The sequence below is a fragment of the Paenibacillus residui genome, assembly GCF_042677205.1.
In the GTDB taxonomy this organism is placed as follows: domain Bacteria; phylum Bacillota; class Bacilli; order Paenibacillales; family NBRC-103111; genus Paenibacillus_L; species Paenibacillus_L residui.
Map to the genome: position 1 here is coordinate 1 of NZ_JBHTIU010000089.1, position 57,671 is coordinate 57,671.

Here is a 57,671-nt window from a genome sequence, read left to right on the forward strand (position 1 = left end):
TTTCCTGTATGCACCTTTAACCTTTATTCCCATGAATTTTTCGACAAGAACTTTTCACTGTCCAGTAGTATTCTTGAAAAAGTAAATGAATTAAAGAATAAGCCTGGTAAAGACATCTGGCTATATGGTGGAGCAAGTCTTATTACAACTTTTATCAATTTAGGACTTGTTGATGAATTTAGATTATCTGTTCACCCTGTTGTTTTGGGAGAAGGAAAACCGCTGTTTGTGGATATAAAACAGAGATTGAATTTAAAAATCGTTAGTACAAGAACGTTCTCCTCAGGTGTAGTACAACTAATTTATCATTTGGACGAGAACTAATCACTTCGCATATTCCAATGATAAAACCCGTTAGTTTCAGACTAACCGCGGCGGCAAGTCTAAGGCTTTTTTCCGGTCTTCGATCGCCGCTTTTTCATTACACCGAAAGCTTAGAAAATAGAACTCCGAGGTGGAGAGGCTATGAAAGTCAATGATATCGTAATTGAAGGAGCACGCGAGAATAACCTTAGAAACGTGAATGTCCGCATCCCGAAGCACAAAATCACGATCTTTACCGGCGTCTCGGGCTCGGGCAAATCTTCCCTGGTTTTCGACACCATCAGCGCCGAAGCTCAGCGTCAGCTTAACGAGACGTTTTCCGCATTCATCCGCAATCGGCTGCCCCGGTTTAGTCAGCCGGATGCCGATCGCATCGAGAACTTGTCCACGGCGGTTGTTATCGACCAGAAACGACTCGGCGGAAACTCCCGTTCGACGGTCGGCACAATCACGGATATTTATGCCATGCTCCGGTTGCTCTTCTCCAGAATCGGCAAGCCTTTTGCCGGCAATTCGCATGTTTTCTCGTTTAACGACCCGGCCGGCATGTGCCCGGAATGCTCTGGGGTCGGACAGGTGGTGCAGTTCGATGTGGACAAGCTGCATCATGTTGAACCAGCGTTTCGGGGTAACCATCTTCATACTTTTAACATTACTTCACTTTTAGCAGATTCATAATCAGGGTACCATTCACACGTAAACCAGCTAGTTCTACTACTTCAATCAACGATATAGAGCATTTGCATCTCGCCTCTAATCTCTTTATGTCCATTAGAGTTTGCGGCTTTTCGGACGCAACGCCCAGGAGGCGATGACAAGCGCAGCATAGACCAGCGGAAGAATGGTATGGAATCCGTAATCGCCGTAATCATTAGCAAACGCATGAGATAAAGCCGCACCCGTCATGAGAAAAAAGATACCGCTATAGGCCCATTCCTTAAGCCGAGGCAAACCTGGCACTATAATCGCAATGACTCCAAGCAACTTCCAAGCTCCAAGAATATTCGTGACATATAACGGGAAACCAATATCGGTCACTAAATCGACATTTCCCCCATATCGCATCAGCTGCCCGATTCCGCTTAATGCAATTGAGAATGCGAGTATAATGGTAACGGTCCAATAAGCGGCCTTCCGTCCAATAGAGCGGGATTCTACCTTCGTGTTTTTTTCATGAGCAATGGTCACACTCATTTTCATTCCTCCTCTGGCCTAGTTTATTTTTTAACAACCGGAATCCACATTTCCCCATATACGAAGCCGTCTCGCTGCCCCATCTTAACCGTTGCATTTGGCCCACCGACATAGGCGAAATTTTCGGCTTCCGGCAAGACTTGACTAAAGGCAATGCCGGTAAGCATACTACTCAACTCATCAGCCGTCTTCCCTTCGCCTTTAATGACGAGGCATGGCCCTTTAGGAAATTGGATCAACCTGTGTTCTTCCGTTACCGATGCTTCTGTCATGACGCCTGCATAGTACATCCTCTTGTGATTTACTGCTTCGTTTACGGCAAAAATGTAGTCGTTCGCCGCTATAGCCTTTATAGCTTCAAGCCTTCCATCCTGCTCCACTTCCCGCCAAAAGCTTTCCTTCTCTCTGTTCATGCCGGCATAATCCCTGTAATCGCTCTTCAACTCCGTTCCAATACCTAGAACGATAAAACTGTCTTTTTCTTCAATAGCATAAGCTGCCATCATAAACACTCCCTTTTTGATTTGGTCAAATGCCTTTTATATTTGATGTGTTTATCATAATCACTAATCATGTCAAATTATGATACTGTTTTAGAAGACAATGCCATCACAAAAGTCCCCCTAGAATCCATCTCTAGGGGGACAAACATATACAGCATCTTTCTCCGCTATCCGAACAGTTCTCTCGCCTCTTTTAATACATAATTTTCCGCTTGTGCCCAAATATGGCCTATCAGCCTAGGGCTCATACTCCGGATATGTCGTCTTTAACGGCAAGTTTAAAAGAGGGTGTCCCAAAAGTCATCATAGATGACTGAGGGACGACCCTCTTTTTTTTCGTCAACAAAAAGAAACCACTCTTTGGTAAAATGGAAGTACCACCAACCATTACCCAAAAGGAGAGGTTTTTTTGTACATTCAATATACCATGGATCAACTCTGTTTACCAATGGATTTAGAAGAAGACATCCCCCCAAATCACCTCGTTCGCGTGGTCAACGCCGCCGTCAATCGTCTCAACGACGCCATCTTCGACGCGGCTTACCCTGGAGGCGGACGAGACAGTTAAAATCCTAAAATGCTCACCAAAGTCATCATTTACGCCTACACGCAGCGCATCTACTCCTCTCGCCAGATCGCCAAAGCTGTCCGCGAAAACATCATGTTCATGTGGATCGCGGGCAGGCAAAGACCGGACTTCCGCACCATCAACCGGTTTCGATCAGAACGAATGAAAAGCGTACTAGAGACTGTGTTTACCGCCGTTCTTCAGTTTCTGGCTGAGGAGAACTACGTACAGCTCGAGCATTACTTTTTGGATGGCACGAAGATCGAAGCGAATGCCAACCGGTACACCTTTGTTTGGGGAAAAGCTGTCGTGAAGCATAAAGCCAAGCTCCAGGAGAAAGTGCAGACCTTATTCGCTGCTATAGAGGAAGCCCAGAAGCAAGAAGAAGGAACGCACGGCGGCAAGGATCTTCTCGAGTTGGGCGAGTCCTCTTCCATCACCAGTGAAAAGCTGGAGCAAGCCGTCAAACAATTGGAGGAGCGTCTGCAGGAGAAACCAAAGGACAAGCCGCTTAAGAAGGCGGTGCGCACTCTCCGCAAGGACTTGCTTCCTCGCCTTCAGAAGTACGAGACTCAGGAAGCGATTTTAGGCACGAGAAACAGCTACAGCAAAACGGACCATGACGCTACATTTATGCGAATGAAAGAAGACCACATGCGGAACGGCCAGCTCAAGCCGGGATACAACGTACAGATCGGCACCGAAAATCAATTCATTGTCGGTTACAGTTTGCACCAGCGGCCGACCGATACCCGTTGCCTCATCCCGCATCTTGAAAAAGTAAAATCGCAGCTTGGGAAGCTGTCCAAAACTGTCATCGCCGATGCGGGCTATGGCGGCGAAGAAAATTATGACTACTTGGAGCAGAACGAAGTCGAAGCGATTGTTAAGTACAGCACGTATCACCGCGAAAAGAGTAAGGCATGGCAGAAGGATATCAGTAAGATCGACAACTGGACCTATAACGGCAGGCAAGATACATGGTCATGCGCGTCTGGACAAACGCTCCATTTCCAAAGATTGAGTAAAGAGAAAACAGAAAGCGAATATGAGATTGAATACCGACACTACCGAAGCGTCGGCTGTGAGGACTGTCCGTTAAAGCCGCAGTGTACAAAAGCCCAAGGTGATCGCGAGATCAAAGTTAGCATGAAGTATTTGCGGCTAAAGAACCAGGCAAGGGAAAAGCTCCGCAGTGAAGAAGGTTATGCCCTGGCCGTAAGGCGCATGATCGAGCCGGAGCCTGTGTTTGGCGATATGAAGAACAACCGAGGCTTTAAAAGGTTCCTGCTTCGAGGCTTACCAAAAGTAAGTCTGGAGGTCGGGTGGCTTTCTCTTGCCCACAATTTACTCAAAAAAGCTGCCGTGGACGCCAAAAACGAAGGAGCTAGGCGAGAACAGGCCGCTTAGCTCCTTCGTTTTTTACGAATACCATCCTATATTTGTTGCTGAGGGTGTTCTAAAGTTTACTTTTGGGACAGCCTCTCTAGTTGACTATACAGTAATTAGTTGTTGCATAAAAGAATTGGGGTCAATCATGTAAATAACCCTCGGGTCTAATATACCATATTGATTAACCGGTCTTCTTCTGCCACTGAAGTCCGTTTGTATTCCTGATTCAACTTGCTCAATAATTCCACTTGTCTTCCACTTTTCAACTACATTACGTGCACGATTTGTAGCAGTTCTGTCGGGTATCTCTTCGACTTCTCTTGCCTCTTTTCCGCCAGTTATTTTAAAGGTCGCTGCAACATCAGAAATTGTAAAAATGGGCCTCTTCATCCTCAATACCCTTGAAACTACTTCGTTCCCATAAAGTTCAATCGATCGTTCTTGTGCAAACTTTTCGATGCCTTGGATAACAGCATTTTTGCCTATCTTATAATCATCATCGCGTGCTTCAGCGGCCGTTTCTGCAAAAATGGACTCCATCAAGCGGTTGAGGTCCCGTGGAGATTTATAAGATAGTCTAACAAGAATATTTATAATTTCGTTCTTAATATCTTCTTTAAATAAAGTGTCAATATTTGCCCGTTTTAAACTGTATGCACCAATCCGTCCAACCAACATTCGCTCTAAGTCATTATCTGTCCATTCAGTAGGCTTCATTTTGATTCTATCGGTGCGGAGTTCATCTCCAAAGTGTGATTTAACGTTCTCCCACAAAAAGAATTTAAATGCACCTCGCGAGATCTCAAGCAACCGAATATTGGTTAACAATGGATGCACTAATCTCGCAGCTTTGTTACTTTGCCCACCGGTATAATCTGTTTCATCGATTTTATCGACCAATATGTATACCGCTTTATATCCAACATCTTCAGCCAGTCTGGTGAAAGTCTCCATAACGTGGATGGAACTTATGGCATCACGTTTTGTTTTTGGAATTTCGGTTGGTTTAGATGGTTCAATCTTTTCTAAGTTCAATACACTTATGAGCGTATTGTATATTTCCATTACATTTAAAATTAAACTTTTAATCTTTTCACTTTTGCTTTCTAAAGCCCTTAGGATACTGTCTAACTCCAGCCTTGAAAGGTCGGTCATGTATTCATCTATATACCAACGTAAGAGCCCTCTACTCGCAGTTGGTAAATCATCACCAACTCGTCCTTGTTCTACAAGAGATAAGGCTAATTTCGCTACTCCTCGTTTTAAAATCTCATTGACGTGGTCCGTTAATGTAATTGTATTCAGTTGCCCTAACCTAAGGGCGGTAAAATCGTCATAAGTAATCGACAATACCTTTCCGCCAATGTCATCTTCAAATTTTTCTGTGCTACAATACAATTCAATCATAGAACGAATTGCACTTTTTCCACCGCCACGTGGTCCAAATATGACATACGACTTTGGATGGTTGGCATCACCTAGAGCTTCCGAAAAATACCGCGGTTCAACAAAGTACAACTCAAGCAGTTCTTCTTTTTCTCCCGCAACCTTTGTAAACGGATGCTCAGTAAAATTATGTAATCGAAGAAATCGATTAATTAGCATACATTCGTCTCCTTTGGAGAATTTCATTCATAATTGTAAAATATTGTCGTCAAATACACAAGCCCCTAGGAAAAACTTGCCTTACTTATGATAAGGCTCAGCTTAACGGGGCTATCGGCGAAAATTACACCGCGGCGCATAGTTGCCAACCTTTATACCCGATCCAACGGCTATGATCAAGCTTCCGATCATGCACAATCAGGCCATCGAAGTAATCGACGGCCTGATTGTATGTCATTCAACTATCGTCTTCGTTAACTCATACTAGTGTCTCGTTATACTTCACTTACCTTAGTCACGATGAATCCTGATTCGTAATTATGATTGAATGTGATTGTATACATCTTAACTTTCTTGTCTCTTTTATTGTCTATAACTCTTTGGACCGTGGCTAATACATCTAACTCGTAAAAACCACCCTCGACTTGTCTCATATCCGTTACTTGAAATGGGTCAAACCAATAAACGTATTCTTTTCCTGTCTTCAAGTACCCTTTTTCTTGTAGGGCTAGTAGTGTCCTTCTTTGCAACTCAGTTGTTAACATACGTTCCAGACGGTCTTCTCTTGTTTGAGGAAATCCCCATAAAGCGACCCATTCAATCGAATCTTTTTCTTTAGACGCTTCGCCATTCGGTTGAGCAGCATTTGCTGACTGAATGGATAGTATAGTCCCAATGAAAAGGACCAGAATGGACATAAATTTTCTATTCATATCATCACCAGTCCATAATTTGCCCAGTTTGCTTTGTTTTATGTATTCAAGAATTTATACCGTTCCTGCCCGTTAGGTTAATGAAAAAGCAGGCCGCGGTAGCCTGCTCAACAATATGTGTTATTCAACTATCGTGTCCCGTTAATAAAATGAACCAGCTCCGTTTCACATAATAGCCGCCTCTTGGGCCTGGGTTAAGCAACGAAACTTGTACCTAAGCGTACAGCGCGGCGGCATTGCTGGCCTCAAGGTTTGTATACATCAGAACAAAATGACTCTGGAACATCTTCAACATTCAAGACGTTCAACTTTAGCTTTTCTATAACTTTTAGAATAGAACTCATATGTAACCTCCTCGTTTTGGAGCGATTCTTCCGATTTGTTTCTCTGAACACCAAATCAAATCCAATATCTTACATATATCATATTTTTGACTCAGTACTAAGAGCCCTTTTTCGAGGGGTCATTTTCATTTTGAGGAGGTAAGCAAGGATGAGGATCATCAAAACACAACAGGACCTGGTCCCGCCATGTTCACCAATCAAATTTTTTGCCGTCACTTTATGATACGGCTCACCATATCATCTATAAAGCGAACTTAACTCCTATCAAAAGAACTCGTCCATAAGGTAATAATCTCCCATATTATTATTTTTTTTCGGAAATCGCCTCAAAATGCTTTTTGTGTTCCTAGCAAAATAGTTCGTAGTAAGTAGAAGATTATGATAGCAATCTAATTTTTTATATCGTATGATTTTCACATACAATAAGATTTTGCAATAATAAGCTTCATAATATATATCTTATTACACTTTAGGGGAATAAGGCGTACTGCGGATTATTTATATTTTCCGTACGGGAGTTTTTTCGGAATGGAGAGACTATGAAAAAAATTATTGTCTTTATGATTGCATTACTTATACTGTTCACCGGATTCGCAACACCAAGTTATGCATTATCAGATTCGCAATCTGATTCCATACAAAAATTGTTGGATGATGCAAGCCGTATATCAGGTGTACCGGGAATATCAATCTCCATACTTGAGAACAATGAAATGCTCTACTTTTCTTCCGGGTACGCAGATCGTGAAAAGGTGCTGCCGGCAAGTGAAAATACTCTATATGAGCTGGCTTCGGTAAGTAAAGCCTTTACCGGCATGGGTATTCTGCTGATGGAAGAACAAGGACTGCTGTCAATGTCAGACTCTATCCAGAAATATTTGCCTTGGTTTACGTTAAAGTATCAGGGGAAACACGTTGATATGCAAAGCATTACACTCAATAACTTTTTACACCATACTAGCGGCTTAACAAATGGCAGTCACAGTCAAAACATTCCACAAGGCAATACGCCGGATATGTTGCAAAAAACCGTAGAAATGCTCGTAGATTCTGAATTGTCGTTCTATCCTGGTGAGCAGTATAATTATGGAACTGTTAATTATGACGTATTAGGTCTGGTTATTGAGATTGTGTCGGGACAAAGCTATGAAGACTTTATGAGGGAACAGGTATTTCAGCCGTTGGGTCTTCACCAGACGTATGTTTATAAAGAAGATGCTCAAGCTACCGGACAGTTGGCACAGGGCTACCGTTCTTCCTTTTTTAGGACAACTCCATATAACGCGCCGGATTATTCCGGGAATAAACCCGCAGCCTACATCATTTCTTGTACAAAAGATATGGCGCGTTGGATGGGCATACAGATGGGTATTGTGCAGGACATACCTGAAATATTCCATACGGTTATCGAGAAATCACATCAGGGTGATAGGTCTGTTCCGGCTGTCAACGAAATGTATTATGCGGCGGGCTGGTCGGTAAACGCCAACCAAACGATTATAGAGCACCCAGGGGGCAATCCCAATTTCGGAACCGAAGTGGTCATACTGCCAAATGAACGAATAGCCATCTGCTTGCTGACCAACGGCGAAAATATCAATAGAAACATGGTACTGAAAGTTAAAGATATATTAGACGGCAATCTGACGCAGTCATATGGAATAAGCGGCACACAGCTTTTGGACATCATTTTGTCGTCTGCCACAATTATTCTTTGCCTTTTGGCTGTTCTGTTCTTTCTCTTAGGATTACGCAGAAGGAAAACGAATGAGCGGCAGCCAATGACAAAAAAGCGAATAATCGTAACAGCTATTTTGCTGATTGCTACGATTGTCCAGTTTATAATGTGCTATGCATTAGATTGGTCATCGATACTTATTTGGCGAACATATAGTGTTCTTACAGCTTTGATTTCGTCGGCATTATTAACAGCAAGCATTACTTGGTTTATATACACTCGCCGATATAATGCCTCGCTCCGAAAATAAGCATTTCATTCGTTCGCCTTATTGAAAAAACGCGAAGATTTCTTTTAATGAGAGAACAATATCAGCAAAATTGCTCTGAAGGCTGTCGAAGTACTCGGCAGCCTTGTTGTAGGTGATTCAACTATCGTGCCTGTTAGGTGAAAACCTCAAATACCATTAGATCTTTCTTTAGTCGAAAACAAGACGAGATCATGTCCAACTTGCACGTAACTACCTGGTTCCACTTGCTTTCCTTCGTAGAATATTCCTCTTCCGTCAGGGATATAACCACGCTTAGCATAGAGTCGTTGTGCATTTCCGTAATCATAATAGAGTCCAACGCCAATTCCAACAATTCCATATTTGTCGAATGCAATTTGTTCAATGGCATCCATTAATGCGTTGCCAATACCCTGTCGGCGTAGAGTTGGGACGACGGCTGATCCCATTCCATGTATCTGATTACGACCCAGGCCAATTTACTTCAAGCCCTTTCTACTGGACCGAGGGTCGAATGGCCCGATGCGTGAATGCGGTGTTAGACGAAGTTATTTTCTTTCCAATTTTCCAGCTCAACTAGTTCAAAACCAGAATCAATAACACGATTTTTGTGAAAACCTGTCAGTATCGGGGCTAGGTATCGGCTAAGAAAATACGCCCTGTTTTGTTCTATTCCTTCCATCCTCAGATAGTGCCTTCTCTTTTTGCTATTGGAAACCATTTTGTTTAAAATATTTAACAATTCAGTATCAATTGGTTCCTCTATGATACCTTCTGTTGTCCAGATTTTGTCCGATAATGGATAGTAAAGACTATTCTCCATCTCATACATTTTTAATGGTTTCATTAGATATTCATCCGGATGACCACTAATGTTAATTTCGAAATAGCCCTTTTTTGTTGTATCGATCCACGATATGTTTAAAGATTGAATTTGACAGTCATCTATAAAGATACCATCACTTCCTTTTAGTGAATCGCAAATAAGCTTCGCATAATTATCCAAATCCGCTAGATCAGGTGTTTCATACCTTTTCTGTTCGTTTAAATATAAGATGATTTCAAGCTTTACTTCCCCAAAGTAAACATAATTAATATCAATCAGATCTTTCTTTAGTTGTTCCTTAAAGTTATTGCGTTGACTACTTCCGTATGGAACTGGGTCAAAATTAAAAGTTCTAGAGAATCTACCCAGCAAAGGATTTGTGCCCCTCTCATATCCTTTTTGTTCAATCTCCCACGGTTCATCCTGCATAAATAGTACCTCCAAGAAAATAATATCGCCTATGTCTTACGTATTCCCGAACCCGAATTCTCGAATTAGCTTCGGGCAGGCCGAGCGGCGTAGCAGTGATGCTTGAATACGATGTTAATGGGACAACTTCTATGACATCTCCTCCGATTTATTTATTCTTAACTGTGCCTGTTCAATCTTTGCTGGCAATGAATACACGTAATCTAAGATCACTTCAGTAAACTCTATCATCTGTTCAACTATCTCAGCACTAAACTCAACATCATCCGCATGAGCAGCAGAATTACCTTCTTTTCTGAGTATGTATGAGATTTCATCCATAATAGGTGGCAATATATTTAGCGTTTGAAGATTTTTGTCACCGCCGGGATATAATTGACCCAACATCGCCGGAAAGAAAATGACCCACCCCTGTAGAATACATCTCTCTGAAATTACCGACCAAAGTAGCTTCAGAGGGGAGACATATGCTAAGGAGTGGGACTGTGATTAGATTACACGAACTGCAAGCAAGCGGCAAGAGCATACGTGAAATCTCCCGGGAAACGGGACATTCAAGAAATACCGTTCGGAAATATCTTCGTGCCGACGACATCCCGGAGCCTCGTCCACGGAAGAAAAAAGCTTCAAAGCTAGATCCGTTCAAGTCCATGTTGGATCAGTATTTGGCCAAAGGAATATTTAATTGTGAAGTACTACTTCGCCTTCTGAAGGAGCGAGGTTACACCGGCGGAATCACGATCATCAAGGATTATGTGAAGCCCTATCGACCGCCGAAACAGGCGCCGGCGGTGCAGCGGTATGAGACGAAAGCCGGACAACAAGCGCAGGTGGATTGGAAGATTTGCGAGTACGTCGATCTGAACGGCGAAGTGCGGAAGATTCCTGTCTTTGCAATGGTGCTGGGCTACTCCCGAGCGATGTACATCGAGTTTACGAAGCGCTGCGACATCCACAGTTTCTTGCGCTGCCTGATGAACGCCCTGGAATACTTCGGCGGCGTACCGAAGACGATGCTGACCGACCAGATGAAAACGGTCATCCTCGGCATGGGCGATGATCGAAAGCCGAGATGGCATCCCCTGTTCGAAGATTTTGCCGCGGCGACTGGCATGATCCCCAAGGTGTGCCGCGTACGACGCCCCCAAACCAAGGGAAAGGTCGAGCGAGGCGTTCAATTCATCGAGCAGAATTTTATGCCGGGCAGGCAGTTCACGGATCTCGGAGACTTAAACCGCCAAGCTAGGGGCTGGTGTGATGAACAAAACCGGCGCATACACGGCACCACTGGCGAAAGACCGATGGATCGTCTGGCACAAGAGAGGCTCGGTGCACTCCCGCCTGCAGAGCGTTGGGCCAAGTACCGCTTTGAGCCACGGAAAGCAAGCCGCGACGGTTTTGTGAGCTACGACGGCGTACGTTATGGCGTTCCGTGGTGGTTCAGCGGCCGTGAAGTAAAAGTGCGGGAAGTGAACGGGTTCGTCGAGATATACCACGAGAAGCAGCTCATCGCAAGGCATGAGAAGCAATACCGGTCACGGACGCTCGTCATGTGCGAGAACCAATACGCGAACCTAAGTACAGCTCAGGGATATGCCTATCCGAAGCCTCAAGGCATTCAGGTGCCTGTACAAGACGTGGAAGTGCGCCCGCTGGATGTGTATGAACGCCTGATGGAGGTGGGCGCATGATCGAGCTGGAACAAGCCCGCCTCCGTCTGGAAGAACTCGGTCTGGAGCAAGCGGCTCAGGCGCTCGATGCCAAGCTGGAAGCCGCTAGCCACAGCCAAAGTACGTATCTCTCTTTCCTAAACGAGCTGCTGGACGCTGAAATTCAGGAGCGTCAACGTCGAAACGTGGAAGTTCGAATGAAGCTCTCACATTTGCCTTACCGACGAACGCTGAGCGAGTTCGACTTCTCGTTTCAACCGGGTCTCGACGAGCGCCTCATTCGTGAACTGGCGGCACTGACATTCGTCGGCAGGCAAGAAAACGTGTTGCTTCTCGGTCCTCCTGGCGTCGGCAAGACGCATTTGGCTGTTGCCATCGCGATGGAGGCCATTGGGCAAGGTTTGCCGGTGTATTTCGTCTCGCTTGCTCAACTTGTGAGCGATTTACGAAAAGCGTACGAAGAACACCGCCTGGACAAACGAATGAGGGTCTATCTTCGTCCCAGGATTCTCATCGTGGACGAGGTAGGATACCTCCCCCTCGATTCCGTTGCTGCAAACCTATTTTTTCAATTAGTCAGCGCACGCTACGAGAAGGGAAGCATGATCCTGACCAGTAACAAGAGCTTCGGCGAGTGGGGCGAACTCATGGGCGATCCCGTTCTTGCTACAGCTGTGCTCGACCGCCTGTTACATCACTCCCACGTCGTAAACATCCGTGGGAGCAGCTACCGACTTAAGGAAAAACTAAAAACCGGAATCTATTCGACACCAAGCGCTCAGGAAGGTCAAAATTATCCCGACGCTAGTGGGTCAAATTAATTCCGGCGTTGACAATTTTTAAGCTTATCGAACAAATCTTTCCCTTTCGCTTCCTTGTCTTTGCACATTTTCTCTAAGGTTCTGCGCAAAGCCATTATACAAACTGCACCATCAAGATGCCTTACCTTTAACGCGGCCACAAATGCATCATTTACTGTGTCTGGGATATAATTAGTGTCGTTAGAATTCATCGGATATATAAGTTTTTTGTTATAAATCGGTTCACCTTCAGGACCTATTTCCTCGCTAAAAGAAGTTACTCTCTCAACAGTTATTTCTTTACATACAGGGCATATATAAACATTCCATCTCTTGTATAAGGAAACAACGTATGCTGGTCTATAAGAACTGAAAGAGTAATCAAAAATCTCATCATGATCTGTTAATTCATGACTGGCAACTCTTTTCATTGATGTTTTGTTCCCACAGTGAAAACACGTCAGAATTATTTCATCCATCTCAATTCTCCTTACATACTTATGATTTCCGATACCATTCTTGTATTCACGAACTTCAAGAATACCTCTGTTTTAGCCCTGTATCCGAAACATTATCTAATTTCATTAATACCATATCGTGGGAAATAACGGACTGTTTTCTAGTCAAAAAGAACTAGATCCTCTGAAATTCAAAGTCTCAGAGGCTCTGCAATTCCTTAATTTCACACACTCACTAACACTCTCACACCATCCTCCAACACCCAACTTTTCGCCCTACTTATGATACGGTTCACCGTATCACTTGATATGGTAAACTAAAATAAAAATAGTACACTAGGGGGTTCCCCTGGTGTACTAATCAAGATTCTTCAAATCAATCCCGTGAAAGTCTGCAATCTCTTTGATTACTTCCTTCCCTATACGTTTTGCAAAAACTGTTTTTGTATCCGGATTCCATTCTTCATCAGTTTCAAATAAATGAGATAAGTATGGGAGAATAAACGCATAAATAACCAGTGCTGAAGCTACTTCAATATCATAGCGGTTATTCGGAATTCGGCAGCTAGAACTTATAGAGCATTGGCACAGATCATTAAAAATAAAACTTAAGCGATAGTCATCGAGTTTCAACATAACATTCAAACTTCGAATCGGGTGGAATTTACTAACAAATGCCTTTGTTACGAGTAACGTGGGTGTGACTTCGCTTTCTCCTCTAATTATATGGGTTTCATCAGCAATATTCCCTAAAAAGCCCGAAATAGCTTCAACTTCAAACCTTTCTGCAATGAGCTTATTTTTCTCTTCATATTTATAGAACAACCAATAAAACAAATCGCCATCAATTAAGTAATCATTATCTAATGTATCTATGTAGGTCTCATCCTCAAACAACTTTTGCTTTATTTTGTTGAGTGCTGTTTGGCTTGTTGTAAAGATAGCAACATAGACTCTGTCACTGCGTTCAAAGAAAACAGTTCTTACGGTTTCAAAAATTGTTCTCTGGGCTTTAGGAAGCAACTCATCGTTTTCGAACATATTCCTACGATATTTTGAGGTTTCCACATAAGCCTCTTTTACAAGAAACCTTATTGTTTGATTGTTTGGCATTTGTAAAGTGGAAATACCCGGATAATCGGCATACGACCTCCACTTTGAAACAAAGGTTCTCTCTTCTTGTGGAATTCGTGCCAACTGTTCTTCAGTAACGTGTCGTATATCGTCAACTTTCCTAATAGTTAATATATTTTCAATGACGTTCTCAAGACTAGCAATATCGGCTGTTAACCGGTAAAATACGGTGCTCGCCATTAATAAGTCCCCTATTCAAAAATTATTCTGAATGACTTTACCTCATACTTAACCAAAAAAATTTTAAGTGTAAAAAAGACCGCTCTTAAGAGAAACCGTCGTTTTTCAGAAGACCGTAAGCTAACATCTACGTTGCACTTATGGACGTCAAATCGTTTAGGTTTGATTATAAGCTCTGGTCTTAAAATGATGGCATCTTCTTCATCAATTGTATTATGGCCTCTTAATGAGTCAGTCCAATAATATCTTACTTGTCCACTACGATTTTTATATAGATTTTGCAGCGGTGTTGTTGCCCAGCCATTCGATATCTCTGTGTCATATGCATCTGGTCTGTACTTAATGACCAAGTCGCTCCCAAGAGCATTTAATAACAGATTTGTAAGTCGGTTTCCGCCACTTATTTCAACATTAAGTTTGTAATCAGCTTGGCAGTCCATCGGATTTGTAGTGGCTTTCAACTTTTCTTTTGTCAGTGGACGATTGTTTTTACTCAAAAAGCCTACTTCAATCGATAAGGGCTTAAATAACACATGAAAAAATAATAGTTCTAAACAGATTATCAATAGCCCTGACACTGCAAGCGTTATTGCCGATACTATACCCAATACAGCCTTAGGATCAGAAAACCCATGAGCATTCAATAACTGAGTCAATGAATCATTCGCCAATGAAAAAACGAGCCAAATGGCTAATACGTCCGAGAATGTTTTTATAATAATTGCAGTTATTCTGTCCCTCAATGTAACACCTCAGGACCTTTTACCAGATAATCAATCAATAAACTATTCTTTATATATGGCTCCATCGTTTCAAGTGAACTACTAAAGGATATCGTACCATTGTAATGAACATTTATACGCTCGCCAGTTTCAGTGAAACACTCAATTCTAGATATTTTATAACCATCTGCATCAAGGGCTTGAAGACATTCAATTACCGAGTTAAAATCATCTGCCGAAATTGCCTTGCGTAATTCGAGATACATTTCATTGTTAGTCTGAACAAGATCTTCCTCTTCGGTAAATTTGATGTCACCAATATGAATCCCAAACCGACTTTTAGACTTAATAAGTTGTATGAACTTATAATTAGACATTATGTGTTGCTGTACCTTGTAACGGCGGAGCAAGTTATAATGTGAATTCATAAACTCTCTATAATTCTCCGGTTTAACCTGAATACCGAATACTTCGGGATTACTTCCCTTAATGAATTCCACATTAAGTTCTGGCATTACCCTCTCAGTATAGAAAAGCTTAAAAATTTGCATTATAACCCCTCCTTTCGTTTTTGTCAACATTTTACCATAATGGGGGTGCCAAACGCAAGAAAATGTAAATGGGAAGAGGATGGAGTATTAATTCATCCCCTCCCCATTTTTTTACCCCTTGACGATCTCCAGCAACTTCTCATAATTGTTGACAACATCGTACTTCAGCTGTCCTGTATTCAGCTTGGCAAAGTGTTTCCGGGCACATTCAATCTTCGCCTTTTCCACTTCACGCAGTTCCAAGGATTCCATGGAGCCTTTCGTTTCTGCAATGAAGTAAATGTGCTTCACTTCGCCTTCTTTGAATACAATCGCCCAGTCCGGATTGTAATTGCCCAACGGTGTCGGAATGAAGAATCCCCGCGGCAGCTTGGCGTACACTCGAACTTCATTACTGACATCAAGCTCTTTTGCAAAAGCACGCTCGATCTTGGAATCAGTCACTACATAGTCGTAAACGTGCTTCTCAACCGGAATCGCATTTTCCCCTAGTTTCCCTGATAATGTGTTTTTCGTGAATACGTCCGCTTCGAACGTATCATTAAGAACATCATATGTGATGGATTCAATGATCGTCGTCGCCTTCTGCTCGTTGATCAGCTTGGCGGCACGAATCATGAATTCTTCCGGGTTTTTGCGGAATTGAAGGAAAGTCGCTTCTTTGATCCCCGTTAAAATTGCCACGATCGTCTTTCTCGTTAGTCGTGTCTCATCCATTAATTTGCCGACCAAATCGTATTTAATTCGGAAATCCGGTTTAACTTCCACAAGCTCTGTTTTCGTTTCACGCGTCTGAAAGGCTTCCCCCGATTTTAACTGTTGTTGGGACTCAATTCGGTTCATTTCGCCATGCCTGATTGCATATCGGATCGCAGGCACTTGTAAATGATTGTCCAAAGTCCATACACATTTCTTAACAAGTTCCTCGGAGTCGAATTTGACGGTATACACGGATTTGCGATTCATTTGGTTCCAAAGCTCTTGAAATTCCTTTTTATAAAAATTGTTATTGACCGTAACGGAAGCAATATTGCGGTTCCGTTCATTATCCGCCAGATTCGATTTGCCCTCTACATAAATCGACTTAACCAATTCAACCAACGGTTCCTGAAAGTCCGTCAATTCCTCAGGAAGTTTGAGACTCTGGTTTTCTACAGCGTTAAAATAAACATCCGTCAAATTGTACTGATCATCCACATAATCATTTTTAATAAACGTGTACAGTAACTTGCTTGCCAAGGCATCTTCTAATTTCAATTGCTCGCCGCGTGCATTGTTCAACACTTTATCCAAGAAGAAGTCGCGATCTGCTTTGCGTGGGCGATCGGACAGCGTTTCGGCGATTTCATTTTGAAGCTGTTTCGCAAATTGCTCGTATGATTCACTGGCGATGACGGTCAGCACATTCATTTCATGAACGTCGATCCCCGGTACACTCGAATCCATCCGTTCCCCGTTCTGATTGACACAAAGCCGCAATCCCCGCCCGACTTCCTGACGTTTCTTAATGGTGGAATCGCTATGTTTCAGCGTGCAAATCTGAAACACATTCGGATTATCCCAACCTTCCTTAAGGGCAGAATGGGAGAAGATAAACCGGGTTGGTTCCGCGAAGCTTAGCAATCGTTCTTTATCCCGCATAATCAGGTCATAAGCGTCCGCATCATCGGAGTCGGTCTCTCTTGCCGATACCTTCGGATCGACATAACGATTGCTTTTCTTATCGATCGAGAAATAACCCTTATGCGTTTCTTTCACCTGTATCCGATTCAAATATTGGATGTATGGATCATCGGTAAACAGCGACAATTGCTCGTTGAGCAAAGCCATGTATTCTTCCTCAAACATATCTGCGTAGACGCCGTTTAATTCCGAACCATTTTTATCATATTGCCGGTATTTCGCCACTTCATCGATGAAAAAGAGAGATAGCACTTTAATCCCTTGATGAAACAACGCCCGTTCCTTCTCAAAATGCGACTTAATCGTTTCTCGAATCTGAATACGGCGGAAGTGCAGTTCTCCTACATCCCCCTGTACGTCACCAGCGTATAAAGTTACGCCGTTTATAAAGCTAATGCTGTTTTTTTGTCCGTTAATTTCGGACACTTTATATCCCTTGTACTGCTCAAGCTCACCGGATAATTGGTATATATCATCATTTTGTCTGATTTTATACGTCTTCCTGGCAAGGCCCGTCTTTGTCTTCACTTCGAATTCCAGCCGGGCCAACGGAGCATGCTTCGTGCTCACATCGATTCCTTCCAAATACAGATAGCTGTCCGTGCCGCTTGTTCCTTTGGCCGTAATCCCCTTCACGCTGATTTTTTTCACCAGCTTTTTGTTGTACGCATCCAAAGCATCGAGCCGGTACACTTTGTTGTAATCTTCACGATGTGTCGCCGAATATCGCAAGGTGAACAACGGATTAAAAGCCTTTAGGGATTCTTTCGTCTGCTTGCCTTCCACGGATTGCGGCTCGTCTATGATCATGATCGGATTCGTGCTCGCCAGAACGTCTATCGGTTTGCGGCTGTTGAAGTCATCCAGTTCCATGTAAATCCGTCTTGCATCTTTCCCTCTCGCATTAAAGGCCTGCGAATTGATAATCATGACATTGATCCCGGCGTCGCTGGCAAATTTCTCAATATGATGCAATTGCTTCGAATTATACACAAAGTATCGTGCCTTCGTGCCGTATTCGGACATGAAGTGATCTTCCGTGATCTGGAACGTCTTGAGCACACCTTCACGAATGGCGATAGAAGGAACAACGACAATAAACTTGCTCCATCCGTACTTTTGGTACAGTTCGAACATGGTACGGATGTACGTATAGGTTTTGCCTGTCCCGGTTTCCATTTCGATAGTCAGATTATATTTGCCCTCAAGCTTCTCGGATATTTTCAGGCCGTTCTTCCGTTGCACCGTTTGAATGTTTTTCAAGATTTCCTGATCAATCAATTGAATGGCGTTGTTCTTGAAACCGATATTTGCTTGTTCGGCATTCGCGAGATCATCCATGACCATTTGTTCCGGCTTTTGTCTTCTGCCTCGGTCAAGTGTAAATCGGGACAACTCATTCGGTTGCCCTTCAAAGCAATCCACGATACTTTTTACGGCGTCCAACTGAAACTGCTGATGTTTGAATTTGATCTTCAATTTGAGCTCACCACCTTTACAGCACTTGAATTTCTGTGCCCGGAGAGAGCATCTTGAACAATTCTTCTACATTGATGCGAGCAGAATCATCTTCAAAGGAACTGTCGCGGAATACAACCCGAAGCGGATGTTCTGCTGCAATTTGTTTCATAACGGATTCCGGCACGTTATCATCAAAACATGCAATTAAAGAGTTTCCGGCGACATAGTGGACGGTCTTCCCTTCAAGCTGCTTCGTTTCCATTGGCAACGAAAGCTCAAGGCCGAGTTCCAGCATGACTTGAATAAGCAAATCTTCCCCGGTACGATCTTCTTTGATGTTGGATGCGAGATCGAACATATCGCCCTGCTTCAGATTGTCCGGTGTATAGTAAACATCTTTCATGTTCGATGAATCCACACGGAATACCCGGAAGCCGTAATCGATGTCTGCTCCTGTTTCTTCTTTAATCTTCTTCGCGGCACGGCGGATTCGTTCCTTGCCGATATCGCAGATGGTTTTGTAACCGGCTTTGTAGGCATCTGAATTTTCGGCTGTTTGTTCTGGAAGTTGAACCATAATAAACCTAACATTAAAATTGTTTTCAGAATTATATTCCAAGATTGCATGTGCTGAACTTGCTGATCCGGAATAAAAATCAAGAACAATGTCATCAATATCTACGGTTAGTTCTAAAAGTCTCTTGATAAGCTTTGTAGGTTTAGGATAACTGAAAATTTTATCAACACCCATTAATGCCTTTAACTCATTATTTCCATAAGCATTGTCTCCTGCAAATTCCCGTGAAAATATTGTTATTGGCACTATTCCATCCTGAACTTCGCTTAAATACCTCTTTATTGTTGGATAAGAATCATCTTTACCCCATAATATCCTATTCTCGGTAATTGCCTTGTCTATTGTTTCCTTGCTGTATCTCCAGTACTTTCCCTCCGGTCTTTTCAAAATAACGCCATTGGGTTTAACAATTTCATAATCTGCATCATATGGATTATTCGCATAGATCGGGTCCGGTTTCCAAGGGCCTTTAGGGTCATTATCCGGATTAGTGTACATACTTGAATCTTCTCTTTTAAGCAATTTTCTTATCCAACCTACATCTGTGGAATCGCTAACCTTGTTTTTTGCATAACAAAGAATATAATCATGTGACTCAGAGAAATATTTTGCCGAGTTTTTACGAGTATGAATTTTTTCCCATACAACTGTAGCAATAAAATTACCAGACCCAAAAATTTCATCACATAATTTTCTTAAATTATGCATCTCGTTATCATCGATACTAATAAAAATTACGCCGTCTTCCCTTAATAGATTTCTTGCCACTTTCAGTCTTGAATACAACATAGTCAACCAGTCACTATGAAACCGTCCATTTGATTCAGTGTTCTGAACTAGTCTATTCCCATCTTCATCAACTTGTCCGGAATCTTCAAGATATTCATCTGATGGCCCTCTAAAATCGTCTTTATAAATAAAGTCCTTTCCCGTATTATACGGTGGATCAATATAGATCATTTTCACCTTATTCAAATACGACTCCTGAAGCAGTTTCAACACTTCAAGATTATCGCCTTCAATATAAAGATTTTGCGTGTTGTCCCAATCCACGCTGTCTTCCTTGACCGGACGCAACGTTTTATCAATCGGTGTGTTCGCGTTAAGGATCGCCTGTTTCTTTCCGGGCCACGTAAGCTGATACCGTTCTTTCTCCCCTTCTACTAGCACATCGGACAATTCTTGTTTGAGCAGGTCAAAGTCAATGGTTCGTGTCACTTTGCCATGTTCATCTCTTGCCTCTGTTATCACGTTCGGGAATAATTCTGCAATCTTCTCAATGTTCTTTTGGGTTAAATCAACCGATTTCATCGTCAATTGTTTCATCTTTGAACCTCCTGTTCAGCTTTCAAGAAGTCTATTTAGCTCTTTCTTCTTTCGTTGCAGTTCCATGTTCAGTTCGACTTTGCGGTTGAACTGTTTTTCAGCCCGAATCTTGGACTCTAGCCGGTGGCATTCTTGCGTCAGCTTGTCAATTTGGGCTTGCCGTTCCAAAACTTCTGAAAGCTCAATTTCTGGCTTCATCTTAATGGGAACCAGTTGACGGATGATGTTCTCATAAACAACCTTTAGATTGAGTCCTTGGAGGATATCCAGCTCGATACTCTCCGCCGGTTGCCAGTCCGTCTCGTGGTAGGAACGAACTACAGACCGATTGTCGTCGGTTTGATTTCGCTCTTTGTAGGCGATAGCGAGCTTGGCCTGACCATCATACATTAAGACATGCAAAATGGGATAAGGGATCGCCTTGTCAATATTCCGCAGCAAGTCAAGGGAGTAGGTTTGCTCCTTCAAATGAATCTCGAATATCTGAATTTCTTCAATGTCGTCTTTCGGATCGAGACGAATCGTCTCCTTGGATAACTTGTGTTTCCAGATGATCGATTCGACTTGTTCAGTAAACAATTCCTTCAGATGTTGGTTTGCATGCAGCTTCTCATAAAATTTGTTCTTCGGAATTTTGCGGTTTACGAGTGTACTTGACGGCAATTGAAACATCACGCATTCACCTGCCTGATGACGACAAAGGTGATGAGTTCAAAGTCCTCAATCCCTTTAATCGAGTCGATCAATGCTGTCGTACCTCCCGAACTAAACAAGCTATCCAGATCGTTTTCTTCTTTCACCTGTACAATCGAGCGGATTGTTTCTTCCAACAGCATGGAATACATGTCCATCTTTTTGCCGTCTTTCGTCGCTTGATTGAAGCTGCGGCAGGCCTCCATCATCGGTTCCGATTGCCCTCTGCATAGGGCTCGCAGGATATCCAGCGTCTTTTTGACATCCATATGATTGGTGATGACTTCACCATCTTCGCTCATATAGACGAGGTAGAAGGGATGCAGTCGGTTCTGCTTGTCGGGATTCAGTTCCTCATTGACATTGCGAAGAACAAAGATGACTCCGGGCTTTGCTCCCTTCTCTTCGTCAGCAGCCACAACCGCATGCAGTCCGCTCGGAACGGAATCAAGTTCTCCGTTTTCCTTGACATAGTTCACCAAGTCCATGCGGAAATCGTTCAGGCCCAAATCGGTGATGGAGACGCCTGTGTTCATATCGTCCAGATCGACGACTTCCTTTTGCAAACGATGAAGTTGCTGCTTCCGATATTCCAGATCGCTGGATTGATTGAACAGAACGTTATCATCGCCGGTTGCCGTCATATCCATGATGACCATGCGATTTTCGACCCGTTCTTTTAACTGAATGTATTCATCCAGCGTCATGTTGGGCCAGAAGTTCACCAATTGAATTTCCTTGTTCTGCGAACCGATCCGGTCTATTCGGCCAAATCGTTGAATAATCCGCACTGGATTCCAGTGAATGTCATAGTTGATAAGATAGTCGCAATCTTGCAAGTTTTGCCCCTCAGAAATACAATCGGAAGCAATGAGCAGATCAATCTCGCCTTTGACATCCGGCATGGTCAGCTTCTTCTCCTTGGATCGAGGCGAGAAGCAAGTCAACAATGTGCTGATATCATTCCGCAAACCAGCGGTGTTTTTGTTCTCATCGCTTCCGACGATTTTGGCCGTGTCGATATTGTACTTCGCCTTCATGTACGCAGATAAATGCGTGTACAAGTACGCCGCGGTATCCGTGAACGCACTGAAAACGATGACTTTGCGGTTGCCGGGATTGATCGGATGATTGATTTTGTGATCAATAACCTGCTTTAATGTGTTTAGCTTCGCATCATGTTCAGGCGTTACTTTCTGCATTTCGGTCAGCAAGGCGGAAAGAATGTTGTGATCATTCATCAAATCTTCTTTCCAGCGAAGAACATCCATATCGGACAAATTGATCTTGATTGTATCCCCGATGCTGAAATCATCGTCCAACCAGTCGTCATCGTCAAGATTGGCATCCTCAATATCGGTATAACCTACAGCGTCGGATTTCCCGCTTCGCTCGAACGCTTCGATTTGCTGAAGCGTCTGATCAATTTTGGAGACAATCTTGGAAAGGGTCAATCGGAAAGATTCCACTGAACTTTCCAGGCGTTTCAGCAGGTTGATCCGCATCAAGAGTTGCAAGCTGCCTTCGCGATCCATCTGCCTGAAGTTCCCGCTCCCGCCCCTTACGCTGGTGTCATACAACTCTTCATAGAAACGCAATCGGCTCGGCTGAATGTATTTGAATGGTGCATAAATGCCGAGATTGATTCTGGACAACTCTATAAAAATTTCATTATACCCGATCACATCGGTTCTGTCGGTCAAATCGCAAAACTTGGAGAGAGGCGGCAGCCGCCTTGGGAACTCGCCGATCTCCTCCGCTTTGTAATACTTCTGGATATGCTTGCGTGACCGAGCGATCGTCAAGCTGTCCAGCAGCTCAAAAAAGTCGAAGTCGAGCATACCAAGAAGCGTCTCCGTTGTACGTTCAGCAACATCCATCTTAGACCATTGGTTAAACGCGGACTGAGCTCGTTTGAAGATGTCGTTAATCCCCCGCTCCGTCCCCAACTTGCTGTTGATTTCCTCTGGATTTCCTTCATAAGCCAAGGCAAGCTGGTTGCGAAGATCCATGAATTTGTTGTTCACCGGAGTAGCGGAGAGCATGAGCACTTTCGTTTTCACGCCGCTTTTTAACACTTTCCGCATCAGCTTCTGATACCGCGTCTCTTTATCTTTCTTGGCTTCGTTGTTACGGAAATTATGCGACTCATCAATGACGAGCAGATCGTAATTGCCCCAATTCAACCGGTCAAGCGGGATATCGTTTGATTTGCCTCTTTCCCGCGATATGTCCGTATGGTAGAGTACATCATAGCGGAATCGGTCAGCATACAAAATATTGTTGGTTACATTCTGTTTATAGGTAAGCCAGTTGTCGCCGAGTTTCTTGGGACATAACAACAATACGGACTTGTTGCGAAGTTCATAGTATTTAATGATGCCAAGAGCCGTGAATGTTTTTCCCAGACCGACGCTGTCTGCCAGGATGCATCCATTGTATTTTTCCAGTTTATTAATCGCACCAAGAACCGCATCTTTCTGGAAGTGATAGAGACGTTTCCAGATTTCCGTCTCTTTGAATCCAGTTGCTTCGTTGGGCAATATGTCTTCTGTGATGTCCGATAGGAACTCGTTGAAAATATTGTACAAAATGACATAGTAAATGAACTCCGGAGAGTTCTCTTTATACACCGATGAAATATGCTCCACAACCTGGTTCGTGACATCTTCAAGCTTGCTTTTGTCATTCCATACCTGATCGAACAGATCGAAATACATTTTGGTAAACGGAGCTTCTGTGAACTTGTTCACCATCTTGGAGAGAGCATTGCCCTTTTCATAACCAAGATCAACGGTCGTAAAGCCATCGATCGGCATATAGGTGACAGCATTGTTTGCAGTCTGCACATTCAGCATGCCTTGCATTGAACCTGAAGTACGGTTCGATTTGAACGTGACTTTTTTACGAATCCAGTCACTGCACTCTTTTGCAATCGCTTTGAGTGTCAATTCGTTTTTGAGCCGGATTTCAAATTCGGTGCCGTACAAGCTTTTTTCCCGGTTCCGTTTCGGGATATAAAATTCCCGCTTCTCCTTTTTTATGCTATCCGCAATAAAGGTGGGAGAGGTGAAGATGAACCGGACTTCTTCCACCTGATTCAGTTCTTTCATTAAGGCTTCATATGCATAAATGGAGAAGCATGATGCAGCAATCGATACTTTGCTGCCTTTGCGAACTTCAAGTTTCAAATTTTCGCCGAGAAGATTGTCGATATTATTGATGATTTCCATAGTTCACCTCTTGTTCCGCCCGAAACCACGCAACTTTTCCTATTCGACATCCCCCGCTGAAATTCCTTGTTTGAAGTAGTTCTGATTTCCTATTTGAGGAAATATATTGTTCGATGATGACTTTTGTAACGTGAATTGGGTGTTGAACTTGAAAAAATGGATGTTTCCGCCTCAGCACCGCCTTACCCAGGCAAGAATCCCAATGAAACAAGCCAAAAGTCCACAAAATCATCCGATGAAGGGTTACTGTCGGCTGATCAATATTCTATATATCGTCAATATTGATAAATTGTAACGTACCAATGCAAATAAACAGAAAAAGCCGAAATCGTTTTGAATCGTCCCATTAAGATATATCTCAAAACTAATAGTAAGCTTAATTCGAGAATTTTATCTCCCCGTATCCCGCCTTTCGGCCATTGCTATTTGTGAAAAAAAGTGAGGTTCGCAATCCCCCGCCGCGATATCGATTCTGTTGTCTGGTAGAGACTAATGCCGACAGCTATTCGCAGCTTCAGTTGCTTTGAGTACGGGAACCATCGTTCAGAACGCCTTTTACGTATGACTTTAACTGCTCAGGTTCAACGTAAAGTACGGCATTTCCGTTCACTGATTTTTCTTGTATGAGTTCCATCGGCGGCAATTGAATGCTGTCAATGCTTTCCCTGTCGATCTCAAAGCCCAGCTTGCCCAGCTTTATCATATCATCGTCGCTGATGTTCGTTTCGATATACGGCTCGAAAAAAAGTATTAGTTTTGGAAGCTCCGTAACTTTCGTTCTAGTAAGCAACTCTATGACGACAGCTTTCAGAAACTTTCGTTGCCGTTCCGTACGGGCGAAATCGCTCATTGCATCATGCCGGAATCGAACGTACTGTAATGCCTGTATTCCGTCCAAGTGCTGATAGCCCTTTTTCAAATGGATTTCGTACATTGAGTCTTCATTGGAATCGACATAGTTCATATTTTTCTCTACTTCTAGGTCAATGCCGCCAATTGAGTCAATCAATCTGATAAAGCTCTGCATATCCATGTACAAATAATATTGGATTGGAATACCCGTCAATTCTTCTGCTGATTTCATTGCCAAACTGGAACCACCCATTGTAATTGCCCTGCTGATACGCTCCTCACCAAAACCCGGAATATTTACATATGTATCACGGAGAATGGAGAGCAATTTCATTTTTTTCGTTGCAGGGTCGATAGAAACGATCATCAAGCTGTCCGCAGAATGAATCTCGTCTTTCTTCCGGGAATCGCCGCCCAATAACAGAATATTAATCCTGTCCGTGCTCTCCCACTTTGCAGGAGCGGTTGTCTGAGCCGCTGGTGCTTTGCTTTCATTTGTCACCGCCGTCTTGGTCGTTACCGTTGCCTTCTCAAGAGCGTCATTAAACGTCAGATAGTATTTGAAAAAGAAAAACAAACCTGCAAGCAATGCCAGTAAATAAGGTATCGTTAATACGGCAATAGGCAATACCAAATTCGTTCCACCTGACGCTGCGATATCTGCTTCCCGTGACTCACGCTTATTCTGGTCTTGGACAATGGCGGTTATTTTCCTTTTTGCTTGATGCAGATATAACTTGTTTGCAAAAATGCCCAGCACCGGTTTAGGGATGCAACAGATAACCAGCACCAATGGGAGAAGGCCGGGGCTCTCGATCGGGTTCCATTCGCTGAAAACAGAGGCAACAATCACGTTGCTCCAAACAAACCAAATCAGGAGATACAAGACACAGTAAAGGTACATCTTCCGGTACATCAGCCAGTAAGCATCGAAAAGAAAGGCAGGCCAGTTCCAACGGCTATTGCGTCTCCATTTCTGTAAGTATACATCGGCGTTTTTGCCAATGAACCAAGAAAGCTCTTCTTCGGAAACACCACTCGTTTGGGTCTCAGTGATGTTCTGCGGTCGATGATAACTGGTACTATTACCGGCATCTATTCGTTGCCCGCATTGCCCGCAAAAATTTTGATTGTCCTGTAGTGTATGTCCGCAATTTGTGCAGTTCATGTCTAACTCCTTTGCCGTAATCTTCGAGGTAACTTTTCTCGTTAATGAAGCCGAATCTTGGCACCGTTAACGGTTGTATAGTTCCCGCTGCGGAGAGGTTACGGTTGCTCCGGCTTCTTCAAGCATGAGCAATGCCTCTTGGTTATACGTCATTTTGGCCAGCATAACTCCTTGGTTTGGGTCTGCACCGCTCTCCAGCATCAATCTGACAATGTCGAGTTTGTCATACATGATCGCGAACTGAAGACCGCCGTTGATATCGGCCCCGTGCCGAATCAATAACTCCACTGCTTTTATTTGTCCCCTCTCGATTGCATCTTTCAGTGCATATGGATCATCGGCAACATTTATGCCCGCTTCAATCAATAATTGAATGACCGGTACCGGATCATCAACGTAATTTATGGCGACAGATAAATTGCCAACGAGTATCTTCTCCCCGCTTCCGTAGTTCGCTTGCTCATTCGGACTGGCACCATGGGCCAGAAGTTTTCTTATCATGTTTATGTCGCCGTTTCTGACAGCAAGATTCAATGGTGTGTACGCAGAATCGGTATGTGCATTCGGATCGGCCCCGAGTTTCAACATCCAGTCCACCATGTTCATGTCTCGTTCGTTTACTGCGGATAACAATAACCGTTCCTTCGGTATGAGCTTGATGATCATTACGACGGCAATACAACACGCTAGCAAGGACAACATGATCTTTATAAACAGCCTCACTGGTTACCTTCCTTTCAATGCTTAGTAGTATCCGGCTCTCATCTTGTCTTCGATGTTAGTCGCAATCACAAGCAAAATTACGCCAACAACCAAAATGATGAATCCGATTCCGATTTGTGTTCTCTTCTTCTTTCTAATCGAAGCAATGATATGTACAATGCCGGAAACTTCCGAAACAGCACCGATGATTTTTAACAGCAATGCCAAGGTTGCCATTGAATGTACCTTCTTTCGTATGTTTGGAGTGAAGTCTTAATGTAAATAGAGGGAGCACAGCGGCTCCCACAGATTGATTAGAAAACTACAAATTGATGCGACGAATCGCTTTATTGTCGTCATCATAAATAATGACGTTACCGTTGCTGTCAAAACTCAATTGACTGATTTTTTTGATCGGATTGCCGTCGTTGTAGGTCAGGTCATTGCCGTTGATGAAGATGTTCAGCTTACCATCTGTGGTTAACTCATAAATTGTCGTACCGCTGGATAAATAAAACTTCCCTTCATAAGCTGTAAGACTATCAAAGCTCATATTGTCAAATTTGATGACTGACTCTACTTTTCGAGGGAATAGATGAATCTTACTGAGAGTCTTATTGCCAGTGTCAAAAACATAAAAGTCTGAATCTGTTAGAACCGCGTCACCTTTGCCATATTTATTATCTTCATCCCAATAAGACGCATAGAAATTAGTCCAAAACTTCACTCCAGTATGATCGTTGCTCGCGGCAATCCGAGTAACTTCCGAACCTGTCTCCCCTTGATAAACAAAAGATTCACCACGATCACTTTCCGTCTCTGCATATACAAGTGTTTTGTCATTTAAGAATTGAAAAAAGTTATAGGATTTGTATATCGAGCGATATGAATTCAGATTATATACTGCCATTTGTACTGTTGGGTAGATTTCGTATATTAGTTCACTGGCATCGTTCATCCCTAATAAATAGACTTTATTGCTTGCTTGATTGTATACCAATTTTTTCGGGATTAATTTCGTGTAGTCGTAGTGGACTGCTTTACCGTCTTTTCTATAATCCCAGTCGAATGAGCGGTCTATTGTGATGGTTTCGACTGTACCATTTGATTTATTAAATTTGCGGACTTTATTTTTATTGTCTGCACTGTCAAGAAAGAAAATGTTTCCGTCTCCATCAAGAGTCATGCTCTTCACTGACGATATTTTTGCCTGTCCGACCGGCCCATCTACAATACCGGCCCCCATCCCGCCAACAAGTGTATCCACGCTGAATTTCGCCGCCTGCGACGGTTGTTGCGGCTTGCTTGGTGCTGTTTGTCCCGGTTGAGTTACGGGCGGTGTAGGTATTGTTGGGGTTATCGTCGATTGGTCGCCCCCTCCTACGCCTTTGTTGTCGTTGCCATACATGAATGCCCGCCACAGCAACGCGGCGGCTTCGGCCCGGGTGATGCTGTTTTGCGGACGGAACGTTTCATCGGGATACCCAGAAACAAGACCGTTCTCAACAGCGATGGCAACGTAGTCCTTCGCACTTTCCGAAATGCCCTCGTAATCCTTGAACATTGCTTCGATGATGGAGCGATTGGCCAGACGTGCAACATCGTACCCCTTCAGTTTGACGATGGCGACGGTAATATCTTCCCTCAACGCCGGTGCTGTCGGATTGTAAATGTACTCACCGTTTGCCGCCCTGTAACCGGTAAGGTAGTCTTTGGCGGTCTCAATCCAAGGCGAATACCAGTCCGTTACCTTTACGTCGCTGAACGACGAATAGTTGACTTTTTTCGCTTGCAGGCCAGCCGCTTTGACGATGATGGTTGCAAATTCAGCACGGGATATTGTGTTATCCGGACGAAACTTATGATCCGGATAACCTTCAAGCACTTTCTTGTTCACCATTTCTGCGATATATTTATACGCCCAATGGGTGTTCGGCAAATCGGTAAACGATACTGTCGGCGTATTCTGCGGCATGTTCTGAAGCTCTTCGCCGTATTCAACAGGAGCCGCAAACATCGTTCCGGTCAGGGTGAATATCATGAGGATTGCTATTAGTGCAGATGCGATTTTCTTATGTACCATTTTCATTCCTCCGTAAGCTATGAATCTACTGAAAAAACAGAGCTACATTATCAATGGACTGAAGGATAGGATAGTAGCGTAGGATGGGCATCATGGCCATCTTTTCTCCTTGTCCCTTTGAATATGGTTCACATTCATCTCTCATTTCGGTTGCTGATAAATGTCCCCCCTTGATAGAAATTGTAGAATCTTGGCAGATGTATCCAAGGCAATTATACTACAAACTTCACTTTTAAGTGTAGTATTACCATCACTATGTTAGGATAAAAGTCACAATCACACTCTACTAAGCTGAAGTAGAGGTGATACATAATGGATTTCAAGCAAATGGTAGGTGAACAAATCCGCAAGATTCGAAAGTTAAGAGGCATGACGCAGGAACGTCTGGCGGAGCAATCTGGACTTAGCTTCAGCTATATAAGTGATGTTGAACGTGGAACCCGCAATATATCGCTGGAATCGTTGGGCAAGATTATCAATGCTTTGGGCGTAAGGCCCGCTCAACTGTTTGAGGATATAGATGAAATAACGGAACATTCCGGGAATGGCGAAATACAAAACAAAATCGAAGACTTGATCACTTTACTGAGTGAGCGTCAAATTGAAGAAGTGGACTTTGTTCTGACGTTGGCCCGTGAATTTCTAAACACCATTGATCGGAAGACTCGTTGAAAATATCGTATGCACAGCATTAATCGGCCCTATATAGAAGAAAAATGATATACATTTTCCGGCGGCACCCCCATGCATAATTGAAGGCGGGGGGCCTTCCGTTTCATGCCCCACCCGGTTGCATAGGACTGTTGTCTGCTCATTTGGCAGATAGCAGTCCTTTTTTGTTTTTCAGGCGATAAAAACCGTTTTGACAGCGAGGACACAGCGGCAAGGTGAGAGGCTTGCCAAATCACAAAGAAAGGAGGTGCTACCATGCTTCGGAAGCGATTATCGTTGAGCAGAATTGCCGTCTTGGGATTGAGCCTTAACGACGGCGATCAGCGAAATCCAATCAATGCCCAATCATACGACAGCGGCAAAGTGAATTGTGATGACTGCGGAAAGGTTTTGGATGTGCAGGAGGGAGAGGACATCTTTGTTGATGCATTTGTTTATTCCGTGCCCGAATCCAGAGTGGTATGCAGTGAGTGCTATGTGAAGTACGACAAGCTTTTGCCCCGCCGCTGAACACTAACTGAAATTGATGTCTTTATGTTGAAAAAACAATAAGAAAGGAAGATGCAGAATGTTGATCAACGTGTATATCGCCAATCTGGCGAAATACAACGAAGGGAAACTGGTTGGCCGTTGGGTCACGTTGCCAATGGAACGGCATGAACTGAAGCAATGCATCCGGGATGTGCTTGGCAAAGATGAAGAATACGCAATTCATGATTATGAATCTCCCTTTGCCATTGGCGAATACGAGGATGTGTTTGCCATAAATGATGACATGGAGATATTGAACCGTTACGACGACAGGCTGGTTGCGGCACTGTGTGAATTTCTAGGCAATCGTGACGAGGTGATTCAGGCCTTGCAGGCCGGGGAGTTCATCGTTTACTACGACATAGATGATTTGGCCGACGTTGCGGAGCAGATGGTGGAAGAAGGATTGTTCGGCCATGTGCCGCCGTCGGTGATCCCATATCTGGACTACGGCAAGATCGCCCGGGATTTACAGCATGACGGATGGTATTTGAGCCGTCAGTTGCGGATTGCCGTGCGGTTGCAGTCCTAACAGCCTGACATTTAACTCAATATCGTTGATTTGCCTGCTTGCATCAAAGCGGGTTATTTGTCGTGGGCATTTGACAGTAAAAATCACCGGTAGTGAGAATGCCGGAACATGGAAGGGAGGTGAACGCAAATGGTTGTACGCAGGGGTTTGCCGGATGAATTGCAGACGTTATTAAAGCGGCTGGTCGCCAACGGCAGTGTGCGAATCGCGGGCACTTTGCTGTACGCATGGTTCAGACGCTGTTGGGAACTGGATGATGAGACCGCGGCTTATTACATGCGGCGGTATTTTGAAAAGTATTTCAGCCGTCAACTCCAGTCTCACCGGAAACATGCAGGTGCAAAATGACCGTCGGTTCCAGACTAAGGCAAGGAGGTGAAACGAAGATGAATTTTCAGGCGTTCAAACGCAACAGCCAGAAGGAATATCTCGGCTACTGTGAACTGAAGGGCTTTGTATACAGCGTGCAGATCGACAGTAACAAATACGCTGTCGTTGCCCTGAAGAACGGGCAAGTTGAAGTCTTGATCACATACTGCGTGAAGCACGAAGTATCCGTCTAATGTTGCTTTGATGGGCAACGATGGACGGATTTTTTATTACTTGCGAAGGAGGTGATACGCATGGATCGTCTGCAAACACTTCAGAAGCAAAAACAATTCTGGATGTCGGTGAAACGCACGCTGGACAAAGATGCCCCGATGCATACCGAGGAAGGATTTCAATACGCCCGCGTGCTGACGAAACTGGTGCTTATTGAACTGGAGATCGAAGAGATCGAGGGCAAAGAAAAAGCCGCCCGTCTATAACGGAGCGACAAAGAAAAATGACCTGTACTAATCTTAGCGGATTTAATTACATCACGCAATGGGAGAGGCCGCCGCGGCTTCTCCTTTTGCATTTTATGGAGGTTAAACACATGAACATTAACCATACATTCAAATCTCTTCTTGCTGAGACGCTTCGTGAATCCGCCAACAGCTATCTGGTAGAAAAAATCGTTTCTCATTTTAATTCTCCGCAACAACTACTGGACGTAACCGAGCAAGAATTGTTGAGCATTCGTGGTATCGGTAAAGTGAAAGCGAAGCAGATCGTTGCCGCCATCCAACTTGCTAAGATGATGAATGTACCGAAAACAGAGCCGACAATCATTCGCAGTCCTCGGGATGTTTTCGAGTACCTCCGTTGGGAAATCGGTTATGAGCAGAAAGAACACTTCATCGTGATCTTTCTTTCGACTAAGAATCACATTCTTGGAAAAGAGACGATCAGCATTGGGAGCTTGAATAGTGCAATTGTCCATCCTAGAGAGGTCTATAAAGCGGCCATTCGCCGTTCTGCATGTTCCATCATCGTTTCGCATAATCACCCTTCTCAAATATGTACGCTTCCTAGCCCAGAAGATATTCAGCTAACCAAACGACTTGCTGAAGCTGGTGAAATCATCGGTATCGAACTTCTGGATCACGTCATTGTCAGCGGTTCAGATTATACAAGTCTTAAGGAACGCGGCCTTCTGTAACGAAACAATTCATCGTCATTTTTCATCATCTGCATTATCAACAGCGGTTCGCTCTTATCGGCGGGCCGCTGTTTTCATTTCACAATGATAAGGAGACAACAGATATGCGTAAGCAATGGTTGGAAGAGTACGAGCGTTTAGTTGTCGCCGCCGATGACCTGCATCATCGCATTGAATCGTGCCGACGGCTGGTTGATAAACTGCTGGTTGATGTATATCGCGGCGAGCATGATGACCATGAGGCTCGCATTTTGATTCAAGCGGCGGCGGAGATACAGGCTGACGTGATGCAGAGGTATTGTCGCCTCCAACTACAAAAAGCGATTCTCGCCCGGTTTATCGATGGGCTTCATCCATTTCATTAAGCATCATCAAATCACACATTGGAGGACGATCTACATGAACAAAAATGGCGAACAGCAGTTTTTACCGGCGGCGGTGCAACAAACAGATACGGATAGCGTTGTCGGGCTTCATCCGCAAATTATCGTCGTCGTTGGTACTATTGAAGCCTCACTTCACGATGAATCCACAGGAAGTATGAGGAAGATTGAATGCATCTCCGAATTGACAAATGAACACTTCGAGATTATAGCATTAGCAGACAATAATGCAGTTGGCGGACGAAGTAAAGCAGGCTTCTTCCGGCGGACTATAGAAAAGCTGTGCGGCGGTTGGCGAGTTCAATTCTTCAATGGATGTGACTCTGCCGCTGACCATTACAAAATGATGATCGACCGGGCCGGAAGGCTACTACTAATCAACGCGGATGTTTTGCGGATGCCATACCGTACTCTGCTGAAGTTGATTGGCGGAATACCGCGAATGTTCGAAATGGCGTTAAGGAGCGTAAAATCCGCTGTAGACGAACTTAGAGTGCCGAGAGGCATAAAGGGTCTATCGGCTAGTGAGAACGCCCGTATTAGCCTCGTAACAAGCGAGAAAGGCTTGCAGTTTCCATCCGGCTTTGTACTGAGTGCCGAAGAGTGGATGATGCGAGTTACATCAATTGACACCGAGCTTTGCAGCTTTGCTTGCCGACGCCGATGGATTCATCTGCCTGCGGTTGCATTGCCCTTCTATGCGTACAAAGTAGCTGTATCCGTTGAGGATGACGCATATATGGTCGCTTTACCTCAAGATGTTTTACAAGCATTAGGGCCGGTTCTGAGCTTCAATTTGATGAATACGCCGATTGATTTCTACAAGAAAACCAATCGACATGCCTGTAATTGGAAGTTGGGCGGCTCGTTTGCACTCGCCGCCCGCCGCCCATTACTACACAGTGAAGTGTCGGGATAGAGTAGCAATACTCAAAACAAAAAGATCGCCCCTTCCGTCCCCATCCGGGGAAACGCAAAGGCTCCGCCTCTGCACTCCGCACTCGGCGTGAGCCAGCCCTTAGCTATCGCTAAGAGCATAATCCAGTGTCGGCGGATGGAATCGCTCGTCAAGGCTTTCACAAGCTCGCTCCGCTCGGCCTTGACGACCTACTGCGGCTCATTACCACAACTCGATTAAGCAAGTAAAGAGACTGACCTGCTTGCAACGTGAAGAGGGGCCGCTCGCTTCGCTCGCGGCCCAATCACAAGCTGATTTCCGCAAGATAATCGTTGCGTATACTGAACCTCTTGTTATCTTCGATGTATGCCGAAAGTGCTTCTGTGTAGTTTAAGTGTATCGGTTTAAGACGAACAACTCGATATTGTAGCTTGTCCCTTCCAATTTCCTGTTTTTCCGCGTTCAGTTTGGAATGATCATCAGAATTCCCTGATAAAAAAATTTGAGAAGAAAGGAGAAGATTAAAAATGGCTCGAATAAAAGCCGCTCTGTATGCCCGTGTGAGTACGGAAGAACAAGCCAAGGAGGGTTATAGTATCGCCGCCCAGATCGCCGAAATCAGGAGGTATGCGGATCAAAACGGCTTCGAAATTGTCGATGAGTATGTAGATGAAGGTGCAAGCGGAAAAAGCATTGCAGGCCGTCCTCAGATGAAACGCCTCCTGAGAGATGCCAACCAGCACAAGTTTGGGGTCGTCATCATTTACAAAATCGACCGGCTTGCCCGCAAATTAAAAGATGCTTTGGAAATCAGTGAAACACTTGAAAGAAACAACGTCAATCTCATTAGTCTTAATGAAAAGTTTGATACAACAACAGCTTTCGGCAGAACGGCATTCCAGATGATCTGTTCATTCGCTGAGCTTGAACGCAATAACATTGTTGAACGAGTGAAGCTGGGGATGGAGCAACGAGCAAAAGAGGGAAAATTCAATGGAGGTAGGGTGCTGGGGTACGATAACATTGACAAAGAACTTGTTATCAATGAGAATGAGGCCGTTATCGTCCGAAAAATCTTTGATTATGCCAATCAGGGACTTGGATTTAAGGCCATTACCCGCCGCCTAAACGAAGCGGGCTTCCGTTCAAAAAAAGATAAACCATTTAATGTCTGCGGTATCAAAACGATCCTTAACAATCCCGTCTACATCGGAAAGATACGGTATAAACAACTTGAAAACTGGTCGGAGAAACGTCGCAAAGGGAAAAATCCCGACTACTTGATTGTTGATGGGACACATGAGCCGATAATTGCACCCGAGCTATGGGAAAGCGTTCATCAGAAGCTCGGTCATCGATCTTACAAGCCGTCCCGCTCCCATCAGCCGTATATTCTAAGCGGCCTGCTGAAATGCCCTGTCTGTGGACATGGAATGGTTCCGGCCCGGTCTAAGGGAGCCGGTGGCAAATCGTATCGATACTATGTCTGCGGACAGTTCCACAACAAGGGCAAGGCTGTCTGCCGCTCGAATATGATGCGGGCTGATGTTGCGGAGGAGCAAGTGCTTCAGAAACTTATAAAAGTAGCATCGCGGCCAGACATTGTGCGGCAACTCGTCGATAAAATCAATGCTCTGCGTTCAAATGCAGAGGCCCCGATAATGGAAGAGAAAAAAGCACTTCTTACTGAATTGAGCAGTAACAGCCGGAAACTGCAAAAAATAAAGGACAACATATTAAGTGATCCTGATTTGGCTGTTATTTTCAAAGATGACCTGAAGGAAACGCATGCCAAGCTGGAACAGCTTCAAAAGCGGTTGGAAGCTATTGAAGCTGAACTGGATGGGCAAAACAAAAAGCCGGTTGACCCTGACTCTTTGCATAATTTGCTGAGTCTGATCAAGGACGCACTACTAAAAGCAGATGCGGATGAACAAAAGGCGTTACTGCGATTGATGGTTGAAAGTATCCGCATAACCAAGGATGCTCCCAAGCGAGTCGGTCGGCAGATTACCCAAATCAACCTTCTATTCGACTTTACTATCGAAACATTACAGAAGGATTCCTCGATACTCCTTACCCGCCTAGCGGCGATCCAAGAATGTGACTTTATTTCCCCGCTTGAACCTTATGTGCTGGACAATCTGAACAGCACCCATACCGAAAGCCTGAGGGACTTGATGAAGTCCCTTAATATTTTACCTTTAGCGATGATACGGTTCCCCCCGCATAATCTTAAATGCGCGGTAGATTTGCTCCACCAGGATGAGGCGCATGAGCTGGTGAGGGTAGGTTAGGCGGCCGAAGGAGAGGTGCTGATTGGCGCGCTTGAGGACGGCATCGGAGAGGCCGTTGGATCCGCCGATAATGAAGGTGACCTGGCTGCGGCCGTAGGTGGCCAATTGGTCGAGCTGCCGGGACAGCTCCTCGGATGTCCACATTTGCCCTTCAATGGCCAGGGCGATGACATGTGCATCCGGCTTGATTTGCGCCAGGATGCGCTCCCCCTCCTTCGCCTTGACCTGCTCCTCCTCGGCTGCGCTCATCGACTCCGGTGCTTTCTCGTCCGGCAATTCTGTGATCTGCAGCTTGGCATAGGGCCCCAGCCTTTTGGAGTACTCCGCAATGCCTTGGGTTAAATACTTTTCCTTCAGTTTACCGACGGCAATAATTTGAATTTGCATAAGGCTTGCGCCCCTTCCTCGTTATTCTTTATGTATGATTGAGCTGTGAATAGGCCCTTGAACAAGCCTCCCAAAGTAATACCAAGTAATATTTAGTATTATCAGAAACTTCCGCAGGAATAAACTCCAGTCCGGAGGATAAAAAAAGCTCCTAACGGAGCCTCTTCGAAGACGAATAACCCGGTTTTAAAGGTAGCTTTTTATGCCAATTAGAAAGTTGTTCCATTTTAATGCTTTAATGAACACTTTCTAATGTGGTAAGCAAAACCGCCAGGACTAACCCGGCGGCCATTCAAACATTTTCATCTCAGTTGTTAAAGGGAGTGCAAATAGAACACCGGATTCAGCCTCTCTCTGTACTGCAAAATTTGTCGTCCGGCGAACCTCCATGCATGCAGCGCCGAAACTACATGGTTGGTCGTCCGAACTTCTAAATCACCAAGAAAAGAGCCTCGTGCTTGCAGCCCTTCTCCTCGCACAGATGTGGAGGGTCCCATTCTTTGAAGCTGACTTCCGATAGCGCGTATAGGTCCGGCGCCTCTTCATATTCGTCGACGAATCGATCGATTGCGATTTCCAGATGCTCCTTACAAACGACATACATAGCTATGTTCTCACCTATATTCTCTCAAGTTCGTCACGACTCGTCATTCTCTGCGAGCGTTAGCGTAACGGTCTCTTTCTTTCCGTCCCGATAGTACGTAATCGTTATTTTCTCGCCAATTTTCTTGTTCTGGTACAAATATTTGCGCAGAGACAGAGTACCATGGACAGGCTGGTTATCCAATTGGACTATAACGTCATTTGTTGACAAACCTGCCTCCGCGGCTGGCCCGTAAACCTCCAGGATTATCGCGCCGGTCTTCACATCGTCGGGCAGCTTCAGCAATTCCAGCCCGCTCTTGAAGGAAGTCAGATTGACCGTAGATACCCCTATGAACGGACGAAGCACCTTGCCATGCTCGATCAGTTCATCCAGCACCGCCTTCACCTCATTGATCGGAATCGCGAATCCGAGTCCTTCCACTCCGGTATCCGCCACCTTCAAGCTGTTAATCCCGATCACTTTCCCGTCCAGATCAACCAGAGCTCCGCCGCTGTTCCCTTGATTAATAGCCGCATCCGTCTGAATCATGTCCAGCTCCCATTCATACTCGCCATCATGCCCGGGATAGACCGGGATCGTCCTCTTCGGCCAACTGATAATTCCTGCGGTGACTGTCTGAGACAGCCCGCCGAGGGGATTCCCGATGGCGATGGCCGTTTGGCCCGACTTCAATTTATCCGAATTCCCGAATTCCGCCACTGTCTTGATTCCACTGGCGTCGATCTCCAGGACGGCCAGATCGGCCAAATAATCCGCACCAACCACTGTGGCCTGCTTATGCTCCCCGGTAGGCAGCACCACCTCGAACGAGGTCGCTTCCTCCAGCACATGATTATTCGTTACGACTAGCGCCCGGTCGCCATCCTTCCGGAAAATGACTCCCGAACCCATTCCAATCCCGCGTACCTTGCCTCCGTCCTTATCCTTGATCGAGCTGATGATGCTGACGACGGTCGGACTGACTTTATCTACGGCCTTGACCCGGCTGACATCAATAACCTCAAGAGGAACCGAAGCGGTCGCAGGGGTCCCCTCCCCATGTGAAATAATTGACATCAGGAAGAAGGTAACGAGTGAACCCGCTATGGCGGACAGAACCAGCAGCAGGGCAGTCCTGTTGTGCCACCAACGGCGGCGTTCGGGGCCTTTCCTTGCCCACCTTGACACCTTGGTGGAATAGAATTCGTCATTGAACAAGCTCATCGTTTCCCCTCTTTCCCGCTTGATTTCCGAATCATTTTTATACTGGGGTGGAATGTTTCGGCACTTTGAAGCCTACAATAATAGTAGCCGCAGCAAAATCATAGATTGCTAGAAAGGTGGTACCGGTTATGAATCTGCATTTTAAAGAAATCGATTTGATCGGCAAGCTCGCCGACCTTAAGGAAGATCACTATCGGCAAACTCTTGTGCTGAGCGCCATTATCGAGCTGCTGATTGATAAGAAAGTGATCACCCGTGAAGAAATCGAAACGATGGCCCGGAAGCTGGACCCGGTTATTCCTCATCCAGACTATCCCATTCCGTTGGACGATCAAAGTAAGTATCCTTTAGAGTAAGCCGCCCATCGTTTAGGGTTATGTCATTCTGTTCCAAAATATTCTCCACCGTCATTCGCGCCAGATCCATCAGATTATGATTCTGGCTCAGATGCGCCAGGTACACCCTCTTCGTCTTGCCCCCAAGAATCTCGCTGAGCGCATCGCCCGCGGCTTCATTCGACAGGTGGCCTATATCGCTTAAGATCCGCCTCTTGATATTCCAGGGGTATTTGCCCATTCGCAGCATTTCGACATCATGATTCGATTCCAGAATGAGCACGTCGGAATCCAGCACCTGCTCCTTGACCTTGCTGCTCATATATCCCAGATCGGTGGCGAGACTAAGCTTCTTGTCTCCTTCATAGAAGCAGTAGCCCACCGGCTCCGCCGCGTCATGGGAAATCGCGTAGGACTCCACTTGAATGGAATCGAACTCGATCATGCTTCCGGTATCCATAACCTTCACATTGGCTTCAGCGATTTCCCCAATCTGCTTGTTCAGAGCCTCCCATGTTTTCTCATTCGCATATATGGGCAAATCATATTTCCGGGCCAGTGCTCCCAGCCCTTTGATATGATCGGAGTGCTCATGTGTGACAAGAATCGCATCCAGCTCTTCGCCCGACACGTTCCGTTCTTCCAGCAGCTGCTCAACTTTCTTGGCACTTAGTCCCGCATCCACCAGCAGCTTGGTTTCCCCGTTCGTCACGACCATCGAATTCCCTGTCGAACCGCTTGCCAATACACTAAAACGCAATCCCATGTCAAAACTCCTATTCCTTGCCGTTATCCGACGTGAAGCTCATTCTTTCGTCAGTTCTGTTGCATATATCATATATGTATAAGCCTAGCAGTTAGCCAAGCTTATACTTCAGGGCTGTTACTCGCAAATTTTCGTAAAATTCAACCCCGTCTAAAATCCCGAAATATCAATGTAAATCTGGAATGCAAAGCTTCCTTTAATACCGGTTTATCCTTCGAAAATAGCTTCATTAGGGACTTTTCTTAGTATCCCGACTTTCCTCTACTTCCCCGTTATATGCTTGAACGTAGTAAGGGTTGCCCTCCTCCGGAGTAATCCTCCAGAAGGGCAGCATATACTGGGTCTCCGAATCGAAGTTCGGCCCGTGATACCCCAGCTTCACATCGACAATAACGGTTCCTTCCGGAAGATAGTTCTCCGCCAGGCTGCGAATCGCCGTATAAGCCGAGATCACCTTCTGTTCTTGCTGCTCTCCTCCTGATTGTACTTCAACATAGGCTTGTTTGTAACCTGTAATTTGCCCGTTCTCCTCATATAATTGCAAAGTCACGTCAAACAACGGTATTTTATCCACCAGTTGATTAAAGACATACACTCCGTTGCCGCTGCGCACCGGATCGAAAGCATACTGATCGGCATACCTTACGGACGATCGGCTGGTTAATTCCCTGGCCAGGTTCTTGCTGAACGGACTGGACCATTTAAGCGGGCTGTCTAGCGGAATCTTCTCGGCATTGCGGGAAGCTTCGTCGAATTGGACGGTAAAGCTCTTCAGCTTGGGAGCATCCTTGGGGACCTCCTCTACCTTCAATTGAATATTTTTGCTGGCAAGAAGCTTGCTCGTCTCCTCAATAATGAAAGCCGTGTCGGATTCGGTGCCCGTCTGACCCCAGCGGGTCGTCCACAGTTGATATCCGAGCATAATGTTCAGAAAGAGAAAAGATAGAATCAGAATCGTTTTCGCCCTTCCCCAATCCATGGCCTCACGCTCCTTGTCCAACGCCTAATTTAGTCCGCCTCGTCCGGCCGTGCCCGGTCCTCGTCAAGTCCTTCTGTTTGATTACCGTTGTTACCATCGATTGCTGTTCTTATGTCCATTCCTGCCGCACAGGGCATTCCTTGGCTGCCCAACCGAAGTGTCCCTCCCCTTGACTTAACCTAAAGCTTGCAATAGCCAAATCTCTGCGCGGACCCTTCTCTTGAGCAACCTTTCAGAGAGCTTTCCCCATACTTCATAACCCTTGAAAATGCTTCTCCGGGCATTTCACCGGTTCATTTCTCTAGCTCCCGGCCAGTTCCTCGCTCATCGGCTCCTTGAGGAACCGGTAAGTGCCGTCCTGCAGCTCTACGGCCCACTGGGGGACCAGATGGATCTTCTCATCTCCGAGAGTGGCCTGGTACGCCGGGTAGACCGCCACCGGATTTAGACCGCTCTGTTCCAGCATTGTGGCCAACGCATCTCCGCCAGGCAGACGGTACGCGCTCTTCTCCGCCAATCCGATATCCATGTTGATCATTGACCGTTCGTAGTTGGATATAACCCCTTTTTGCATGACGATCTTGATGTACCCGAAGCTGCTCTGCTCCGTATTCATCACCGGATAACCCCCGACATACTGTCTGAATTCGAACGTTTGCGGCCCGAAGGCATAATTCGGACTTACCCGGCTGAATAAATAGTCGCTGTTCCATCCCCCGTGACGGTTAATGAACTTCACCGCGTTCGTCAAATTTTCTTTCGTTTCCGCTCTGCTTTCTACCGGTACCGAGACCGGGTCCGAATAACTAAACCAATGATCCCCATTGCGGACCTGAAGCCCTCTCTTGCCGTCTGTATAAATCTGCGCCCCATCCCGCTCGAAGAGGAAGCGGGCCATTCCCGGGTCGGGAAACAGACTGCGTTTAAGCTGATCCTCTGTGAAAATATTGAAGGGCACCTTATATTGAACCATCTGCAAATCGACTGCCGGAAGATAATAGTCATGTCTGCTGTCCGGATAGTAAGCGGGAAGATGAGCCCCGAGGCCTATTTTATTTTCCAGCTCTTTGACCGTTAAGTCCGATTGAACCGCCTCGTAGACGATTTCGGGGGAATCACTCAGAAAGTACGTCTTTACTTCTTCCTTAGATTCATATATCCAGATTTTGGATATCCCTACATCCTCCACCGTAAAATCTTCCTTGATTTTCATAATGCTCTTCAAAGTCCCGACCGGCACGGCTTCCTTGAAGCGGATTTCGATACCCGGCCTTGTGTCCCGAATCAAATCCCAGTCCAGATAGGAAGCCGGAAGATTCGTGCGGCGCAAGTTTTCGAAAGAACGCTGTTTCAGCAAATCCGAGTACACCATATTATAAAATTGATGTCCGTATGGAAGTACCGTATGCTGCTTGTTTCCGAAATGGATGATCATCTGTTCGGGAAGAATGAGATCGGCCAAAGCGGCCGGCGGGCCATCCAGCCCCGAATCGACATATTCCATCTGATTGATCGGTTCGTAATTCGGTGAGCTGTAGGCCAGCAAATAGCTTTGGACCAGGCTAGCGGCGACAAGAACAACCAGCGCAACGGTTTTAGCTTTTTCCATCATGATTAGTCCCGCTTCCTTCCTCCATATAGGGAAGAGTGAAAGACACCGTCGTTCCTACATTAAATTCCGAATCTATCGCAATCGCACCGCCATGGGCTTTAATAATTTCCCGGGCAATGGACAGCCCCAGGCCTGTCCCTCCCATATTACGCGATCTTGCTTTATCTACCCGGTAGAAACGCTCGAAGATCCGCGACAAATCCTTCTTCGGAATGCCTATTCCCGTATCCTGAATTTTAATTTCGAGCATATCATTCGGCAGCCGTTCGGCCATAATCCGAATTTGGCCGCCGTCTCCCGTATATTTAATCGCGTTGGAGACGAGGTTATCCAGTACCTGATCGATCTTGTCCCGATCCAGCCAGATCGGTGACGTATTATCACCGATAATAATCTGGATGGCGATACTGCGCTGCCGCAGCTGGAACGAGAACCGGTCAGCCACTTCATCCAGCATTTCCGTCACATGGACCTGCTCCTTCTTGAGCATCGCCTGGTTGGAATCGAGCCTGGACAGGTGAAGCAGATCCGTAACGAGCCGGATCATCCGCTCTGCTTCATTACGGGTCACCCCTACGAATTTCCTGGCCAACTGCGGTTCGTCTATAGCCCCGTCATCCAAAGCCTCCAGGTAGCTCTTGAGCGTGGTCAGCGGCGTCCTTAACTCATGAGATACGTTGGCGACGAACTCCCGGCGGGACTGCTCCAGCTCCTCCTGCTCCGTCACGTCATGGAGCACGACAATCGTTCCGGTCGTCCCCTTCTCCCGGCTGTGAACCGAAGTGAAGGTTGCTCTTACCTTACGGCTCTCTTCCGACTCCTGAGGGTGAATCTCGATCAGATGGGTAACCTCCTCGCCACGCGCGCCGGGAAGTGCCAGCTGCTTGGGAAGTCCCAGCAGTTCGTATAAATCCTTGCCGTCCGCCGGCTGGTTGTTCAGCTGAAGCATTTCTCTCGCCCGGCGATTGATGACGATCACCCGGTCCTGCTCGTCTGTAGCCACGACTCCGTCACTCATGCTCGTCAAGACGGAGGCCAGCTTCTCCTTCTCTTCTTCATTCACGGACAGCGCTTCCTTCAGACGATTCGTCATATCGTTGAAGGCACGGCTCAACTGGCCGATCTCGTCGTGGCTCCATATTTTGACCTGGTGGTCGAAGTTCCCCCGGGCAACGGACGACACCTGCCGGGTGATTTCTTTAATCGGGCTCGTAATCGTGTGGGCCAGAATAATTCCGAGAAGAATCGTCATGGCGAGCGCAATTAAAATACCGGACATGAAAATCTGCTTGATCCGGTTGATCGTGTCGAAGATATCTTCCATGGAAGAGACAATATAGACCGCTCCGATGACCTTGTTTTCCTCGCTGACGGGCATGGCGATCACTTTCTTCCGTTTCCCGTCCACATCCGTCAGGATCCGCTCATTATCTTTGTCCTTAATATTCTGCAGGGCGCGGCTGACGACCTGCTGGGTATTCTTCTGCCCGATGATGGAACGGGGATACTGGTCCGATGCGCTGATGACGGTTCCGTTGGAGTTGATGATCTGAATCTCCACGTTGCTTACCTTGTACCAGTTATTGACCGTTTGGTTCAGCCGGTCGTTAATCGTCTTACCGTCTTCCGGCTTCGTTCCGGAATCGGCATTCTCCTGGTTGTCCAGCAGAACGGGCTTCACCAGATCGGACAACAGCATGGCCTGGTAATTCAGAGATTCCGAGAAGTTATTCATGAATGAGGTTTCCATCGCCTTGATGAAATAGATGCCGATCAACTGCATGGCGAATAAGATTAGCAGTACATAGATGATGATCAGCTTCATCTGAATCGTTCGGAAGAACCGGATTCCTATCATTTACAGTCCCCCTGCTTTAGGGTTCCTCATTACGTAGCCTAATCCTCTTCTCGTCGTAATATATTCCGGACGGCTGGGCTCGTCTTCTATCTTCTCACGCAGCCTGCGAATCGTGACATCCACGGTGCGGACATCCCCATAGTAGTCATACCCCCACACCGCCTGAAGCAAATGCTCGCGGGTCATGACCTTCCCCGTATTCCGCGCCATATATTGAATCAGCTCGAATTCCCGATGGGTCAAATCCAGCGGCATACCGTCTTTATACACGACATACATGTCGTTATCGATTAGCAGTCTGTGTATGCGTATTCCTTCCTGATCGGACGTTCCCTGCTTCTCAGGCTCATTCTTGGCCTGCCGCCGCAGGTGAGCCTTGACTCTGGCCAGAAGCTCCCGGGTTCCGAACGGCTTCGTGACATAATCGTCCGCCCCCATCTCCAGCCCCAGCACTTTATCCAGCTCCGTATCCTTGGCTGTCAGCATAATGATCGGGGTGTCCTTCCTGTTGCGGACTTCCCGGCACACATCCATGCCATCCTTAACGGGCAGCATCAGATCGAGCAGTATCAAATCCGGGTTCTCTGTCATAGCCAGTTCTACGGCGGTTCCCCCGTCATAGGCACAGATTACCTCGTAGCCTTCCTTCTCCAAATTAAATTTCAGTATATCGGCAATCGGTTGTTCGTCATCCACTACCAAAATTTTTCCAAACAACGATACTCACCTCATACTTTCTATCGACATTTAGAAATCCGGTGAATCTTGGGACGGAAGAAGCTGCCGGTGCAGCCTTCTACTGTTCCTCGTTTTATCTCCTATTCCAAGGATAAACGGCTATCGCCGTCCCTCGTTCAAGGACGTGCAGGTTCTCGATGAAAATAAGAACGGAGTAAGCAACTTTCTTATATTTTAACAAAAAATAGGCAGAACAGCGAACTCGTTTAGTCCGTGCCTGCCTATTCCGATCCTAGTAATTATTGGTTAAGATATTTGATCGGGTTCTCTACCGTCCCGTTATTAATAATTTCGAAATGCAGATGGACCCCGGTAGAGTCGCCGGTACTGCCCATATACCCGATCTTCTCGCCTTTCTCCACGATATCGCCGGCCGATACGTCAATCTTGCTCATATGGCCGTATAATGTTTTGTACCCATTCTTATGATCAATAATCACATAATTGCCGTAATCGTATTTGTAGCCCGCAGCTTCGACGGTTCCGTTATCTGCAGCGAGAATATTTTTCTTGCTGGAAGTAATGTCTATCCCTTTATGTAGCTTACCCCAACGCTTGCCGAATCCGCTCGACACATTCGGAGAAACAACAGGCCAAGCAAAATTTCCGGTGCCTTCCCCAAGAATAACCTTGGTTCCCTTCTTGACCACTGCCTTGACCGGCTCACTGATCATCTCTTCGTTAATGATCTCTTCCTCCCGCATCTGTCCGTTGACTTTCGTAATGCTGAAGGTGACTAGCTTCATTCCGTTAACGCCGGGCGTAATCGTTTCGACTTCTCCCAGCTTCATCTCATCATCGGTAATAACCTCGGTATCATACTGTACTTCTTGCTGCTCGACCAGCTTCTCCACGGTCTTGACCGAAAGCTTCGGCTCCAGAACCGTCAAATTAAGAACGTCGCCTTCCGTTATCCGGTCGTTCACAATCCAAGGGTTATTCTCATAAATAACATCCTGGGAAATCTTGAATCGGTGTGCAATACAGGAGACACAATCTCCCTTGACCACTGTATACATCGTCGGAGTGGCATTGCCCGTTTCTAACGTTGCCTGCACTTCGTCGGGGTTCATCACTTGTTCCGGCTCGACCTTCATCGTAACCAGATCAACATTCTGCAGGAAGGACGCCTCCTGAAGCTCGCTTTGCCCCGGAGCCAAGTCGCTGTCCTCCGGTTCGGCAGAGAGAGCGGTGACTTCACCGGATTCCTTCTTCTGCTCTCCCGTATACTTGCTCATAATTCGCTGAAGGACCTCTTCCGCCGTATCCTTATCCTTGACGATCGCCACCGGATCGCCATCTACCTTCACTTGAACCCCTACCGCTTCGGGAACCAACAGCTCATCCAGCTTGCGGAGAGTTTCCTCGTTGTCAAAGGGTTTCTTGAAAGCCCTTTCATGCCGTAATGTTATGTCGTTTGTATTAAGAACCATGTGAACATCCTGGGAATTCTGCTCCAGTTTCTTGTATTTCTCCAGCTTCAGATCCTCGACTAGCTGAGGATCGCTCACGGTTCCGACTTGAACGTCTTTCATATAGACATCATATACGTCCAGCGTATTCATTTGAACGTAATAATTGCCCCCGACGGTGATTCCCGCCAATAGTCCGAAAGCCCCAACACCCTTGGCAATTTGAATCCGATAATCCCGTATGCGGGACATAAGACCGACTGGCCGCTGCATCGCAGTATTTTCTGTAGAAGACGGATATGATTTCGCTATAGTTTGAGAAGCTGGCTCAAGCGCAGCTGTGGAATTCGATTTCTTATTGCTCAAGATGGCATCGATCTTGCCAGTCAAGCTCTTGAATCGGATCTTCGAGCCGACCTGTTGCACGTTGGCCCATTTCTCCTTGATCCAATTTTTCATCTTGGAAACTGTCATGATTCTCTCCTCTTAAGTCCTGAATTAACTTTAACCATTTTGTAACCAAATAGCCTTACGTACCAGGTTAAAGGAAAATAGTTCTTTTACACTGTACCACAGGTCGCTGCTTTTTTTCAACCTGCTGGATCAGAACGTGTCGGAATTAGCGAAATCATGCCCGTTTCCTCTTATATGCAGGGTGTCAATACTTCTGTAATATCTCCATTAGTTGACTATATTCTTCCGGCTTTAATGTTTTTTCGACAATTTTTTTAATTTCCGACATTTCCTCCTCCGTAATTCCCCCTTCCATCATAGCCGATATGGTCTGCAAGTCCTCAGCGGGCAAGCTCGCCATATAGGCAAAAATCTTTTTCTTGTCTTCCTCATTCAATTGATCCTTCTTCGAAGATAAATCATCGGGAGAGATGATGACTTCGCTTTTGCCGGCGTTCGACTGCTGTCCCAGCCCGCTCCCGCTTTGGCCGAATACGGGCACGGCGTCCGTTGAGGACTCCTGGGAATCCGGAGTTGAGAGATCGGAACCCTCCGTTTCCTCTGCCGGCGGCTTCTGGCCAGCTTCCTTACGGGTGTCTCCTCCTTGTGTCATAGACTCGAAGTCTCCCGCGACACTGCCGATCAAATCGGAAAACGTCACGAACGAGCCTTCTATGGGAATGTTGAAGTGAGAGATCAGCTTATCGACATAAGTATGAACAATCGTCCAAGTAAAGTACAACGTAAATCCCGAAGCGATAGCCGCAATCAACAGGGTACGGCTTAAATGGACAATAAATTTGGTCATGGTTGGTTCCTCCTATCCATCCGGTGTGCCTACTTTCCAGTATTGACGGAACGGAAACGGATATAACCCGAAACTATAAAAAAAGCCCCTAACGGAGCCTTCTCGAAGATGAATAACCCGGTATTTAAGGTAGCTTTTTATGCCAATAGAAATCTTTTTTACATCGTATTAACGCTGTAAAGAACTTAAAGATTCCTATGTGGTAAAAAAAGCTCCTAGCGGAGCCTTTTACTTGAACGTCTATCTTGAAAATCCGTCTATTTTACCGTCTGCAGGCATCGTTGCTACCGCGGAGCGGCACGTCTAACTGGATTTTGTACAGGTAGATTCAAGCGAATGGGCGAAAATGATCAAACTAACTGGATAAACTACAGTTAAAATGGGCAACTTTAGGCGAAACGGCTGTTTTGGCGCAAACTAACTGTAGGTTTTCCAGTTAGTTTCCATATTTCTTCCGAATATAGAAATCTAACTGTATGAAATCCATTTAGTTTTCAAATTTCATACTATTGAAGCAATTCAACTCTATTCTACCTTGAAAATCCATCCATTTGCTTGAATCTACCTACATAAAATACAGTTAAATCATCTTTCCTCCTAGAAAGCGATGGTTTCTCCACGGGAATATCTATGCCCAGCCTTATATTTCGCCAGTCACATCAAACCTTCGGACCGGTTTTCACTTTGCGGAAGTTATAACTCCTATACTAAAAAACCCCGAATGCCGGCGCATTCGGAGTTTTTCCCTCATAATATCCCTATCTATAAATGGGACGGACCAAATTCGTCTGCTCCCGATTGCGTCCCACCGAGAAAATAACGAGCGGAACTCCGGTTAATTCCGAGATTCTCTCCGCATATCTTCTGGCATTGGCCGGAAGATCGTCCAGTGAACGGGCCTGCGAAATGTCTTCCTGCCACCCCGGCAGCTCTTCGTAGACCGCCTCGCACTCTGCCAGCATGTTCAAATTCGCCGGATAAGTCTCCAGAAGCTCCCCGCGGTACTTATAGGCGGTACAGATCTTTACCGTATCCAACCCGCTCAGCACGTCCAGCGAATTGAGCGACAGCCCGGTAAGCCCGCTTACCCTTCTCGCATGCCGCACTACAACGCTGTCGAACCAGCCGACACGGCGCGGACGGCCGGTTGTCGTCCCGTATTCATTGCCGGTTTCGCGAATTTGATCCCCGATTGCATCGTGGAGCTCCGTCGGAAACGGACCGTCTCCAACCCGCGTCGTATAAGACTTGGCCACACCAATGACTTGGTTGATTCTCGTAGGGCCGACACCGGAGCCGATGCACACCCCGCCGGCCGTCGGATTAGACGACGTCACGAAAGGATAGGTGCCTTGATCCAGGTCCAGCATAACCCCCTGCGCCCCTTCAAAAAGCACCTTCTTGTTCAAATCAATAGCGTCGTTCAGCACAACGGAAGTATCCGCCACATAAAGTCTGATCACTTCCGCATACTCGAGATATTCCTTGAGAATCGAATCTGCGTCCAGACCTTGGCGTCCGTACACGCGCTCGATAACATCGTTCTTCTCCTTCACCAGCCGGCGCAGCTTGGTCTCGAACTGCTGCCGATCCATCAGATCCGCAATCCGGATGCCGTTCCTCCCGGCCTTATCCATATAGCAAGGTCCAATTCCTTTGCGGGTGGTGCCGATTTTGTTCGGCCCTTTGCGCTCTTCCTCTAATTCGTCAAGCAGCAGATGATAAGGCATAATCAGATGAGCCCGGTCGCTTATTTTCAAATTATCGGTCGTAAATCCATTGTCATGAATGTACTGAATTTCCTCAATCAATGCAGCCGGATTAATCACCATTCCGTTGCCGATCACACAGACTTTATCACTATAGAAAATTCCGGAAGGAATCAAGTGCAGCTTATACTTCTTTCCGTTGATAAGAATCGTGTGGCCGGCATTGTTACCTCCCTGGTATCTTGCCACCACTTCAGCCGATTCAGCCAGGAAGTCGGTTATTTTCCCTTTACCTTCGTCCCCCCACTGGGTTCCGACAACTACAACGGTCGACATAACCAAACAACCTCCATAAGGTACTGTGTACCCATTGATTTACTGCTTCTCTTAGCAGCATCTCCAGTTTAGCAATCCGCTATACCAAAGTCAATGAAATACACGAACATTAAGGAGGTTGTCTATATAAAATGTTCGGATATCAACCATAAGTTCACTTTAGAACGGAACCGCCGCGGCCGAAGGCACCGGCTCCTGATGAGTTCGATCCAGACTGACAAATTTGTTGTAATGCTTCAGGAAAGCAAGCTCGACCGTCCCTACCGGACCGTTCCGCTGCTTGGCGATAATAATTTCAATGATATTTTTCTTCTCCGTATCCTGATTATAGTAATCGTCCCGGTACAGGAAGGCGACAATATCCGCATCCTGCTCAATCGATCCGGATTCCCGGAGGTCGGACATCATCGGACGCTTATCCTGGCGCTGCTCAACTCCCCGGCTGAGCTGTGACAGAGCGATTACCGGCACATCCAGCTCCCGCGCAATTTGCTTCAGCGTACGGGAGATTTCCGATACTTCCTGCTGCCGGTTGTCCCCGCTCCGTCCCCGCCCATGGATTAGCTGAAGGTAGTCGATCAGGATCATGCCGAGCCCCTTCTCCTTCTTCAGCCGACGGCATTTGGCCCGTATATCGGCAACCGTCACCGCCGGAGAATCGTCGATATAAATATTGGCTTCCGCCATCGTGCCGATCGCCATCGTCAGCTTCTCCCAGTCGTCGTTCTCCAGATGGCCCGTTCTTAACCGCCCGGCATCCACATTCGATTCGGCGCAGATCATCCTCTGCACCAGCTGGGCCGCTCCCATCTCCAGACTGAAGATGGCTACGGTCTCCTTCTCGCGAATGCCTACATTCTGGGCGATATTCAGGGCGAAAGCCGTCTTCCCTACGGACGGACGCGCCGCCACGATAATTAAATCGGACCGTTGGAAGCCCGAAGTCATCTTGTCCAGATCGCGGAAGCCGGAGGCGATTCCGGTCGTCCCGCCCTTGTTCTGGTATAGAAACTCCACCCGTTCGAACACTTCCATCAACACATCACGAATTGAGATAAAACCGCTGCTCGACCGGCGCTGGGAAATCTCCATGATCCGCTGCTCGGCATCGCTCAGCAAATCGCCGACGGCCTCCGAGCCTGAATATCCGGTGCTGGCAATTTGTGTAGCGGCCCGAATCAGCCTGCGGGTCAACGATTTCTCCTCGATGATCTGCGCGTAATAGTCTACGTTGGCCGCTGTCGGAACCGCATTGGCAAGCTGGGTTAAATAGGAAACCCCGCCGACCTGCTCCAGCTGCTGCTTGTCCTGAAGCCGTACCGTAAGAGTGACGAGATCGACCGGCTCGTTAGCCTCCGCCAGCTCCACCATCGCATCGAAAATATTCTGATGCTTGGTGCTGTAGAAGTCCTCGCTGATGATTCGTTCCATGACGGTAACCAGCGCATCGCTGTCTAACAAAATAGCGCCGAGCACGGCCTGCTCGGCTTCTAAATTTTGCGGTGGAATTCGATCAAAGAGCATTTCGCCTTCCATGCATTATTCCTCCGTTACTTGTACCTTTAAAGTAGCCGATACCCCGGGGTACAGCTTGATAGGCACTTGGGTGACGCCCAAGGAGCGAATCGGATCGTCCAGAGACATTTTTCTCTTGTCGATAACGATGTTTAGCTTCTCCAGCTCCTCGGCAATCTGCTTCGTCGTAATCGATCCGAACAGACGTCCGCCTTCTCCCGATTTTCCTTTCATCTGCAGCGTCATTTCGTTGAGACGGGCAGCCAGCTGCTCAGCTTGTGCCTTCTCCTCGTCTTTCTTCTTCTGCTCGGATTGCTTCTGCTGTTCCAGAACCTTCATATTCGAAGACGTCGCCGGAGCGGCCAATCCTTGTTTGATCAGAAAATTATTGGCGTATCCTTCGGAAACTTCCTTAACCTGGCCTTTCTTCCCCTGCCCTTTGACATCCTTCAGGAAAATCACTTTCATTCGAATAACCCCTCTTCCGCTTCAATTTCACTTAGTACCTTCTTAAGCTTTGCGGTCGCTTCCTCCAGCGTTCCTTCCAGCTGTACGGCCGCGTTGGTTAAATGCCCGCCGCCGCCAAGCCGCTCCATCACGACCTGGACATTCATCTGTCCGAGTGAACGGGCACTGATCCCGATCAGGCCGTCCGGCCTCTCGGAGATGACGAAGGAGGCTCTGATATCGGTCATGGTAATTAAAGTATCGGCCACCTGTGCTATAAGCAATTGTGAATAGGGACGTCCGCTTTCGGCTACGGCCAGAGCTACGTGCTCGTATAAAATTTCAGCATGCTTGATAATTTCCGCCTTCTGAATATACGCTCCCAGGTCTTCCTTAAGAAGCCGCTGGATCATGGCCGAATCGGCCCCGTTTCTTCTGAGGAATGAGGCAGCCTCGAACGTTCTGGCGCCGGTTCTCATGCTGAAGCTTTTCGTATCGACGGTAATTCCCGCCAGCAGGGCCGTCGCTTCAATCGGGCTAATGGTCACTCTCTCATGGATATATTGCAGCAGCTCCGTAACCAACTCGCAGGTGGACGAAGCGTAAGGCTCCATATATACCAGGACGGCATCGCCAATAAAATCTTCCCCGCGCCGGTGATGATCGACAACGACCGTTCTCGGCGCCATAGACAGCAGCTTCGGCTCCGCCACCATAGAGAACCGGTGGGTATCCACGACCACCGCCAATGTACGCAGAGTAGTCATCTCCAGCGCCTGATCCGGCGTGATAAACCACCTGGCGATTTTCTCGTGCTCCTGAAGAGCCTCCATCAGCCGTTCAATCGACGGATTGATGCCTTCCAGCACGATATATCCTTCCTTCTGGCTGAGCTGCACGGCTTTAAGAACGCCTATAGCCGCCCCTATCGCATCCATATCCGGATTCTTGTGACCCATAATGAGAACCTTGTCGCTATCTTTAATCAGGTCTCTTAACGCATGGGAGATAACTCTCGCCCGGACCCGGGTGCGCTTCTCTACGGCATTGCTTCGGCCGCCATAGAACGACAGCCGCTGCCCGCTCTTCACAGCGACCTGATCGCCGCCCCGCCCGAGCGCCATATCCAAACTCGCCTGGGCCCAATTGCCAAGCTCAATAAGACTCTCGGCTCCCGATGCTACACCAATGCTCAGCGTGAACGGAACTTTGTTGTCCGCACTTAGATCACGAACCTCGTCAAGAATATCGAACCGCTCCTGCTCCAGCATCTGAAGCGACTTCTGATTCATGATGATCAGGAACCGGTCGGAGGAGGTTCTGCGCAGGTACAGACCGTTGCGGTTGGACCACTCGTTAATCTCCCCGGTAATCTTCGCCAGGATGATGCTGCGGGTCTGATCGTCCATCCCCTGCGTCGCTTCCTCCAGATTATCGAGCATAATAATTCCGATGGCAATTTTCTCTTCCTGATACTTCTGCTCCAATTCCAGCTGATTCGTTACATCTTCCAGGTAGATCATCCTGTCGTCGTGGTTCATCGTGACCTTATAAGTAGACGAACCAATCTCTACCTCGAACTTGCCCTCCTTATCCTTGAGCATCGGGAACCGTTCGGTCAGCGATTCGCCGATCACCGACTCCTCCTCCAGCATGGTGGACACGAACGGATTGTGCCACTCGATCTTCTGCTCTTCATTGTACAGAATAATGCCGATCGGCAAGTCGTTGGTTACTTCCTTGCCCGCCTTCTTGATCCGATGGGTCAAGGTAGCCAGATATACATACAGGTCCTTGCGGAAAGCCTTCTCCGCCTTCCAGGAATACCACACCAGCACGGCAAAAGGAACAAGGGCGATCAGGCCTGCCACCCATTGATAAAACGACAGCACGACAATGAGAATAAGAACCAGGATGAACGTCCACACCATATGCAGCCCGTGCCATCGTTTGATTAAAAACCTCGGCATGTGATTTCGCTCCTCTTTCTTCCTTATGATTTGTCGGCAAGCTTTTCCCTGAGGGGAAACATGACGTCAAACAAACCCAACAGACTGAATATATACTGGGTGGTTGGAACGACAATCATAAGCACGATAGCAAGGGCCGGCCAAGCCTTGCCCTTTTTCTTGACATGGACGAAGTAGAGAAGAAACGAGATCGCTTGAACGACAAAAGCCAAGTTCAACAACGGGAACAAATTGATAACGATCATGACCAGGAAGGAATCCGGATTGGCCGGAATCGTAAAATCTAGAATCATGACGATGAGAAAATACCAGACCAGCGATTTCGGCAGCTTCCACGTCCGTACTGGCGGAAGAGCCGGAACAAGGTCTTCCCTGCCGCCCCTGTTGATGAACCATCTTCCAAGCCCATGCGTAACAATGACATAAAAGACCGAAAAAGCAACGATAAAGAACGGAATCATTTGGGTGATGTAACGAATCATCGAATCCACCAGATCCATGTTCAACTGCTGCGTAACGTTGCTTGGCAAAGCCCCCAAATAATCTCTTATAGTGGCTCCGAATTGGGCGACCGGGTCAAAGCCGAACAGCCGACCGACCACCAGGCCCAGCAGCAGCTCCCCCATCAAGGTTAACGTTCCTGCAAGGATTGCGGTCCTGGCCAGAGCCTTCTTCTTATAGAAATGCCCCATCAGAATAACAGGGGGTAGAAAGAACAAGGAGATAAAGAGGATGACCAAGCCCAAGCCACCGGTGAGTAAATAAAAAATGCCGAGACTGACCGCATACGCCAGTGCAAAACGTTTGACATCCAGATACATATAGAGAGCCAGCACCGGAATCATAATGAGATTGATCGTGATGAAATTAAGCGGCGTCACTATGGAAAATAGAACGATTAGGTAGATGACCATCCATATGACGGGCAGCCATTTGCTTCTTTTCGTACGGTTCACCGGACAGTATACAACTCCTTCATAAAGCGGCTTTACGCTTGATTATACCATAAACCGCCCAGGTTTATAGTCCCTTTATCCTTCCGTGATCCAGACTCGTATCCGTATTATTCCCATTTTCTGCTTCTAAGATTAGGTATCAAGAAGCACCTTTTTTTGTTTTCATTATTACATGAGAAAAAACCTCCATAAACCACAAGGATTGTAGTTTTGAGGTTTTTTGCCTGCAAGAATCCGGTGAATTGGGCTGATCCGTTACACATTGTAGATGATTCCCGTTTTAACCTTCTGAAGCAGTTTATCCTTAAAGTTTGCAAAATCTTCGGCTCCTCTGATTTGCCCTTCTTCCGCGAGTTTTCTCACGAATTTTTGGATTAACAATGCTTTTTCATATTTTTGGGCTAATTCTTCACTTTCCCAGTATTCATCCTCTGATAATCCCGACATTTTGACCAAATTATCTCTTATTTGTTTCATTGCAGGATCATGTTCAGGATCGTCCAGAAGCTCTCTCAAATGGGTAATGTAATCCGTTATTTCCTGTTTGCTTACGAAAAGCCCCTCTTCCCGCGCCAAGTTGACAACCAGCGCTTCCTTGATCATTTCGTGAATGATGTCTTTATCGGTCATATCAATGGTTACGTTATTCATTTTTTCACTAAACGCAAGATTTGCTTTGAATAGGGCAAAGTCTTTGGAATAGATTTCAAAATCAGGCCCCTGGGCGATAATCCTATCGGGTGCCTCTTTCACTTGATGGTCGATGTCGACAAACATTTCATCCACAGAAGGCACATTATTAGCATACAGAACGCTTCCGGTAATTATGACAGCAAGTGTTAGGGCAGAAACCACCATCCAACTGATTCTTCCCATCTTGCTCCCACCCCCTCGCTTCCTTAATCGCTTCTATAGTTATAGACAACTTTATAAAGGACTTTATCACGATATAAGAGGAATTGCTAAAAATATAGAAGTCAGGACCAGCGCGTCCAGTATCCTTCCCATTGCGAATAAGGCTCTTTGATATCCTCCCCATGACAGACCGTCAGCAGCTTTGGCTTCAGCTCTTCAATAACCGCTCCGCTGCGGACCGCCGTTTGCATGTCCGCCGTGAACATGGGGATCGGCCGGGCTAGCCTGCCCCTCCGGGTGGTGAACAAATCGCCGCCGATCAGAACCCCATCTTCCTTATGATAATAAGCGACATGCCCTGGGGAGTGCCCCGGTGTCCACAAGGGAAGGAGACCTTCCAACGGCTGCAGCCTTCCTTCGGATTCCTGGAGCAATGGGGAAGCCATCCCTTTATCAATAGTTGTCTGAGCCTTCTTCCGGCCGGGATAAGGCATATCCCCTTCCGCATATTGCAGCTCCTCTCTATGAATGTACACCGGAGCCGAGGTATGGCGAACGACTTCTTTAACCGAACCGACATGATCGGAATGCCCGTGCGTCAACAAAATCTTCTTTAAAGGCAAGTTCAGCTCCTTAATTTGCTTCAAGATCCCTGTCGCCATCTTCGGAATTCCGCCATCGATCAGAATGAGGCCATCTTCGCTGCGGACAAACCATACATTGACCGGAATAATCATCCATATTCCAAGCTTCCAAATATTTGGAGAAATTTGCGTAATCTTCATGTTATTGGTTTCCTCCCCGTTTCGCTTGAATACCCGCCACGAATATTTCGGTGCCCTGCGTTACCAGGGGCATAACTCTCGAAAGCAGTTGAGCCAGCGGCTCTTCATTGTACATATAAGTAGACACGATTCCTTGCAGCATATAATAGTAGATACGCGCATAGGACAGCAGTTCCTCGGCAGAAGCATCGGGAAAATTCCACGCTATCCCCTGCTTCAGGTCGGCAAACAATTCATTGCGGATCCGGTTGATCATAAGCCCCGGTTCCGGCTCATCCACCCTCTCTGCCTTCAGCATAAACAACACATTTACCATGTTCCGCCGGCGCAAACAGAATAATATAAACTTCTCTCCAAGCTGAGTAAGAGTGCGCAGGGGCTCCTTGTGCCCTACCTGCTGCAGACGCTTGAATTCCTCCTCCAGATTTTGCAGGGGAGGAAGCACCAAATGATGAAGCAAAGCTTCCTTGTCCTGAAAATATAAATAAATAGTCGTATGCGAGCATCCCGCTTCCTTGGCGATTTCCCGCATTGTTACCGATTTGAAGCCCTTGGCCGCGAAGAGGCTCCCCGCTGCTTCCAGTATGGCTTGTTTGGTCTCTTCTGATCTTTTACTCTGCCGATTCGACATGATAGACTCCCCTTCTTTTCTGCTTTGTCATATCCATCTTCGCCCCTATGAAGGTTGAGTTTTACATACTCTGGCGGTGAAAATGATCAAAATTAAACTAACCATTGGTTACATTATAACCACTGGTTAGTTTAATTTCAACGTTTATTTTTCCTCTCTCCAAAACATCTCCGTGAAACCGTTTCGATTATAACGATTTAATCCATTGACAACCTTTTCAAGCCTGATAGAATTAGAGCTATCTTTTTATCTTTATATTCCTTTATTTGGGGGAATTTAGATTTCATGAGCAAATATGCTTGGTATGCACTCACTACCTTCAAGAATACCCGCGTTTACAAAATGGATGTCTTGTTCCGCGTTATAGGATCCGTCCTAATGGTTATCGCGCTTCGGGAAATTTGGCTGGTCATTTACGGAGAAGGGGACGGACTGGAACAGTCCACCGGAGTATCCGCCCGCTCTATGGCTTCCTACGCGATGATTTCCGTTATTATGGGAAGGCTTCTCTCCTTCGGAACAGTATGGGAAGTGTCCGATCGGGTGCGGACGGGAAATATTGTGTTTGATCTGCAGAAGCCCTGGAGCTTTCAGTGGATGCATTTATCCAAAGCGGCCGGGCTGTTTCTTTTTTCCCTATGCTTCGTCGTTATTCCCTTGGCTCTGGCCATCTTCGTCTTCTATCCTGTTGAATGGCCCGGCGGATGGCATGCGGTCGCCTTTGTACCGAGTGTTATTCTCGCTTTTCTCCTGGCGTATGCCATTGATTTTATCGTCGGCCTGTTCGCCTTTATTTTTACGGAAATCTGGGGTTTCGATTTTATTAAGGATACGGTTATTCAGCTGTGCTCGGGTTCCTTCGTTCCTCTATGGTTCTTTCCGGACCTGCTCGCGCAGGTGCTTCGCTGGCTGCCGTTTCAAGGCATCTACAGCATTCCGCTCTCCCTCTTCATCGGGCGGACGCCGGTCCACCAGATCGTACCCGATTTGCTGTTCCAGGCTGCCTGGGCTTTCATCCTGTTCATCATCGGATATGCGGGAATGAAGACCGCTCACCGCATGCTTCTGACGACAGGAGGTTAATGCCCATGTGGAGATATATTAAACTGTACGGCTTGCTGCAGGCAGCCAATATCAAATCGCGATCGGCCTACCCCTTCAACTTTTTTATCGGGGTATTCAGCGTTACCCTTATGGGACTGGCTACCATTTTCTTCACGTGGGTGATTACCCAGCAGGTGCCTCTAATCGTCGGTTACAACCTATATGAACTGGTATTTCTGCTCAGCCTGTGGAAGCTTCCGCATTCCTTG

At 46.2% G+C, this 57,671-nt stretch carries 55 protein-coding genes and 2 pseudogenes (1 of these 57 running past the window's edge); 19 read left to right on the plus strand and 38 right to left on the minus strand.

From position 1 onward, the window contains the following. Together ACFQ03_RS21685 and ACFQ03_RS21690 are read left to right on the plus strand one after the other, a co-directional pair. A partial coding sequence (locus ACFQ03_RS21685) for a dihydrofolate reductase family protein (RefSeq protein WP_379290924.1) occupies positions 1 to 324 on the plus strand: 324 nt, incomplete at its 5' end. Between the two features lie 141 nt (positions 325 to 465). After that, positions 466 to 927, plus strand: a pseudogene (locus tag ACFQ03_RS21690) (excinuclease ABC subunit UvrA); the annotation flags it as partial. Positions 928 to 1,095: 168 nt separating this feature from the next. Here the strand turns inward: ACFQ03_RS21690 and ACFQ03_RS21695 are convergent. Both ACFQ03_RS21695 and ACFQ03_RS21700 read right to left on the minus strand, forming a co-directional pair. Then, positions 1,096 to 1,518 (minus strand): DoxX family protein, encoded by a 423-nt coding sequence (locus ACFQ03_RS21695; RefSeq protein WP_379290926.1) that lies wholly within the window; start codon positions 1,516 to 1,518, stop codon positions 1,096 to 1,098. Positions 1,519 to 1,541: 23 nt separating this feature from the next. Further along, entirely contained in the window at positions 1,542 to 2,021 is a 480-nt protein-coding gene (locus tag ACFQ03_RS21700) for a GyrI-like domain-containing protein (protein WP_379290928.1), read from the minus strand. Between the two features lie 409 nt (positions 2,022 to 2,430). Here ACFQ03_RS21700 and ACFQ03_RS21705 point away from each other — a divergent pair. Beyond that, a pseudogene (locus ACFQ03_RS21705) lies at positions 2,431 to 3,999 on the plus strand (IS1182 family transposase). 84 nt (positions 4,000 to 4,083) lie between these two features. Here the strand turns inward: ACFQ03_RS21705 and ACFQ03_RS21710 are convergent. Together ACFQ03_RS21710 and ACFQ03_RS21715 are read right to left on the minus strand one after the other, a co-directional pair. After that, positions 4,084 to 5,586 carry a P-loop ATPase, Sll1717 family gene (locus ACFQ03_RS21710; protein ID WP_379290930.1) on the minus strand — a complete coding sequence of 501 codons (1,503 nt, stop codon included), beginning with the start codon at positions 5,584 to 5,586 and terminating at the stop codon, positions 4,084 to 4,086. A gap of 275 nt (positions 5,587 to 5,861) precedes the next feature. Further along, the gene (locus tag ACFQ03_RS21715; protein WP_379290932.1) at positions 5,862 to 6,299 is read right to left on the minus strand and encodes a hypothetical protein; all 438 of its coding nucleotides are present in this window, start codon (positions 6,297 to 6,299) and stop codon (positions 5,862 to 5,864) included. 883 nt (positions 6,300 to 7,182) lie between these two features. On the opposite strand from ACFQ03_RS21715, the gene ACFQ03_RS21720 reads away from it, so the two are divergent. Beyond that, entirely contained in the window at positions 7,183 to 8,631 is a 1,449-nt protein-coding gene (locus ACFQ03_RS21720; protein WP_379290934.1) for a serine hydrolase domain-containing protein, read from the plus strand. Positions 8,632 to 8,777: 146 nt separating this feature from the next. On the opposite strand, the gene ACFQ03_RS21725 is transcribed toward ACFQ03_RS21720, so the two are convergent. Further along, entirely contained in the window at positions 8,778 to 9,059 is a 282-nt protein-coding gene (locus tag ACFQ03_RS21725; protein ID WP_379290936.1) for a GNAT family N-acetyltransferase, read from the minus strand. An 89-nt stretch (positions 9,060 to 9,148) separates the two neighbouring features. Continuing rightward, on the minus strand, positions 9,149 to 9,865 hold the full coding sequence (locus tag ACFQ03_RS21730; RefSeq protein ID WP_379290938.1) for a RusA family crossover junction endodeoxyribonuclease: 717 nt from the start codon (positions 9,863 to 9,865) through the stop codon (positions 9,149 to 9,151). 467 nt (positions 9,866 to 10,332) lie between these two features. On the opposite strand from ACFQ03_RS21730, the gene istA reads away from it, so the two are divergent. Both istA and istB read left to right on the plus strand, forming a co-directional pair. Then, complete coding sequence (istA, locus tag ACFQ03_RS21735; RefSeq protein ID WP_379290940.1) at positions 10,333 to 11,556, plus strand: IS21 family transposase; 1,224 nt, start codon at positions 10,333 to 10,335, stop codon at positions 11,554 to 11,556. Further along, a complete protein-coding gene (gene istB / locus ACFQ03_RS21740) occupies positions 11,553 to 12,356 on the plus strand; it encodes an IS21-like element helper ATPase IstB (RefSeq protein WP_379290942.1) in 804 nt (267 codons plus the stop codon). Before istA ends, istB begins: the two co-directional genes overlap by 4 nt. Here the strand turns inward: istB and ACFQ03_RS21745 are convergent. The 12 genes from ACFQ03_RS21745 to ACFQ03_RS21800 form a co-directional block, all read right to left on the minus strand. After that, entirely contained in the window at positions 12,353 to 12,814 is a 462-nt protein-coding gene (locus ACFQ03_RS21745) for a DUF4145 domain-containing protein (RefSeq protein ID WP_379290944.1), read from the minus strand. The two genes, istB and ACFQ03_RS21745, sit on opposite strands and share 4 nt — an antisense overlap. 336 nt (positions 12,815 to 13,150) lie before the next feature. Beyond that, positions 13,151 to 14,107, minus strand: coding sequence for a hypothetical protein (locus ACFQ03_RS21750; RefSeq protein ID WP_204519449.1), 957 nt, complete (start codon positions 14,105 to 14,107; stop codon positions 13,151 to 13,153). Between the two features lie 11 nt (positions 14,108 to 14,118). Next, a complete protein-coding gene (locus ACFQ03_RS21755; protein ID WP_379290946.1) occupies positions 14,119 to 14,850 on the minus strand; it encodes a hypothetical protein in 732 nt (243 codons plus the stop codon). Next, positions 14,847 to 15,380: a hypothetical protein gene (locus tag ACFQ03_RS21760; protein WP_204519451.1), complete on the minus strand. Its 534-nt coding sequence runs from the start codon at positions 15,378 to 15,380 to the stop codon at positions 14,847 to 14,849. The genes ACFQ03_RS21755 and ACFQ03_RS21760 overlap by 4 nt, the downstream gene beginning before the upstream one ends. Positions 15,381 to 15,491: 111 nt before the next feature. After that, positions 15,492 to 18,542, minus strand: coding sequence for a type III restriction-modification system endonuclease (locus ACFQ03_RS21765; protein ID WP_379290948.1), 3,051 nt, complete (start codon positions 18,540 to 18,542; stop codon positions 15,492 to 15,494). Between the two features lie 16 nt (positions 18,543 to 18,558). Then, the gene (locus ACFQ03_RS21770; protein WP_379290950.1) at positions 18,559 to 20,427 is read right to left on the minus strand and encodes a site-specific DNA-methyltransferase; all 1,869 of its coding nucleotides are present in this window, start codon (positions 20,425 to 20,427) and stop codon (positions 18,559 to 18,561) included. Positions 20,428 to 20,442: 15 nt separating this feature from the next. After that, the gene (locus tag ACFQ03_RS21775; protein WP_205430913.1) at positions 20,443 to 21,099 is read right to left on the minus strand and encodes a DUF4391 domain-containing protein; all 657 of its coding nucleotides are present in this window, start codon (positions 21,097 to 21,099) and stop codon (positions 20,443 to 20,445) included. Continuing rightward, complete coding sequence (locus tag ACFQ03_RS21780; RefSeq protein ID WP_205430911.1) at positions 21,099 to 24,353, minus strand: helicase-related protein; 3,255 nt, start codon at positions 24,351 to 24,353, stop codon at positions 21,099 to 21,101. Before ACFQ03_RS21780 ends, ACFQ03_RS21775 begins: the two co-directional genes overlap by 1 nt. Positions 24,354 to 24,867: 514 nt before the next feature. After that, positions 24,868 to 26,373, minus strand: a complete 1,506-nt coding sequence (locus ACFQ03_RS21785) for an LCP family glycopolymer transferase (RefSeq protein WP_379290952.1) — start codon at positions 26,371 to 26,373, stop codon at positions 24,868 to 24,870. A gap of 66 nt (positions 26,374 to 26,439) precedes the next feature. Beyond that, the gene (locus ACFQ03_RS21790) at positions 26,440 to 27,096 is read right to left on the minus strand and encodes an ankyrin repeat domain-containing protein (RefSeq protein WP_379290954.1); all 657 of its coding nucleotides are present in this window, start codon (positions 27,094 to 27,096) and stop codon (positions 26,440 to 26,442) included. Positions 27,097 to 27,117: 21 nt separating this feature from the next. Next, complete coding sequence (locus ACFQ03_RS21795; RefSeq protein WP_041049469.1) at positions 27,118 to 27,312, minus strand: hypothetical protein; 195 nt, start codon at positions 27,310 to 27,312, stop codon at positions 27,118 to 27,120. Positions 27,313 to 27,397: 85 nt separating this feature from the next. Continuing rightward, positions 27,398 to 29,158, minus strand: coding sequence for an S-layer homology domain-containing protein (locus tag ACFQ03_RS21800; RefSeq protein ID WP_379290956.1), 1,761 nt, complete (start codon positions 29,156 to 29,158; stop codon positions 27,398 to 27,400). Positions 29,159 to 29,470: 312 nt separating this feature from the next. Here ACFQ03_RS21800 and ACFQ03_RS21805 point away from each other — a divergent pair, with 312 nt between their 5' ends. The 9 genes from ACFQ03_RS21805 (at position 29,471) to ACFQ03_RS21845 (ending at position 33,720) form a co-directional block, all read left to right on the plus strand. Continuing rightward, positions 29,471 to 29,830: a helix-turn-helix domain-containing protein gene (locus tag ACFQ03_RS21805; RefSeq protein WP_339166928.1), complete on the plus strand. Its 360-nt coding sequence runs from the start codon at positions 29,471 to 29,473 to the stop codon at positions 29,828 to 29,830. A gap of 255 nt (positions 29,831 to 30,085) precedes the next feature. After that, entirely contained in the window at positions 30,086 to 30,340 is a 255-nt protein-coding gene (locus ACFQ03_RS21810; protein ID WP_339166930.1) for a hypothetical protein, read from the plus strand. A gap of 58 nt (positions 30,341 to 30,398) precedes the next feature. After that, entirely contained in the window at positions 30,399 to 30,893 is a 495-nt protein-coding gene (locus ACFQ03_RS21815) for an antirestriction protein ArdA (protein WP_379290958.1), read from the plus strand. Between the two features lie 129 nt (positions 30,894 to 31,022). Further along, on the plus strand, positions 31,023 to 31,241 hold the full coding sequence (locus tag ACFQ03_RS21820; RefSeq protein WP_124332270.1) for a hypothetical protein: 219 nt from the start codon (positions 31,023 to 31,025) through the stop codon (positions 31,239 to 31,241). A 38-nt stretch (positions 31,242 to 31,279) separates the two neighbouring features. After that, the gene (locus tag ACFQ03_RS21825; RefSeq protein ID WP_379290960.1) at positions 31,280 to 31,456 is read left to right on the plus strand and encodes a hypothetical protein; all 177 of its coding nucleotides are present in this window, start codon (positions 31,280 to 31,282) and stop codon (positions 31,454 to 31,456) included. Between the two features lie 60 nt (positions 31,457 to 31,516). Further along, entirely contained in the window at positions 31,517 to 31,702 is a 186-nt protein-coding gene (locus tag ACFQ03_RS21830; RefSeq protein ID WP_041049464.1) for a hypothetical protein, read from the plus strand. A gap of 110 nt (positions 31,703 to 31,812) precedes the next feature. Continuing rightward, positions 31,813 to 32,418, plus strand: a complete 606-nt coding sequence (gene radC / locus ACFQ03_RS21835) for a RadC family protein (RefSeq protein ID WP_379290962.1) — start codon at positions 31,813 to 31,815, stop codon at positions 32,416 to 32,418. Positions 32,419 to 32,522: 104 nt separating this feature from the next. Next, entirely contained in the window at positions 32,523 to 32,783 is a 261-nt protein-coding gene (locus ACFQ03_RS21840) for a hypothetical protein (protein WP_379290964.1), read from the plus strand. 34 nt (positions 32,784 to 32,817) lie between these two features. Continuing rightward, a complete protein-coding gene (locus tag ACFQ03_RS21845) occupies positions 32,818 to 33,720 on the plus strand; it encodes a hypothetical protein (protein WP_379290966.1) in 903 nt (300 codons plus the stop codon). A gap of 11 nt (positions 33,721 to 33,731) precedes the next feature. Here the strand turns inward: ACFQ03_RS21845 and ACFQ03_RS21850 are convergent, their stop codons facing one another. Beyond that, positions 33,732 to 33,881, minus strand: coding sequence for a hypothetical protein (locus tag ACFQ03_RS21850; protein ID WP_379290968.1), 150 nt, complete (start codon positions 33,879 to 33,881; stop codon positions 33,732 to 33,734). 345 nt (positions 33,882 to 34,226) lie between these two features. On the opposite strand from ACFQ03_RS21850, the gene ACFQ03_RS21855 reads away from it, so the two are divergent. Continuing rightward, positions 34,227 to 35,996, plus strand: coding sequence for a recombinase family protein (locus ACFQ03_RS21855; RefSeq protein ID WP_379290970.1), 1,770 nt, complete (start codon positions 34,227 to 34,229; stop codon positions 35,994 to 35,996). Here the strand turns inward: ACFQ03_RS21855 and rlmH are convergent. The 3 genes from rlmH to ACFQ03_RS21870 form a co-directional block, all read right to left on the minus strand. Then, complete coding sequence (gene rlmH / locus ACFQ03_RS21860) at positions 35,904 to 36,383, minus strand: 23S rRNA (pseudouridine(1915)-N(3))-methyltransferase RlmH (protein ID WP_379290972.1); 480 nt, start codon at positions 36,381 to 36,383, stop codon at positions 35,904 to 35,906. The two genes, ACFQ03_RS21855 and rlmH, sit on opposite strands and share 93 nt — an antisense overlap. Before the next feature lie 430 nt (positions 36,384 to 36,813). After that, on the minus strand, positions 36,814 to 36,987 hold the full coding sequence (locus ACFQ03_RS21865) for a CxxH/CxxC protein (protein ID WP_144937008.1): 174 nt from the start codon (positions 36,985 to 36,987) through the stop codon (positions 36,814 to 36,816). 33 nt (positions 36,988 to 37,020) lie between these two features. Next, a complete protein-coding gene (locus tag ACFQ03_RS21870; RefSeq protein ID WP_144937011.1) occupies positions 37,021 to 38,193 on the minus strand; it encodes a S1C family serine protease in 1,173 nt (390 codons plus the stop codon). Positions 38,194 to 38,321: 128 nt separating this feature from the next. Between ACFQ03_RS21870 and ACFQ03_RS21875 the strand changes: the two genes are divergently transcribed. Then, positions 38,322 to 38,549 carry a hypothetical protein gene (locus ACFQ03_RS21875; protein ID WP_144937013.1) on the plus strand — a complete coding sequence of 76 codons (228 nt, stop codon included), beginning with the start codon at positions 38,322 to 38,324 and terminating at the stop codon, positions 38,547 to 38,549. Here ACFQ03_RS21875 and ACFQ03_RS21880 read toward each other — a convergent pair. From ACFQ03_RS21880 to ACFQ03_RS21955, 16 genes are all read right to left on the minus strand, one after another. Further along, positions 38,488 to 39,294, minus strand: coding sequence for an MBL fold metallo-hydrolase (locus tag ACFQ03_RS21880; RefSeq protein ID WP_379290975.1), 807 nt, complete (start codon positions 39,292 to 39,294; stop codon positions 38,488 to 38,490). The genes ACFQ03_RS21875 and ACFQ03_RS21880 overlap by 62 nt on opposite strands. A 229-nt stretch (positions 39,295 to 39,523) precedes the next feature. Next, positions 39,524 to 40,273, minus strand: a complete 750-nt coding sequence (yycI, locus tag ACFQ03_RS21885) for a two-component system regulatory protein YycI (protein WP_144937019.1) — start codon at positions 40,271 to 40,273, stop codon at positions 39,524 to 39,526. A gap of 29 nt (positions 40,274 to 40,302) precedes the next feature. Then, the gene (locus ACFQ03_RS21890) at positions 40,303 to 40,425 is read right to left on the minus strand and encodes a hypothetical protein (RefSeq protein WP_379290977.1); all 123 of its coding nucleotides are present in this window, start codon (positions 40,423 to 40,425) and stop codon (positions 40,303 to 40,305) included. 149 nt (positions 40,426 to 40,574) lie between these two features. Further along, positions 40,575 to 41,885, minus strand: coding sequence for a YycH family regulatory protein (locus ACFQ03_RS21895; RefSeq protein ID WP_379290979.1), 1,311 nt, complete (start codon positions 41,883 to 41,885; stop codon positions 40,575 to 40,577). Continuing rightward, a complete protein-coding gene (gene walK / locus ACFQ03_RS21900) occupies positions 41,869 to 43,743 on the minus strand; it encodes a cell wall metabolism sensor histidine kinase WalK (protein ID WP_144937024.1) in 1,875 nt (624 codons plus the stop codon). Before walK ends, ACFQ03_RS21895 begins: the two co-directional genes overlap by 17 nt. Then, positions 43,744 to 44,460, minus strand: a complete 717-nt coding sequence (yycF, locus tag ACFQ03_RS21905) for a response regulator YycF (protein ID WP_150960431.1) — start codon at positions 44,458 to 44,460, stop codon at positions 43,744 to 43,746. A gap of 260 nt (positions 44,461 to 44,720) precedes the next feature. Further along, complete coding sequence (locus ACFQ03_RS21910; RefSeq protein WP_144937030.1) at positions 44,721 to 46,367, minus strand: M23 family metallopeptidase; 1,647 nt, start codon at positions 46,365 to 46,367, stop codon at positions 44,721 to 44,723. A gap of 184 nt (positions 46,368 to 46,551) precedes the next feature. Continuing rightward, positions 46,552 to 47,154 (minus strand): hypothetical protein, encoded by a 603-nt coding sequence (locus ACFQ03_RS21915; RefSeq protein ID WP_150960430.1) that lies wholly within the window; start codon positions 47,152 to 47,154, stop codon positions 46,552 to 46,554. A 758-nt stretch (positions 47,155 to 47,912) separates the two neighbouring features. Next, the gene (locus ACFQ03_RS21920) at positions 47,913 to 49,199 is read right to left on the minus strand and encodes an adenylosuccinate synthase (protein ID WP_379290983.1); all 1,287 of its coding nucleotides are present in this window, start codon (positions 49,197 to 49,199) and stop codon (positions 47,913 to 47,915) included. A 159-nt stretch (positions 49,200 to 49,358) separates the two neighbouring features. Next, positions 49,359 to 50,735 (minus strand): replicative DNA helicase, encoded by a 1,377-nt coding sequence (dnaB, locus tag ACFQ03_RS21925; protein ID WP_144937039.1) that lies wholly within the window; start codon positions 50,733 to 50,735, stop codon positions 49,359 to 49,361. Positions 50,736 to 50,738: 3 nt separating this feature from the next. Then, complete coding sequence (rplI, locus tag ACFQ03_RS21930; protein WP_150960427.1) at positions 50,739 to 51,182, minus strand: 50S ribosomal protein L9; 444 nt, start codon at positions 51,180 to 51,182, stop codon at positions 50,739 to 50,741. Then, positions 51,179 to 53,131, minus strand: coding sequence for a DHH family phosphoesterase (locus tag ACFQ03_RS21935; protein WP_379290986.1), 1,953 nt, complete (start codon positions 53,129 to 53,131; stop codon positions 51,179 to 51,181). The genes rplI and ACFQ03_RS21935 overlap by 4 nt, the downstream gene beginning before the upstream one ends. Before the next feature lie 23 nt (positions 53,132 to 53,154). Continuing rightward, the gene (locus ACFQ03_RS21940; RefSeq protein WP_144937047.1) at positions 53,155 to 54,087 is read right to left on the minus strand and encodes a DUF2232 domain-containing protein; all 933 of its coding nucleotides are present in this window, start codon (positions 54,085 to 54,087) and stop codon (positions 53,155 to 53,157) included. A gap of 255 nt (positions 54,088 to 54,342) precedes the next feature. Next, the gene (locus ACFQ03_RS21945; RefSeq protein WP_379290988.1) at positions 54,343 to 54,963 is read right to left on the minus strand and encodes a hypothetical protein; all 621 of its coding nucleotides are present in this window, start codon (positions 54,961 to 54,963) and stop codon (positions 54,343 to 54,345) included. A 101-nt stretch (positions 54,964 to 55,064) separates the two neighbouring features. Next, positions 55,065 to 55,727, minus strand: a complete 663-nt coding sequence (locus ACFQ03_RS21950; RefSeq protein WP_379290990.1) for an MBL fold metallo-hydrolase — start codon at positions 55,725 to 55,727, stop codon at positions 55,065 to 55,067. 1 nt (position 55,728) lies between these two features. Next, a complete protein-coding gene (locus ACFQ03_RS21955) occupies positions 55,729 to 56,358 on the minus strand; it encodes a TetR/AcrR family transcriptional regulator (protein ID WP_379290992.1) in 630 nt (209 codons plus the stop codon). 285 nt (positions 56,359 to 56,643) lie between these two features. Between ACFQ03_RS21955 and ACFQ03_RS21960 the strand changes: the two genes are divergently transcribed. Both ACFQ03_RS21960 and ACFQ03_RS21965 read left to right on the plus strand, forming a co-directional pair. Then, on the plus strand, positions 56,644 to 57,441 hold the full coding sequence (locus tag ACFQ03_RS21960; protein WP_144937059.1) for an ABC transporter permease: 798 nt from the start codon (positions 56,644 to 56,646) through the stop codon (positions 57,439 to 57,441). A gap of 5 nt (positions 57,442 to 57,446) precedes the next feature. After that, positions 57,447 to 57,671: the start of an ABC transporter permease gene (locus ACFQ03_RS21965; protein ID WP_379290994.1), read on the plus strand. It continues 576 nt past the right edge of the window; the window shows 225 of its 801 coding nt (coding positions 1–225); the start codon lies at positions 57,447 to 57,449; its stop codon lies off the right edge, out of view.

Coding starts and splice junctions, on each gene's coding strand:
- ACFQ03_RS21695 (WP_379290926.1), bottom strand. CDS start 1,518: ATGAGTGTGACCATTGCTCATGAAAAAAACACGAAGGTAGAATCCCGC.
- ACFQ03_RS21700 (WP_379290928.1), bottom strand. CDS start 2,021: ATGGCAGCTTATGCTATTGAAGAAAAAGACAGTTTTATCGTTCTAGGT.
- ACFQ03_RS21710 (WP_379290930.1), bottom strand. CDS start 5,586: ATGCTAATTAATCGATTTCTTCGATTACATAATTTTACTGAGCATCCG.
- ACFQ03_RS21715 (WP_379290932.1), bottom strand. CDS start 6,299: ATGAATAGAAAATTTATGTCCATTCTGGTCCTTTTCATTGGGACTATA.
- ACFQ03_RS21720 (WP_379290934.1), top strand. CDS start 7,183: ATGAAAAAAATTATTGTCTTTATGATTGCATTACTTATACTGTTCACC.
- ACFQ03_RS21725 (WP_379290936.1), bottom strand. CDS start 9,059: ATGGGATCAGCCGTCGTCCCAACTCTACGCCGACAGGGTATTGGCAAC.
- ACFQ03_RS21730 (WP_379290938.1), bottom strand. CDS start 9,865: ATGCAGGATGAACCGTGGGAGATTGAACAAAAAGGATATGAGAGGGGC.
- istA (WP_379290940.1), top strand. CDS start 10,333: ATGCTAAGGAGTGGGACTGTGATTAGATTACACGAACTGCAAGCAAGC.
- istB (WP_379290942.1), top strand. CDS start 11,553: ATGATCGAGCTGGAACAAGCCCGCCTCCGTCTGGAAGAACTCGGTCTG.
- ACFQ03_RS21745 (WP_379290944.1), bottom strand. CDS start 12,814: ATGGATGAAATAATTCTGACGTGTTTTCACTGTGGGAACAAAACATCA.
- ACFQ03_RS21750 (WP_204519449.1), bottom strand. CDS start 14,107: ATGGCGAGCACCGTATTTTACCGGTTAACAGCCGATATTGCTAGTCTT.
- ACFQ03_RS21760 (WP_204519451.1), bottom strand. CDS start 15,380: ATGCAAATTTTTAAGCTTTTCTATACTGAGAGGGTAATGCCAGAACTT.
- ACFQ03_RS21770 (WP_379290950.1), bottom strand. CDS start 20,427: ATGAAACAATTGACGATGAAATCGGTTGATTTAACCCAAAAGAACATT.
- ACFQ03_RS21775 (WP_205430913.1), bottom strand. CDS start 21,099: ATGTTTCAATTGCCGTCAAGTACACTCGTAAACCGCAAAATTCCGAAG.
- ACFQ03_RS21780 (WP_205430911.1), bottom strand. CDS start 24,353: ATGGAAATCATCAATAATATCGACAATCTTCTCGGCGAAAATTTGAAA.
- ACFQ03_RS21785 (WP_379290952.1), bottom strand. CDS start 26,373: ATGAACTGCACAAATTGCGGACATACACTACAGGACAATCAAAATTTT.
- ACFQ03_RS21795 (WP_041049469.1), bottom strand. CDS start 27,312: ATGGCAACCTTGGCATTGCTGTTAAAAATCATCGGTGCTGTTTCGGAA.
- ACFQ03_RS21800 (WP_379290956.1), bottom strand. CDS start 29,158: ATGGTACATAAGAAAATCGCATCTGCACTAATAGCAATCCTCATGATA.
- ACFQ03_RS21805 (WP_339166928.1), top strand. CDS start 29,471: ATGGATTTCAAGCAAATGGTAGGTGAACAAATCCGCAAGATTCGAAAG.
- ACFQ03_RS21810 (WP_339166930.1), top strand. CDS start 30,086: ATGCTTCGGAAGCGATTATCGTTGAGCAGAATTGCCGTCTTGGGATTG.
- ACFQ03_RS21815 (WP_379290958.1), top strand. CDS start 30,399: ATGTTGATCAACGTGTATATCGCCAATCTGGCGAAATACAACGAAGGG.
- ACFQ03_RS21820 (WP_124332270.1), top strand. CDS start 31,023: ATGGTTGTACGCAGGGGTTTGCCGGATGAATTGCAGACGTTATTAAAG.
- ACFQ03_RS21825 (WP_379290960.1), top strand. CDS start 31,280: ATGAATTTTCAGGCGTTCAAACGCAACAGCCAGAAGGAATATCTCGGC.
- ACFQ03_RS21830 (WP_041049464.1), top strand. CDS start 31,517: ATGGATCGTCTGCAAACACTTCAGAAGCAAAAACAATTCTGGATGTCG.
- radC (WP_379290962.1), top strand. CDS start 31,813: ATGAACATTAACCATACATTCAAATCTCTTCTTGCTGAGACGCTTCGT.
- ACFQ03_RS21840 (WP_379290964.1), top strand. CDS start 32,523: ATGCGTAAGCAATGGTTGGAAGAGTACGAGCGTTTAGTTGTCGCCGCC.
- ACFQ03_RS21845 (WP_379290966.1), top strand. CDS start 32,818: ATGAACAAAAATGGCGAACAGCAGTTTTTACCGGCGGCGGTGCAACAA.
- ACFQ03_RS21855 (WP_379290970.1), top strand. CDS start 34,227: ATGGCTCGAATAAAAGCCGCTCTGTATGCCCGTGTGAGTACGGAAGAA.
- rlmH (WP_379290972.1), bottom strand. CDS start 36,383: ATGCAAATTCAAATTATTGCCGTCGGTAAACTGAAGGAAAAGTATTTA.
- ACFQ03_RS21865 (WP_144937008.1), bottom strand. CDS start 36,987: ATGTATGTCGTTTGTAAGGAGCATCTGGAAATCGCAATCGATCGATTC.
- ACFQ03_RS21870 (WP_144937011.1), bottom strand. CDS start 38,193: ATGAGCTTGTTCAATGACGAATTCTATTCCACCAAGGTGTCAAGGTGG.
- ACFQ03_RS21875 (WP_144937013.1), top strand. CDS start 38,322: ATGAATCTGCATTTTAAAGAAATCGATTTGATCGGCAAGCTCGCCGAC.
- ACFQ03_RS21880 (WP_379290975.1), bottom strand. CDS start 39,294: ATGGGATTGCGTTTTAGTGTATTGGCAAGCGGTTCGACAGGGAATTCG.
- yycI (WP_144937019.1), bottom strand. CDS start 40,273: ATGGATTGGGGAAGGGCGAAAACGATTCTGATTCTATCTTTTCTCTTT.
- ACFQ03_RS21895 (WP_379290979.1), bottom strand. CDS start 41,885: ATGATGGAAAAAGCTAAAACCGTTGCGCTGGTTGTTCTTGTCGCCGCT.
- walK (WP_144937024.1), bottom strand. CDS start 43,743: ATGATAGGAATCCGGTTCTTCCGAACGATTCAGATGAAGCTGATCATC.
- ACFQ03_RS21910 (WP_144937030.1), bottom strand. CDS start 46,367: ATGACAGTTTCCAAGATGAAAAATTGGATCAAGGAGAAATGGGCCAAC.
- ACFQ03_RS21915 (WP_150960430.1), bottom strand. CDS start 47,154: ATGACCAAATTTATTGTCCATTTAAGCCGTACCCTGTTGATTGCGGCT.
- ACFQ03_RS21920 (WP_379290983.1), bottom strand. CDS start 49,199: ATGTCGACCGTTGTAGTTGTCGGAACCCAGTGGGGGGACGAAGGTAAA.
- dnaB (WP_144937039.1), bottom strand. CDS start 50,735: ATGGAAGGCGAAATGCTCTTTGATCGAATTCCACCGCAAAATTTAGAA.
- rplI (WP_150960427.1), bottom strand. CDS start 51,182: ATGAAAGTGATTTTCCTGAAGGATGTCAAAGGGCAGGGGAAGAAAGGC.
- ACFQ03_RS21935 (WP_379290986.1), bottom strand. CDS start 53,131: ATGCCGAGGTTTTTAATCAAACGATGGCACGGGCTGCATATGGTGTGG.
- ACFQ03_RS21945 (WP_379290988.1), bottom strand. CDS start 54,963: ATGGGAAGAATCAGTTGGATGGTGGTTTCTGCCCTAACACTTGCTGTC.
- ACFQ03_RS21950 (WP_379290990.1), bottom strand. CDS start 55,727: ATGAAGATTACGCAAATTTCTCCAAATATTTGGAAGCTTGGAATATGG.
- ACFQ03_RS21955 (WP_379290992.1), bottom strand. CDS start 56,358: ATGTCGAATCGGCAGAGTAAAAGATCAGAAGAGACCAAACAAGCCATA.
- ACFQ03_RS21960 (WP_144937059.1), top strand. CDS start 56,644: ATGAGCAAATATGCTTGGTATGCACTCACTACCTTCAAGAATACCCGC.